This is a genomic window from Dawidia soli, from assembly GCF_018598185.1.
GTDB lineage: Bacteria > Bacteroidota > Bacteroidia > Cytophagales > Cyclobacteriaceae > Ohtaekwangia > Ohtaekwangia soli.
Genome location: NZ_JAHESC010000035.1, coordinates 1 through 57,671, shown reverse-complemented (window position 1 = coordinate 57,671; position 57,671 = coordinate 1). Strand labels below are relative to the sequence as shown.

The window sequence follows — 57,671 nt, the reverse complement described above, 5'->3', positions numbered from 1 at the left end:
GCAGGAAGAGGCCCAGCCATCGGTTGGCGGTCCGGTTCCTGCGCAGGGGGTTAGCCAGCAACAGGAAGGCCAGCAGAAAGGCGCATCCGCTGGTAAAGGCGTAGATGGAACATAGGGGTTGCTGCAGCATCTACGCCTATACTACGAAGATTATTTCAAATGTGCCCGCAGCATCCAGGCCATCTTTTCGTGCTGTTCCATCAGCCCGGTGATGAAGTCGCTGGTGCCGGCGTCGCGGTATTCGTTGGCGAAGGGCTCGATGTTCTCGCGCAGGAAGGTAATGATGCTGTCGTGGTCGGCCAGCAGCTCCCGGAGGAAGCCATTGCTGGTGTTCTCACGCTCGCTGTATTCGGTGAGGTGTGTCAGCGACAGGAAGCTTTTGAGGGTACCGGGTGCGTAGTGGCCCAGGGCGCGTACGCGTTCGGCTACGTTGTCGATGATCTCGTCGAGCTGCTCGTACTGGCTTTCGAAGAAGAGGTGCATGTTGTGAAAGTCGGGGCCTTCTACGTTCCAGTGCGCATTGCGCGTCTTGGTGTAGAGTACATATTCGTCCGCCAGCAGCTTGGACAATTGAACGGCTACCGCCTGGGTGCGATCTTCCTGGATTCCGATGTTTGTTTTCATAAAATGGGTTGGGGTAAGTATATCTTCTTTTTCTACTATACTATTATACGGCCTGGGGTGTCGGTTCGGTCACTTCCGTTTCGCGTTTTTGTTGTATGCGGATCAACCCGACGGCCGCCAGCGCTCCCGTGAGGGCCATCAGCACGCCTACCCACTCCGGGGATGTATAGCCCAGGCCCGCGGCGATGGGCAGGCCGCCCAGATAGGCGCCCAACGCATTGCCCAGGTTAAAGCATGCCTGCGATACGGCGGCGGCCAGCATCTCCGCTCCCTTTGCGGTCTGGATCATCAGCATTTGTATCGGCGCTGCCAGGGCAAAGGCCATGCCGCCGGTGACAAATGTCATGATCAGGGAAAAGGCTTTGTTATACGACACGAAATATACAAGAATAAGTGACACGGCCATGGCGACCAACAACGCGGCGGATGTTTTCGCCGGTGAAAAGCGATCGGCCAGCCAGCCGCCGAGGATGTTACCGAACACCATGCCCAGACCCGCAAAGGCCAGGATATAGGGTACGGATTCCGGCGCAAAGCCCGAGATCTCCGTCAACAGCGGCGCAATGTAGCTGATCCAGCAGAACAAGCCGCCAGTGCCGATGGCGGTGATGCAGATGATCAGCCAGGCGTCGGCCCTTTGGAAGAACTTCATTTGTTCCTTCAGGCTGCCGTCGCTCTTTGCTTCCAGGCGTGGCATCCACAATTGCAGGCACAGCAGGGTTACCAGGCCGATGACGGCTATGAGTACGAAGGCATAACGCCAGTCGATGTGGTGGCCGATATAGGTGCCCAGCGGTACACCTGCCAGGTTGGCAACGGTGAGCCCGGCAAACATGATCGACACGGCTTGTGCTTCTTTGCCTTTGTCGGCCAGGCGGCTTGCGACCACGGCTCCCACGCCAAAGAAGGCGCCGTGCGGCAGGCCTGACAACAGGCGTGTGACGAATAGCAGGTCATAGCCCGGTGCCAGCATGGAGAGGGCGTTGAAGCCGGTGATCATCATGACCAGCGCGAGCAGGATCTTCTTGGGCGGATAAGCTCCGGCCAGTACCACCAGCAGGGGCGCGCCGATCACCACGCCCAGCGCATACGCCGAAATGAGGTGGCCTGCTACGGGAATGGATATGTCGAGGTCGTTGGCAATGTCCGGCAGGATGCCCATCATCACAAACTCCGTCGTACCGAGGGCCAATCCGCCCAACATCAATGCGAGTAAACTCTTCTTCATCTTTTTATTCGTATCGCTGCAATCTTGCAACCGGCAAAAATACTGAACATATTCTGCCCCTTGAATAATTCCCGCATTCCGGGTATAAAAAACCACCGACATCGTTACCGGTCTTCTGACGATCCCTTCGCTAACGACTCATTATTTTGTTAGCTAACGATTGCACCAATCTAACGAACGGCTCCACGTCGTTTACGGGAACGATGATCCATGCAAGTTTTTTTTCAAAAAGCTTCCCTATTATCTCCCCGGCAGGTCGTCGTGGGACGTGCCGTAGAATGCGCTGATCCATGCCAGCGATTCCAGCACCACCTCTTCCCGGCCCGCTTCGATCGCGCACAGGAGCTCTACGGTGATGCCGGCTTCGGCGGCCACGGACTCGATGCTCCGCCCCTGCTGCTCGCGTGTCTCGCGGAGCTTGGCGCCAATGCGTTGTAGTATGGCCCGCCGCGCGGGCGTCAGGTCTTCTGACTGGCTCATGTAGTATATTTTAATAAATGTTCCGTTTGGCTTGTGCGGCGGGAGCAAGATTGTCAGGAGAGAGGATGGCAGCAGCGTTGGCGGGGTACTGCCTCTGGCAAATATAGGGTATTATTATACTATAGTATGTATACTATGAGTGGTAACGGGTGTTGTGCGCGCTAAGACTTACGCAAGGTGTGGCGGCAACTGATCGCTGTTACCGGTAGGCCTCGAAGACAATTTGCGTGGCGGCCGGTGGTCGGGAGACCACCTCCATTGATCGCACGAACAGTGCTGGGCACAAGTCGCCCTCCCTTCGGTCGGAAGACTTGCGCCAGGGGCTGATGTGTGCAGGGGCTGCGCCCCTACTACCCGCGTTAACTTTTGCTGACGCAAAAAAGTCAGCGCATAGAAATTGTCAGTACGGCTCTTGATTTTTATGACGGTACCTTGCACCAATAAATTAAGCTGTCAGGAGGTGATGAAGTCGAGGTCTTTTCGGAACTCTTTTTGTACCAGCTCGTCGATCTGTGCCAGGCGGATGGCCAGCTCTTCGTTGACCTGGTCGTTGTCGAGGGTGCCGTGTTGCAGCAGGGCTTTCAGCTCCAGCTGGCGCTTCATGATGGAGGTCAGCTTGATGGAGTTCTCTATATTGTACTTCAGCAGCGTGATCAGCGCTTTGTCGGTGCTGATGCGGGGCGTTGCGGTATTGTCGGGCGTGTTGTTCATGGGCAAAAGGTACTAATTTCCGGGTAGCATTACGTTGTGGCGCGCTGATAATACAAGGTGACGACGCCGGATGTATAGGGCACGGCTTTGAGGAATGTGAGCCCCACGCGTTGTTTGATGTCCTGGAAGAGCGATTTGCCCCCGCCCAGTATAATAGGATGTACCGACAACCGGTACTCGTCTACAAGGTCGTGGTTCACAAAGGTGGTGATCAACGACGCGCCGCCGAACAGCCAGATGTCTTTGCCGGGTTGCTGTTTGATCTTGTTCACTTCTTCGACGACGTTGTCTTTGATCACGGTGGCATTGTCGGTGACCGTGCCGAGCGTCCGCGAGAAGACGTATTTTTTCATCTGGTTTATGTCGCGGTAGAAGTCGATGACGTCCTGGGGACTGTTGGCGTCGGGTTGGTGATTGCCGAACTCCACATAGCTGGTGCGGCCGTAGAGCACGGTATCGATGGACGCACGGAAGGTTTCGAAGTATTTTCCGACTTCGTCGTCCATGATGCACCAATCGATCTCGCCGTTGGGGCCTTCGATAAAGCCGTCGAGTGTGACGGCAAGGTCCAGGATTATTTTTCGCATATCGTTTGTGGTTTTATTTTGTACAACGCAATCTGGCGCTGGTCGGTGACAAGGGTATGTCAGTAGTAGTTGAAAAATGTGGTACCATTGCTCACGGCGGTCGGGAGACCGCAGCCATACGTGGCACCGGTCTCACCCCGGGACGGGGTTAAGACCGGCGCCAGATGCCGCTGGCATAAAAAAAAGCTGCCCCGGGAAACCAGGGCAGCTTGGTGTTATGATTTGACCGTTTAGTGCGGTGTGATGGGTTGCTCGACGGCGTATGCGGGTGGTTCTTCGATCTTGCGGTTGCGGTAGGCGATCTTGGTTACCAGGACGTAGAGTACGGGCACCACGAAGATGGCCAGCGAGCTTGCAGCAACCATCCCTCCGGCTACTGTCCAGCCGATGGTTTTGCGCGCTTCGGCGCCAGCTCCGGCGGAGAAGGCCAGCGGCAACACCCCCAGGATGAACGCCAGCGACGTCATGATGATGGGGCGGAGACGCAGCTGCACGGCTTCGAGCGTAGCCGGGATCACGTCGATGCCTCTGTCAAAACGCTCTTTGGCGAACTCGACGATCAGGATGGCGTTCTTTGCCGCCAACCCGATGAGGGTGATGAGACCGATCTGCGCGTAGATGTTATTCGTCAGGGCCGGCATGAACGTCAGCGTGAGGATCGATCCGAGGGCGCCGATGGGTACTGCAAAGAGTACGGAGAACGGCACGGACCAGCTTTCATACAGGGCTGCCAGGAAGAGGAACACAAACACGATAGAGACGGCGAAGATCATACCGGTACTGCTACCGGCTTTGATCTCTTCGCGGCTCATGCCCGAAAAGTCGTAGCCATAGCCCGCGGGTAATGTCTGGTCTGCCACCTCGCGCAGGGCTTCGATGGCCTGGCCGCTGCTAAAGCCGGGCTTTGCAGAACCCATGATCTCGGCGGAACGATACAGGTTGTAGTGCGACACCACGGCCGGCGTTTCGATCACGCGGGAGGTGATCAGCGCGCTGAGCGGTACCATGCCGCCCGCGCTGTTGCGCACGCGGTAGCGGCCGATGTCGTTGATGTTGCCGCGGTATGTCGAGTCGGCTTGCGCCACGACGCGGAAGTTCCGGCCGTAGATGTTGAAGTCATTGACGTACGAGCTTCCCAGCAGGGTAGCCAGTGTTCCGTATGCTTCGGCCACGGATACGCCAAGCTTCTTGGCCTTCTCTTTGTCTACGTCAACCTGGTAGCTAGGCGTGCGTGCCGTGAAGAACGAGTATGCCATGGCGATCTCGGGGCGCTGGTTAACGGCGCCGAGGAATTTGCGCAGTACACCTTCAAACTTCTGCACATCGTCGGTGCTCGTCGTCTGTTGCAACTCGAATGTGAACCCTGACGACTGGCCCAGGCCGGGGATGGCAGGTGGCGCGATCGCAATCACGCGTGCCTCTTTGATGTCGGCGGTACGTTTCTGGATCTCGGCGATAATGGCTGGTACACTTTCGGTCTTGAGGTTCCGCTCTTCCCAGTGCTTCAGGGCGATGAACACCGTACCGGAGTTCGATTTGTTCGAGAACGTCAGTACGTTCAGGCCTGCCAGGCCCCCCACGACATCGACGGCCGGGATCTGTTTGATACGTTTCTGCAGCTCCAGCATCATGGCGATGCTTCGCTGGGTCGACGCGCCTTCGGGCAATTCGTATGTAACGATCACGCGCTTCTCATCTTCCGGCGGGATGAAGCCCGTCGGTTTATTCTTAAAGAGCAGGAACAGTCCGACGAATACACACACCATCATCACCATGACGAGCGGCGTGCGTTTGATCCAGCTGTGTACACCGCCGGTATAGGCGTGTGACACGCGATCGAACCAGCGGTTGAAAGCTGCGAAGAAACGGTCAAGGAAGTTCTTATTGCCATTCTTATCGGCGGGCTTCAGCATGAGCATACACAGGGCCGGTGTCAGCGAAAGGGCGACGAATGCCGAGATCAGCACGGAGATCGCGATGGTGATCGCGAACTGCTGATAGAGCTTGCCCACGATACCGGGCACAAAACCTACGGGCACGAACACGGCCGTGAGGATCAACGCGATGGCTACTACCGGTCCGCTGATCTCCCGCATCGCTTTTTGCGTGGCTTCTTTAGGCGAAAGTCCTTCGTGGTCCATGTTGTGCTGTACGGCTTCCACCACGACGATCGCGTCGTCCACCACGATACCGATGGCCAATACGAAGGCGAACAGCGTCAGGGTGTTGATGGTAAAGCCGAACGGTATAAAGAAGATGAAGGTACCGATCAACGATACGGGGATGGCCAGGATGGGGATCAGGGTCGAGCGCCAGTTCTGGAGGAACAGGAACACCACGAAGATCACCAGCAACAAGGCTTCCACCAGGGTGTGCACTACTTCGTTGATGGATACTTCCACCACCGACGTTGTCTCTACGGGCACGAGATAGTCCACATCTTTCGGAAAGCTTTTCTTCATCTCCGCCAGGGTGCGGTTTACGCCTTCGGCGGTCTCCAGGGCGTTGGCGCCCGGGGCGAGGTATATAAGCAGGAACGCGCAGGGCTTGCCGTTCACATACGAGTTGTTGCCATAGTCGAATCGTTTCAGCTCGACGCGGGCTACATCTTTGAGGTATACCATGTTGCCCGTGGCGGGGTTGGTACGCACGACGATGTTCTCGAAGTCTTCTTTCTTGTTGATCCGGCTATTGGTCAGTACGTTGTATTCAAATGCCTGGACGTTGCGCTGCGGGTTACCCCCTATCGAACCGGCGGCTACCTGCAGGTTTTGCTCGGCCAGGGCGGCCGTTACTTCCGCCGGTGTCATGTTCAGGGCGGCGAGCTTTTCGGGGTTCAGCCAGATCCGCATACTGAAGTCGTCGCCACGCGAAAAGATATCGCCGACACCTTTCACACGCGACAAGGCGTCTTTCATGTAGATGTTGGAGAAGTTACCGAGGAACACGGCGTCGTGTGTGCCTTCGGGGGAGTACAACGCCAACGCCATGAAGATACTGGGGTTACGCTTGCGCACGGTCACACCGAGGCGGCGCACGACTTCGGGCAGCGTCGGCTCGGCCACGCTCACGCGGTTTTGAACGTCAAGGGTAGCGATGTTGATGTCGGTACCGATGTCGAAGGTTACGGTGATGCTGCTTTGGCCACTACCGGTACTGTTGGAAGACATGTAGGCCATGCCGGGGGTACCGTTGATCTGCGTTTCCATGGCCGTGGTCGTGGTCTGTTCTACCGTCTGCGCATCCGCGCCCGTATAGATACCGGATACGGACACCGTGGGCGGTGTGATATCGGGATATTGCGAGATGGGAAGGGTCGTCATGGCGATCAATCCCACCAGTACGATCACCACCGATACGACGATGGAAGTGACCGGCCTTTTTATAAATACGTCTGCTATCATTGCTTTTCGTATGGTAATAGAATCCGTCTCGGTTATTTCTTTTCTGCCTTAGCTTCGGGCTTGGCTGCGCCGGCGGCCGGAGCACCTGCTGCGGGCGCTCCCGGCGCTGCACCGGGTTGTACGACTGCATAGGAAGCGCCTTCGCGCAAGTTCTGCACACCTTCCACCACGATCGTTTCGCCGGCTTGCAGGCCGCTCTTCACGATCACGTTGTTTCCGATCTGCTGGCCCAGCGTTATTTTGCGCTGCGTTACTTTGTTGTCGGGTACGGTTACATATACAAAGAACTCTCCGAGCTGCTCGGTAACGGATTTGTAGGGGATCAATACGGCGGCGGTGCTGGATGTCGACAATACTTGCAGCGTACCGCTCATACCCGCCCGCAGCACGTTGCCGGCGTTGGGGAATGTGAGACGCATGCGGATGGAACCGGTGTTGGGGTCTACCGCACGGTCGATCACGCTGATCTTGCCGGGCTTGTTATATACTTCGCCGCCGAAGGCAAGACGGAAGGTAGAGTCCTTCGGGCTTTGGCCTTTGGCTTGCAGTTGTGTGAAGCGCAGGATCTCTTTCTGATCGACGGTGATATCGGCCGCGATCGGGTCGTCTGATGAGATGGTGTTCAGCAACGTCTGGCCGGCCGATACCGCTGCGCCCAGGCGCACTTGCGAGATGCCGATGGTCCCTTCAAACGGTGCGGTGATCGTAGAATAGCGCACGTTGGTCTGTACACCCCGCACGCTTGCTTTGGCGGCGTCTACTTGCTTCAGGGCCGCGGCGTAGGCTGCTTCGGCATAGTCTACCTGTTGTTTGGCGATCGCATCGCTCTTGGCCAGCTCGCGGTAACGCTCTACGTCACGCTCGGCTTTGAGCAGGTTGGCCTCTTGTACCGCCAGGTTGGCTTCCGCCTGCTGGTAGGTTGCCTGGTATTGTTGCTGATCGATCGAGTACAGTTTTTGTCCTTTTTTTACTTTCTCGCCTTCGGTGAAGTGGATGGCGGTAATATATCCGTTCACCTGTGCCCGCAGCTCTACTTCGTTCAGGGCGCGCACGGTGGCGGGGTATTCATCATAATAAACAGCATCGGAAGCTTTCACCTCGTGCAGTACGACACCCGCCGGCGGCGGTCCTTGCATCGCACCCGGTTGATCTTTTTTACCGCATGCCACTGCCAGCAGCAGCAGGCCGAGTACTGAATAGTTCTGTATTGTGTTCACTGACATATAGATGTTTGAGAATGTTAATTAGTAATTGATTTGTCCCAGCGCACGTTGTACGTCGATCTTGGCGGCAAGCACCTGGTACAGGGCGTTGAAGTAGTTGATGCGTACGGTACGCAGATCGGTTTCGGCGATCGTCACGTCGAGGTATGGACGGATACCGCTGCGGTACTGCAACTGCACGACGTTGTATACTTCCTCGGCCAGCACCACGTTCTCTTTCAACGCCAGGTAGGTGGACAGGCTGCTTTTGTAGGTAGCCATGGCGCGCGAGTACTCGGTGGTGAGGTTGTTTTGCAGGTTTACCATGCTCCAGTCGAGCTTCTGCAGTGTCCATCGTTGCTCGCGGATGCGCGCCGTACGTTTGCCCCCCTGGAAGATAGGGAGTGTCAAGGTAGCGCCGAAATAGGAGTTCGGAAAGCGTTGGCCGTACAATTCGCTGAGCTCGTTATTCTGATAGTTGGCGATATAGGCACCAAACGCATTGAGGGTCGGCAGGAATGCCCACCAGGCATACTTCAGGTTTGCTTTCTGGAGCTCACGCTGGGTATACAGCAATTTATAGTCGATGTGCTGGTTGTAGCTCAGCGCCTGCACGGTGTCCATCGCAATCTCACCCTCCATTTGCAGGGTGTCATACCGGATGTTCAGGGTGCCATTCGGCGGGTAGCCCATCAGTGCACGCAGGTAATCGAGCTTGTATTTCAGTGCTTCCTGGTTGGCTTTGAGGGTAGCCTTGCCGTTTGTCAGCTGAATCTGCGCACGTTTAAAGTCGGTCTTGTCTACTACACCGGCGGTATACTGGGCGTTCGCGTCTTTCAGGCTTCGTTCCAGGCGTATGATGTCTTCCTGGCCGATCTTGATTTGCTGGGTGGTAGCCAGTACATCGTAGAAGGCTTTCGACACATTTACGACCACGTCAATCCGGGTCGAGCTCAATTGCTGCTCGGCCTGGATACGCACTTTGTTTGCCGTGCGTGCTGCCAGGAGTACGTCGCGGTTGAAGATCGTCTGTGTAGCCTGAAGCTGCAACGACGAAGTGTTGTCCACGCCCAGGCGAATTTCGTTGCCACCGATGACGTTTACCGGCAGGTCTACGTTGTGCTGATAGTTATAGACAAAATTGATCTGCGGGAACCAGTCGGCCAGCTTGCCGTCGATGGTCGCCTCGACGATCTCCTGGTCGGCTTCGGCCTGTTTCACCGAAGGCTGATGATCCAGGGCATACTGCACAATCCTTTCCAGGGTCGCCTCCTGTAACAGGCTATCGGAAACTGCCGGCTGCTGGGTCTGCTCTTGTGCGAAGAGCATGGCCGGCGCGAACAGTACCAATAACAGTATCAGGGTTAGTGGTCTTTTTTCTCTTTGAGATAGTAGCATAAATAATAAATAGTTCTTCTGAAGTAAGTATATAAGCAGGTTAGTGTGTGCGGACGGTCAGGAAATACCTTCGGGCATTTCTTCGTTGAAGATGGTGCGGTAGATCACTTGTTTACGTTCCTGGAGGAATTTACGGTATGTCGCGTCGCTCATGCCGTGTACACTCTGCAGAACGTTTTTGGCTAACAGCGGGTAGTTACACATCGATACCAGGTTGACCATAAAATGCTCGGTCGGGATCGGCGCCATGCGGCCGGCCTCGATCTCGTCTTGTAGCTGCTGGCGGATCATGACGGAGGAACGCTGCTTGTCTTTGCTGCAGAAGATCTTGGTCTTCTCCGGATCGCGGGCCGTTTCGGAAATAATAAAATTCTCCAGGTAGGGATAGGTAATGCCGACGTCTATCACCTTTTCGATATATAGTGCGATCTTATGCCGGAAGGGGCGGTCGCTGGTGAAGATGGCCTTCACCCGTTCGCGCTTCTCGGTGACGACCTCTTCCAGCAAGGTGTCGAGCAGTTGCTCGCGCGACCGGAAGTAATAGTGTATCAACGCACGGTTTACACCGGCTTCGTCTGCGATCTCCTGGGTGGTCGCATTGAGAAATCCTTTTTGAAAGAAAAGCACACGGGCTTTCTCTTTAATCAGGACTTCGGTTTGTTGTTGCTCGGGGGCACTCACGGCCTTATCGATATTGTTTAACAAATTTGTTAACGCAAAGGAATCGCTTTTGGGTTCACAAATACAACGGCATCTGGTCAATATTTTGCCGCAATCGTGTGAAGTCTGTTGAATACGGTTAAGATTGAGGCCGGCGTCTAAAGGCTTGTACCCCATGTCACGGGACTATCGTGGTCGCCTTTGGCACAACGTTCGGTAGGTAGCGTGGTGGAAGTTATTAAATAAAGATGGGCAATGCATCAATTTGCCTTATTATATAAGGAGTGGTAGCGGGAATGGTTACACTTTATGGGGTTTGGGGGTAAGGCTGGGCGCTGACGTTCGAAAGGCGGTCGGGAGACCGCAGCCAAACTGGGCACCGGTCGGAGACCGGCGCCAGGTTGGGAAACTGGCGGGCTAAGGCCCGCCAGGTATTCGTTAGGGGATGTTGATGTCTTCAATGCCGGCGATTTCGGTGGAGACTTCGCCCAGCCAGCCGGCATCCTGGATGGTGGCAGTGTATACTTTGACGAAGTCTATGCCCGTGAGGGTTACCGGTGTGCCGCTGGCGTTTACAGCCCAGGAAATATCGAACGTGGCGTTGGTGTCTGTGTTCACTACGTTGTCGGTATACCCCCAGGCGTACGCGGGAGCAACCCAATGCTCGGTGGCGGAAGGATCGGAGTCATAGGCATTCGGCCATACGCGTGTGCCGGTAAAGGTGATGGTGTTCCCCTGCCACTGCGGGTAGTAGGATGCTTGTGTATGAAAGCTGTTGCGTTTCACCACGCCGGAGTTGCCCTGGTTGTCGGTCCAGGGAACGTCGGCATTCAGCGGGCTGGGCTTGGTGTAGGTGATCGAGTAGTTGTGGATGGTGTTGACGTTGCTGTATTCGCTTCCGGCAAGCTCGTACCAGACGTCATCCGGCAGACCGTTGCCGTTGACGTCGCGCGACACCATGACGATGCCTGCTTCCGACCAATCGGCGAATGCATTGCCATATACTTTGAAGTCTTTACCGGTTACGTTCGCAATGGTGTGATCGAATCCCACTACGATATACCCCCCGAATGCACCCAGGCAAACCAGGCCGTTGGTCTTGCCTACCAGCGCCGTGGCTGCTTTGGCCGCCATGGCCGCCGCGTTGTTGCCTGCGGCATAGACCGGCAATTTGTTAATGAACTGCCCCGGCGCCGGGCTGTATTCAAACACCTGGGTGATATACTTCGTAGGCGCCAGCGCTACCCGGCCGGCAGGGGACGATACATCGGAAAAGTTTGCGGGAGGAGGAAGGTGACTTGCTGCTTGCAGCTCGGGCTGTGTCAGCCCGGTGCCTTTGCTTACTTCTGTTTCCTGGCAGCCAACGAGTGTGAGCATGGCAGCACACGTGGCAAGAATCAATTGTTTTTTCATGGTTTTTGTAATTTAATGTTAAACATCTGGTATAACTGAAAACTTAAGGTTTAAAACAAAACGCTCCGGGTATGATCCCTACTTTGAAAGAGTCCACCGCTGCCCCCTGCGGGGTATAGCGATAGATAACCCCCGGCTGTACGTAATCGATCGCATCGGCCACGTATACTTCGGACGTCTTTCCGTCTACGGCGAGGCCGTAGTAGCCCCCGTTATACTGTTCTTTATACTTGCTATAGATAAAGGGCCATTGTGGAAATGCCCGGGCGATGACGGGTAGCTTGTAGATATGCCGGTTGATGAAATACAATGTATCGCCGGTGCCGTTGAGACAAAGCTCGGATGGCCAGTCACCTCGTTGGAAGCGGAATATTTGTTCTATCTCGCGGGTCGCCGCGTCTATCCTGATCAGACCGGGTGCTTCGTAGCCATAGGGACTGCCGCGGTACCCCCCGTCGGTCACGGTCCAGATCTTATCGAACTTATCCAGCACGATGCTGGTGGGCTGGATGAGCGTAGTAATGGAATCTACCACCTGGTCGGTATTTGTATCGATCACCAGAATTTTGTTGTCATACGACCAGCAATTGGTGAACACGAAGTTCTTATACTGCACCATTTGCTCGGTGGGATGCTGGTAGAACCGGGTATCGTGGTTGGCGACACTGATGGTGCCGGTTATGCCGAATGTCCTGGGGTTGACGATCGTGATGGCCTTGGCATACAGATCGGTGACGTAGGCCTTTTCGTCGTTGATAAAATGAATGTACCGGGGCGATGTCAACCCCGTGATCTTCCCGACATATTCAAACGTGTTAATGTTGATGACATAGATCTTGCCGCTGTTGTTCACCACGATATAGCCAAGACTGTCGCGGATCACCATGGACTGCGCTACATCACCCAACGGCACACCGGTGGCATCGAAAAACACATCGCTCACAACGGTCTTGTCTTCGATGTTGTAATAGGAGAGCGATGCATTGCCATACATGAAGTTCCCCTCATTGGTGATGAACAGTCCCCGTGAAAAAGACGGTGCCGGCGGATGTGGTGTCAGGTGGTCATCGATACACCCATACGCCGCGCCTCCCAACACGAGCGACAGGACGATATAGTAGCGGGGCTTCATATTAAAACTTGCATGTGAGTAATACCATATAATTCCGTTCGGGCATGCGCCTGGCCAGTACCGACCGGTAATACTCGTTGAAGAGGTTATAGACTTTCAATTGTATTTCCAGGGTGGCCTTTTTCACGTTGAACTCCTGCGCCAGGTAGACCTGGTTCATATAATAGTCCGGCAGACTGCCGACGGTCGTTACATCGTTGCTGGAGGTTGTATATCGTTTGTCGTACGCATTGAACTGCCACGTAATGGCGCTTTTCTTGTATTTGACGTTGACAAAGAGGTTTCCGGAATTCAGGGGGATATAGACCAGCTGCTTGCCACGGGACTCGTCGCCCCAGATCGTTTTGTCACCATAGTTCCGGGAGGGCGTCCACGCAAAGTTGCCGTTGGCGGTGACCTGCCAGGGGTAGCGATCATACTTTATTTTGGCGGTAAGCTCGATCCCTTTCGAGATGACGCTCTCCACGTTCCTGGGCTCCCAATACCCACCTCCGCGGAAGCTGGGGATCCAGATGATCCAATCGGTGATGTCGGCGTAGTAGCCCGTCATTTGTGTTTCCAACGTTATGCCGCGCACGTTGGTGAGCCAGGCGACGCCGATCTCTTCGCTCAGCCCGTCTTCCGGCCGGAGCGAAGCATTGCCCCCGGGCTGCCAGTACAGATCGTTGAGCGTCGGGATGTGATAGTTGCGGGTGATGTTCGCTTTGATAAAGATATTCCGGTCGGTCCACACGCGGAAGTCGAAGCCGGCATACGGAATGACTGGTATGGCTTTGTGATCGATGTAATCCTGACGCACGGCAAGCTTGATGTTCAACCGGTCGGAGAAATTGCGTTGATAGGCCGCGTATGCAGAGATCTCATGACGATCTTTTTTATACCCGGTGCGCTTGACGGTGTCGCGTGTATTCACGCCGTGATAATTGTAATTCGCGTTGACGCTGATGGTTGACTTCGGGGACAGGTCATATTGAAATTCAACCCGGTTGATGTAGCTGCCGGACCGGCTTACGGAATAAATAGCGCTTTGCGGCCCGAGCCCGATAACCCGGTTCACCAGGGAATAGTCGAGATCCTGCAGGTTTACGCCGGCCATTGTCACCAGCGTGCTGCGCTTGCCGTTGTGGCGCCACTCGGAGTTTATACGCCAGGTCTTGTCGAGCTGCGTGTTGATGTTGGTGTCTTCGCCGCTTTCGTTGCTGTTGAGCCTTGGGATGCTGCGGTCTGCCACGTGCGTCCAAACCCGGAGCGACAGCCGGTTGGACTCGTCGATACGGCCGTAGAACTCCTGCATAACACTGTACAGAGTATAGGCTCCGTCTTTGTTCCGCCAGCGCGGTTTGCCGATGATAGCGTCGTTGTAAAACGGGAAATCATTTTTTGAATAGGTATAGTAGGCACGGCTCTTCGATTGGATCCTTTTATTCCCTATGTTCACCTGTAAAAAGTCTTCGACCGTGGTGAAGCTCCCGAACCCTTGAATAAACCGGCCGCTGAGCTCGTTGTTCCAGTCGGGTTTGTTCTGCAGCAATACGTTCCCGCCCAGGGCGCCGCTGCTTTCTTCCATCGATGCTCCGCCGTGTTTCAGCGTCAGGTCGTCTATGAAATAGACCGGTATAAGGGAAAAGTCCACCATGCCGAGCATGGGCGAGTTGACCGGCATGCCGTTCCATACTACCTGTGTGTGCGACGGCGCGGTGCCCCGGAAGGATGCAGTGGCGAGCGAGCCCCGGCCGTATGATTTTATAAACACGTGCGTATTTTCCGAGAGCAATTCCGACAGGGTATGGTTTACGTTTACCGCGAGCACGGTTGTATCCACATGTGTTTCCTTTCCGCCCGCGGCTTCTTTTTCAAAGAGCCTTGTAGCCTGTACGGTAAATTCGTTCAGCAGAACGGAGTCGCGCCGCTGCGCCCTGGTGGCAGTATGGAGGATGACTCCCAACACAACAAGCACTATCCTTTTGATCATTGCTTGACGAGCTTAACATAGTGAATGGCTGCGCCGGTTTCGATGCGTAACAGATACATGCCGGCAGGCAATGCCGCTGTGCTGAGTGTCGTTTCGTTTGACATCCGGCCCGACTGTTGTACCGCGCCACTCAGGGTCATGAGCGTATAGCCGGCGTTTGTCCCCGCTCCTTCCAGCCTCAGATAACTTTGGAAGGGATTGGGATATATGGCCAAGTCCTGTTCGCTTTCGTCGCCGATGCCGACCGGTATGTCGCTGCGTACAACCACCACGCAGGCTTCTCCGGCAACGGTTATGTTCTTTGTACCGCGGGAGCTGAACGTTACGATGACCTTGCCAAGCTCGTCTGTCTTCGCCGACGCCGAGTCGTTGGGATATGCCCTGCCGTTCACCGACACTCTGGCGTCGGCCACGGCATCAGAGCTCAGTGTGTTTACTGTTCGATCGGGGTTTATGCTTTGCTCGAACCGGATTACGGTCAGTGCCACCGGCGCTTCCACATCGACGGTATCTTTGTCGCTGTGTATTTTTATAAACAGCCATGGAACGCCGATCCGTTCGACCGGATACACGATGATCTCGTCGCCCTCGCTTACGGGCACGTTGTGCAGGCCATTGACATACGTACGCTCATTCACCCGCACGAACCAGGCCTTATCGAACGTATATTCCATCGTGCCACCGTAGCCATATACGTAGGAAATACCGGAGGCATCGCCTTTGGGCACGCGCCAGAGGTATAATCTGCCGCCCCCTTTGTCATCATCGCGAAACCGGAGGTCGCTGGCAAAGTCTTCGTTGGTAAAGAGCTGGGCGATGGCGTGCGCCACCGTAACGCCGTTCACTTTATCGATGCCGTAGTCTTCGCTGCGGTGATCGACATAGGCATTAAGATCGAAGTTGTTTACGGCGACCTGCCGCCGGGAGATGACCAGGCCGTCTTTGTCCTTGATGGTGAGGTATACCAACCGGGTTTCGGCCTCCGGCAGCACCTGGATCAGCACGCTGTCTTTTAGGTTAGGGATGTCGTTGGCGGATACGATCAACCAGGCAATGCCTTCGCTTTTGCCGCGCATGACAATCTGCTCACCTTGTGTGCCGATGTCGAGCACGCTCGCGTCGGAAGTACGCCACGCCAGGGCTACACCGGCAATTTCGGTTCCGTTCTGATCGAGCACCGTAGCCGATATCGCAGCCCTCGCATGGCGCCGGATGGCCTGCCCGGTGGTGACTATCTTTATTGCTTTCGGCGATACGATGTCGATCGTCGTTTGTGTTTTAACGGCGGGGTTTGCCTTTAATGCCGCTGTTATCGTTACCCGGCCGGAGCCCTTTGTTACCAGCATACCCGGGTCGATCCCGGCCACGGCATCTTTGTCGACCGAAAAAATGATCGCCGCATCGGCCTGCAAAATTCCTTTATGAAAGGCATAGGCTTCGAGGGGGATCTGCATATTCTCCCGGACCTTCCGTGGTATGTCTGCCATGACGACCTGGTCGAGTTCGCCCTGGATGCGTATGTCAGGCGCTACATCTGCGATGCCGCGGATCTCGGTCGACACCTCTCCTAACCAGCCGGCGTCGTCGTTCTGGGCTGTATATATTCTGATAAAATCGATCCCGTCGAGGTGAATATGATCGCCGTTTGCGTCGATCGCCCAGTCGATGTCGAACGCATCTCCACCGGCGCCTTCTATCGCCGGGGTATAGGGATTGTCGGGCACCACGTGACTGCCGGGAGCGGCCAGTGCATTGTCGGCATATCCAAATCCTCTTTTATAGGCCTGGATGTACGAAGGATCTGACCGGTCTACATAACCTTTGATCTTATTGCCCGCGAAGGTGATCTGACGCTGGTCTACGCCGGGGAAGGGTGCGGCCTGTGGGTAATACGGCTGAAAGTGATAATCATTTTTGAGAATATAGCCCACCCGGCCCTGGTTATCGGCCCATGGTACATCGGCCGCATTGACTTGCTTCGGGTTGGTATAGGTGATCTGGTAATTTCTGACGGTAGATGAGAAATAATAATCGCTCCCGGCAAGCTCGTACCAGGTATCGTCTGCCAGGCCGTTGCCGTTTTCGTCTTTCATCACGCTGACGGCGCCGGGCTCAGACCAGATGACGAAGTTTTGTGCGGTTGCCAGTGGATTTCCAAAAACGGTAAAATCTACTCCGTATGGGTTGTCGGGGTGATTGTCGATGCGGTGGTCGAAGCCCACGACGATATATCCGCCAAAGCCACCCAGGCTTATGCCCCCGGCGAGACCGCCGATCAGCGACTGCGCTTTTGCTGGTGTCCCCCAGGCTGCGGTGTTTGTAAACTGGCCGGGCGCCGGAAAATACTCCACCACCCGGCTGATATAGGGGCTCTGTGCCCGGGCGTTTGCCGCCATTGCGAACAACAGTGCTATCAGCCACAGCGCCCCGTTCTGCATACGCCTTTTCACGCGGTGCATATTCTATTCTTTTGCAATCTTCTGTCGTACAACGTGCGCACCCTGGCGCAGCGTCAACACATACATGCCCGCCGGCAACGCGCGTACATCTACGGTTGTGCCGGACGTTTCGCGGATCACTTGTTCTGCTACACGGTTTCCGCGGGTGTCTGTGATATACAATGCGGCCGGCAACGCCGTTACGTCCACATGGAGCACTTCTTTTACCGGATTGGGATAGATCGTTCGCACGACCGGCTCCTGCGGGAGCCCGGTGATGACTTTTTCGCGTACGATCACTTCTATATTCTGCACGGCGGGATCGTCATAATACCGGTCGTTGGCGGTGATGGTGATCACCACGGCGTCAAGTCCGGCATCTGCGGGGGGGGAAGCCATCAATACGCCATCGTTAAGGGTGATCCAGGATGGAACAGCGGAGCCGTCGGGCATGGTCAAGGTATAGGCCAGGGACTCGTTGTCGTCGTCGCCGAAGTAGTCCGACAGAGCGATACCGGTCTCGCTGTCACGAGGGACTTCGACGGTCTCTAACAACACGGCGTTGTAGGGTGCGCTGTTGGTCATGCCGTAGCTGATAGCCATGCGTTCGGGCGAGTCCTGCACATCGCTAAAGATGCCCACGTTGTTACCTTCTTTGTCGTAAATGCGACCGATACCCCAGCCCCACCATTGGCCGAAGGTGAAGTAGAAACGCTCTGCCTCACGATCGTAGGCCGATGCCATCAGCGTATAGCCATTGTCGACGATCTCGGGATCGGTGCTCATGCCAATGACGTCCAGTTTGTCGACGGTGGCATGGTCGAGGTTAACACGTCCGAAGCTCTTGGTCCAGGATTCGTCCATGAGCTTGGTATATAGCATGCCGTCGATGATGCCGACACCCAGCGGGGACGAGCTGGCGTCTGAATGCCCGATGGGCAGATCGTAGGCGGTATGTTTACCTTCCCGGATGGAATATTTCAGCAGTTTGCTTTGCGCGAGTACATACAGGTTGTCTCCTTGCGCAAACATCTGCATGATGCCCACGCCCTCCTGGCCAAAGTCGTACTCACCTTTTCGTTCGAGGGTTACCAGGTCGATGATGGCGAGCTGGCCGGACTGGCCGAGAAAGCCTCCATTCAATGCCACGAAGGCCGAGTCGCCTACTACCACCACATCGGCGGCCTGCGTCGAGACGGCGATCTTCTTTACCAGCGAGAGATCACTCTTATTATAAATGCGGACGTTGTAGCCATCGTCCGGTGGCCCGGCGCTGTTCTGACGCGTGGCGATCAGCCAGTTCTTATACAGCGTGGTGGAGTGGTTTACACCATGGGTATCCGTGCCCTGGCCGTCTGCCTCGGTCTTGCTTTTGTCTTGTGTATACCGGCGCGTTACTTCGGCACCGGTAGTCATATCGTACTTCAGGATGTAGTAGTCGGCGGAGATATACACGTATCGACCCAGAGCTTCGATATCCTGCACCGAGTTCGCGGCATCGAGGTCGGCGAGCTTTTCGGTGGTGTTGGTCTCCGGGTCATATACCTGAATGTTTCCGTTCAGGCTTCCGAACTGGCCTCCATTTACAAACACAACCTGTTTTTTCTTCGAGACGGATGCCGTACGGCCATTGGCGGTGGGGGATGTGGTCAAGCGGGCGTTGATAAACCGGCCGGACGCTGGTTTGGAATCAATCACTCCGGTTGCATCCTGGGAGGCCGCGGGCAGGGCCATCGCAGAGCAGCCCAGGCATACCAGGAAAATTCGCGTGTAAAGTTTATGCATGGATCGTTGGTTAAGCATGTTGCGACATGACAGAACCAGGCATTGACAGCGTCCCGCTACAGGCAATGCCCGGCGGTTGTCAAGACGTCGTTGATAAAAGTGTTACAGGTTGCATGTGTATCGTACGCATGGATTACAATAGCAGAAAATTGTAACGTACGATAACAGAGAAGACGCCTGGCAGCGATTTCCACTGATCCGTATACCCGTTCACCGCAGGCTACAAAATCCTGATGGCATCGGGCAGGTCTTCTGACTCTCCTGACTTTTGTCACTCCTTCCCATCCGCCGGTGGGCGAACAGTGGAGAATATAATTGACAAAGCTTTTATTCCGCGTGGGCGGAATCAGGATTACAGCAGCGGGAACTGTTGCCGGTTTTCACGGCATTCCCTTTTAATCGCGCAACACCGTGCTGCGCGAACCAAATGCTGCGGTAAAAGTATGGAATGGTGAGAACATAAAAAAACCGTCCTTTCGGGACGGTCTTTTTGCATTATAAACTATCAACTCTAAACAGTATGTCTACGATAATTGTCGTGTCAGCGGTCGCGGGTGACCTGTTGGGCTTCGAGGGCAGGGCCGGTCATCATGCTGATGATCATGCCGCACATGCCGACGGTGAGGATAGACACCAGGCCGATGGCGAAGAATGCCGGATTTGCGTTTACGAACTCGGTCCAGGTGGTGTAAACGAATCCGAAGACCATGGACGACACGACGATCATAAAAAAGGAGATAAGAAATGCGGGCTTCATGGTTAAAAGGTGGTTAGATAGAATGGTAAACCTATCCTTCCGAATTCCGTGCCACTCCGTGGGATGGCGCTACCGGCGTAAAAACGAAGATCCGGCTGTTGTTCTTTCCCAAAACAGGATTGCCGTTTCCCATGCACGGCTCTGCGCGGCAAGTGGATCAGAAATACTTTTCATAGGTTAGACCATAGGTTACCAGCAGATTTTCGCGCCGGGTCTTGCTCAATTTATTATACACGATGGAGCCGGTCACGCTGAGTCCTTTTTTTAACTTGATGGAAAGACTCGTGCTGGACTTTACGATGTAGTCCTTGCGATCGGACAGCGCGTGCTGCAAAAAATCGGTGCCTTCTATTACGATCACTTCGCGGATCACGGCACGGAATTTCAAGCGAAACGAATTGCGGAAGACGTCGTAACGGTTGGTTCCCTCTTCGGGCAGGTCATATAAGTCGCTGCGCTCATACAAAATACCATCGCTCAGTACAACGCGAAGTTTTTCGACATCAAACACACTATATCCTACCCCGACGCCCGCTTGCAGGCGGTGGTTGATCTTGAGGGAGAAACTCTTCTCATAGCTGGCGAGGCCCCAATAGTAAAAATGCTCGAGTGTCTTATACAAGTTGCCATCCAGCGCTGAAAAGAAATCGTTGTTGCTCAGGTTACTGAGTGATTTGCCGTATATCCAGCTATTGGTCGTGTTGAAGGTATATTCTCTTTTACTGATGCTGAAACGCAGGGCATTGTTCAGGACATACGAGGAACCTTCGTTTGTCTTATTGATCGTGCCCGTCGATACATAATTCAGGTAGTGATGTGTCGTATCATTGAATTGTGAAAAGGCAGGCAGGCTGCCCATCCAAAGGACCAATCCTGCGACTATCTTCTGCATGATGTTCTCCTGCATGCGCCACCGTTAGGGGTTGGGCTCTTTGAAAGACACAAATGTTACCTGCCTCCCTTCTTCGTCTAAACCGAATTTGGATACCTCGTTGTCGCGGGTGAGGTATAGCATGTAGAGGCCTGTGTTGCGATTCAGGTAGATCTCGCCGTTCTCCCACCCGTCGTATATGTCATTTCCATTGAGTGCCTTGCGTACACGACGGGGGATCTGTTTACCGGTGACCAGCACGCTGTCTTTGGGCGGGCCTATATCTTTGGGGAGCGTTGAATTGTATACCGACCGGGGGTCGGGAATATCGCGTCTCACATTTACAGTGTCGCGTACCACCACTGCACTGTCTGTCTGGGCATAGAGATAACCACAGGAAAATAAAAACAAGATCGGCAGCAGGCGTTTCATATCAGGTGTTTACTGTATAACCTAAGAAAATTATGCCAGGCCGGCGGGTCACACCTTACAGGAACAGCCACCCCACCTGTCCTTCTTTGGTGCGTACAAAGTGTGAGCTTTTGTAGCTGGCGAGTATTTCCACGGCGGTGGCTTTGTCCAGATAGGCCAGGGGAACACTCTGCTGATCGTTGCGCGATAACAGCACGGCGGAGGCGTCGAGCTTGCGTGCTTTTCCTTTGATGGCCTCTCCTACCTGTTTCTTTTCCACATAGCCCTGGCGCTCGTCGGCTAGTGCCACGCGGTACCATGAATCGCTTTGCGCAATGATCTTGACGTAGTCGTTCTTATTGAGTGTTTCTTTCAGCGCGTATTTCGGGCCGGGACCGGTACGCATCATCGACCTTCTGGCCGTTACACGGTATACCTGCTCCCGGAACAAGGTATCGAGGGGTGAGTCGCTTTTTAGCGCGTCTTGTGTCAGCAGGTAATGAATGGGGTCTTTGGCGCGTGCCTGGTAAATGCCGAAGTGCAGGTGCGCAGGCGTTGTGCGGGCGTTCCCCGTATTGCCGACAAGGCCAAGCGTGTCGCCTTGTTTAAGTTTCTGGCCGGCTTTGACCAACTGCTCGTCGAGGTGTGCGAAATAATACGAGTGGCCGCGTTTGCCGTCCTGCATCCACACGACTTTGCCGCCCAGGTTGCTGGTGCCCACACGTGTCACGACGCCGGCCGCCGGCGCAATGATGGGTGTACCCTTCGGGGCAAAGATGTCGACGCCTTCGTGCTTACGCTTACCACCGTCGCGGGCGTCGCCATAGAAGCTGCCGATAGAACGGTTCGAAGCGCCGGATACCGGGTTGATCAGCACCGGCGTAAGGGAAATCGTTACGGAATAATAGGCATTCACCAACAGCTCGGGCTGCAGGCGCAGCAGACACTGCGCATCGCGGTCGAATTCGTATGAAAGTGTCAGTGCCGAATCGGCGTGTGTCAGTTGGGTCCAGATCGTATCCTTCCAGACGAACAGGTCGAGAAACAGGTGGGCGTTTGCCTGTGCCTGTACCATGCCGGTCACTTTCAACACCTGCCCGTCTTTGACGGGGAAACTGTACGAGCGCGCCTGAGGTTCTGCCGCCTGGAACACACCGGCTTCGGAGAACGGCAGGTTGATCTGGACGGAATCGTACAGCGAGCGTCGGCCGGCTTCTTGCCATGCGGTTGCCATGGGCGTAGCCAGCAGGTTCGCATCTTCAAGGGATTTCCGGTACTGCTCGTACGGACTCTTCCTGACGAAACCCGATTGTAAACTGTGGAAACTATTACACGCAATGAGGAGTACAGCGACTCCCAGGATATATAGTTTAGACATGCTCGTAGAACACATACACGGTGGATTAAGTTTATCGCTCCCCGACGGGCATAGGTTTTTATCTTCATAATCCGTGCCCATGTCCCGACTTGTTTGCTAAAAAAGTATGCGCTCTTACCGGCTATTCGTGTTTTTATTTTTTTGGTGCGTCTGCTGCACAAGGGTGTCCGGTCAGGACAAAAAGGAAACCCCGGCGCAATTAGCGGCCGACAGTCTCGACCGGGAAAAGTTCCATTTCCTGATCAATGCCAACCGCGAGCAAAGCTACATCACGGTAACGGATGGCCTGGGCAACCTCGAGCCTTTACTGATGGAGGCCAAGCTCTCGCCGAGCTATTTCTTCTCGCGCAAAAAAAGCACGTGGGCGATCCTGGTCAATCCGCAGGTGCAGATCCGTATGCAGGACCGAGAATCGTGGCCCATCAGTACGCCGACGTATAAAGCGCATCTGACCTTTTTCCATTCCGTCGACTTCTGGAACCGCAGCCGGTTCCTCAAGCGATTGTTTTATGAAAATGCTTTGTGGTCGGTGACGCTGGGGCATCACAGCAACGGTAAGGCCGGAAGCTTTTACATCGGGGACACTACCAACACCATCGACTTTGAAAACGGAAACTTTGCCACCAATTATTTTATGGTGCACTTCTCTACCTATAAGGTAAAAAAGGTCTGGAAGAACCGGGTGGCCTATCGCCTGCTTCGCGCCAGTACGGAGATACATCCGCCGTCCTGGTCCGTACAGGAGATCCGCGACATCTATGGCAACTACCGTTTTTTTGGGGCAGTCGCCTTTGGCGGCCCCTGGCGTGAAACCAGGAAAACGTGGCTCAATAACTGGCTGCAACACTCCAGCTTTGAGCTTCAGCTGGGGTGGATCGCCGGACGGATGAAAGGAACAAGCCCGGTGGAAGCGCGCGATCGGTTGATCGTCGACATCCATTATCAATATTATCCACCCTGGTTTGACGAGATCGCTTTCTTTATACGTTACTACCGCGGTCAGGATTATTACAACGTCTATTTTATCAACAACATCTACGTGCTGAGCTTCGGATTAACGTCCAACATTCTCAACCTGCAACAGGCGGCTCAGTTTATCGGCAATAAAAGATAACAACGGACGGAGGCTATGGCAACGCACCTCCGCCCGGTTGTCGATAAAAATTACTCGGTTACGTTGATGACAAATGATACGTCTGCATCGGTCTCACCGGTGTTATAGCCCGATGTGGCCGACTTCAATTCGGGCTGGTGTTTCAGCACTACGCGAAAGGCGCCGTTGGAAGAAGCGTCTTCTTTGGTTGACCACGTCGTGCTGAGCCCGGTGGGCAGACCGTTCTCGTCCACGTCGGCATAGACCACTGGGTCCTGGCGGTTGTCGATGTTGCCATTGCCGGCAGGGTTGGCAAACAGGTCGGCCGTCCACGAGAAGAAGAACATGTGCTCGTCGCTCTCCTCTTCTACTTCTTTGGTCACATCGTATTCTTCGTCGGTCTCCGGCAACAGGCCGTTGTACAGTTTTATATCCATAGTATAGGTCGTGCCCGTCTTGAGGGCAATGGGGCCATCCGCTTTCAATTCGTCGGTGCCTTCACCATCGGGGTCGGTAGCGGTAACTTTGACTGCATCGCCACCGCCAACGGGTGTGAAGGTGAGCTCAACGGTCGTGATCAGCTCGGGCACGTCTTCTTTTACCGGTTCGTCATCGTCGCTACAGCTGCCGAGGACCACTGCTCCCGCGAGGGGAAGTGCGAGGTAAAAGAATGAACGTACAGCGTGTGATCGAAAAATGGAAGTTTGTTTCATAATAAGCGTTATTACATTAAAAGATACATTTCATGGAAAAGATAAAGTTGCGGCCGATCTCGTCGGCGAAGTAGCGCAGCCGGTTGGTATACTCCCGGTAGGATGTGTTCAGTACGTTGTCGACGCCCAGGCGGAAGTCATACCTTAGCTTTTCGCCGGGTAATGAGATACCCGCGGCTACATTCAGCAACGCATAACTGGCGGGGGCTGCCTGAAAGTCGAAGTTCCCGCCGTCGGTCAAAAGATTTTCTCCTTGTCCTTTTGCGTCGTTAAGCTGACGCGGCGTGATTGTGCGGGGCGCATTGTATTGTTTCAGCACGTATCGCACCTGCGACTCGACAAAAAAGTCCTTCCAGCGTGACAGCGTTTTTTTTTCATAGCGTACCCCCAGGTCGAACCGGTTCGTGGGTATAAATACCAGGTAGTCGTGTTGTCGTTCATCGGTCACGCGCAGCAACGATGCGCGCGGCGTGACCTTCCACGCCGGGGCCACCTGCCATTGGCCGGTGATGTCGACACCGGTAAACAACGCATCGGTCTGGGTGTAGCGGAAATAGGCCGCGGGCCCCGCGACCTGCCGAAGGATGCCTTCCGGCCGCAGGTAGATATAATTAAAGATATAGTTTACATAGGGTGTGACCTCTATAAAAAAGTCCTGCCAGTCGCGGCGGTACGTGATGATGCTTTTTAAGGCCTGCTCTACTTTGAAGTCGGTCTGGTTGATGTCCACGACGTTGCTGGCCGTGTCCAGCAACAGCCCTATTTCATACGCACCCGTACCCAGGTTCTTGCCGGTGCTGTAGAGCTCGGCTACATGCGGCGGACGCCAGGCGCTGCTTACATTCAGGTGCAAGGACTGCTTGTGTGGCAATCGCACGGTGGCTCCGGCGGTAAAGCTGGGGTTGTGAAACTGACTGTTGGTCTTATAGAGAATATTTTTCGAATTATAACCGGCCACGTCATAGTGGCGATAGTCGTACCGCCCACCGAAGTCGGCGTCCCAACGCCCGCCTTGAAATTTGACAATGGCAAAGGCTCCGCCCGACAGGCTGGTGAAGTCCGGTATCAACGGTATACGCATGGTGCCGGGTTGATTGTCGTTCTCCTGTATCATGCCGGTTGCTCCGAGGCATAGCGTAGACGAAGGGCCGGTTGTCACTTCCCACTCGGTCTCCAGTGTATGGGTATTCAGCACCAGGTCCAGTATGGGCGTAGACGACAGCCCCCCGATACGGATATCGTATTCAGCGCGCGCATTGTTCTGAAAGCCATATTGCATGCGCAGTATACCCCGCGATGTGTTCAGATGACCGTTGAGCTTAAACAGGTTGTGTGTTACCTCCTGCCGCGGCTCGCCGATGTCATAGCCGAACGACCGGGTGTATTGCGGCGGCTCGCGTTCCATGGCATTGCTTAAATCGTCGATGTTGCCCACCGACGTTCCTTTGAGGATCCCGATCTCCGTCTGGAAGCGACTGAAAAATGCTTCGATGCCGTAGGTGGCGCCGTGGTAGCCGGCCGCTGCCGAGAAATTCAGTTCTTTTACACCGGTGTTGGTCAGGTTGTAATCGGGCGTGTGATAGTCGCCCGCACGTTTGGCCGTGCCCTGTACGCGCCACCCCCAACCGTCATGTCCACCGATGCCGCCTTCGAGCATGCCGGATACTGTGCCCGAGCGACCGTTGCTCTGGACCACCGTATTGAATGTTCCGCCGAGTCCGGCTTTCTCCGGCAGCTCGGGTGGGTTGACAACAATAACTCCGCCGAGTGCATCGGGGCCGTACTTGATGGCCGAGGCATCTTTTATCACGACGATGTTGGACGCTATAAACGGATCGATCTCGGGGGCATGGTCCGCGCCCCACTGCTGTCCCTCCTGGCGGATGCCGTAGTTCAGGATCAGGACGCGTTGGCTGTGCACGCCGTGGATGACGGGCTTGAAGATGCCGGGGCCTGTCTGGATGGTGCTGACGCCGGGCAGTTCCTTTAACGATTCGCCGAGCGTCTTCCCCGCGGTCTCCTCAAGTTGTTTCTCGTTGAGGACTGCCAGGTTGTGGGCGTGCTCCGTATTGAGTGGCTTCTCTTCGATGACCACTTCCTGCAGGCTGCGCATGTCCGGCACCAACCGTACCGTTATGCTTGCGGTGTCGGTCAGTGTAACGGTCTGCTCAAAGGGTTTGTAGCCCGTGAACTGCACCACCAATGTATACCGGCCGTTGCACAAGGCTTCGAACCGGTAATGTCCGTAGGCATCCGATAATTGTCCACCCGACACCCCCTTCAGCGAAAGCGACGCTCCCGCCACGAGCGCTCCGGTCTCGTCGAGTACCTGGCCCGTGAGCACACCCTGACAGGGTTGCGCTACCACGGACATACAGACGTGTAATGCCACCATGAGCATTACGACTTTGATTGTCATAATCTGAAACCTGTTAAAAAAGAATATGCCCGGCGCGGGAAGTATATTCCCGATACCACGATCTTATCCGATGGAAGAGCGTCAGGCTACGGGGGGGGCCCGGGAAGAGGAGAAAGCGATGTCGCCTAAACATGGCAGAGCGTCGTCGGCGACGGTGTAGGGCACAACGGCATATGTTATGCTTGCCTCATCGGATGTTATGACGAGGTGGGCGGCGTGAAATATGAGATGACAGGCTGCACACTTCTTGGGTGTTGTATAGTGCGCGGTGTGTTCGCAGCCATCGCCCAGGGCGGCGTGATACAATGCGCGGTGGCAGGGGTCTTTTTCCATGACCGCCGTGTGCGCATCGGCTTCGTCGTTATGGGATAGATGGTGAAGGGCTTCCGGCTGAAGATTTCCGGCCAGGTACAGGAACAACAACAGGAACGCGAACAGGCTGCTGGCCCGCCGTGTCGACGTTGCTGTATGACGGTGTTTCCGGTTCACTCTTTCAAAGGTAACACAATCTCACCATATGCAACACGCGTGCATCTGTTTTTACAGCAAAACCTCGCGCCAATAGGATTCTGAGGGCCCGAAAACGGTGGAAAATTCTGTTCGGCGGGGTAAATCGAGGAAGGGGTACACCACCCGCGACAGGTATAGTCCCTGGGGGTACGCGGCCCGGATGGTCTTGGGTGGTACCCGATCTATCAGGTAACGTTCAAATTCGTGCAGGCTCATGCTGCCATCGCCCACCCGCAGCATGCGGTGCGTAATAATGCGGATCATCTTGCCCAGGAACCGGTTTGCCGAAATGTGAAAGCGGATGCGGTCGCCGGCTTCGTTGGCAAACAGCTGTGCCCGGGTTACCGTACAGATCGTCGTGCGATATTTGTCGGGGCTGATACAAAAGGCGCGGTAGTCGTGGTATTGCAGGAGCAACATGGCCGCCCGCTTCATGGCTTTCAGGTCGAGTGTCTTCCCCAGGTATAGCGCGCTGCCGTGGTGCAGGAAGGGGTCTTTATAGGTATGAATAAAATAGTCATACGACCGTTGTACGGCATCGAGGCGTGCATGCGGCGTTCCTTCGAGGGGAAGTATATCAAAGATCGCGATGTCGGGTGGCAATACCTTGTTGAGCCGAAACAAGAGATCTATATCTTCCGGAAGGGTCAGGTCGGCATGGAAAAAGAACTGACTGGCATGTACCTGGGCATCGGTGCGGCCGCAGCCGTTGATGGAGACGGGGGTCTTCAATATGCGGCTGAGCGCGGTCTCAAGCACCTTTTGTACACTGACGATGCCGGGTAGCTTTTGCCATCCGCTATAGGCTTGTCCGTGATATCCGATGTGGAAGAAGTAGCGCACGAAGGATCGCGGGTGGCTACTTCATGAGCTGGCTTAATATTTCAGGATCGACGGCGATGGTGCGATCGTCTACCCGGTTGAACAGGAGGCCGCGCGACTGGAACAATCCTTCCAGTACCTTGTCGCGGATCTCGCGTTTGCTCCGCGTGTTCTCGGCGTTCTCCTGGGCGCTGTTCCAGCTGTGGCCGAGGCGGTGTGATACCTCGCGGTATTCGTTGATCATCTGCATCATGCTGAAGCTGGCCCGCGTGGCGGTCAGCGAGAACAGATAATCGTCTTCGAGCATTTTTATAGTATAGCCGTTCTTGAGACGTGCCAGGGTCTTCTTGAGATCGCTCTGGAACGTGGCCCGAAGTGCCGGCCTCAACTTTTTATACTCTTGCAATGAAAATTTGCGATTCAGATCCGATATGGTATCGGTCATTACATTATCATTCATGCGATAAAGTGACTAGGAAAAAATAGCGTTTCTGTTTGAAAAGAGATACAGTAAGATGGGGGATTTAGGCCATTCTGGTGGCCTATGACCTCAAAGATAACTGTTGTTGGTTATAAAACGAACATCAGACCCCGAAAGTTCTATTCCTACCGGCAGGCCGTGCCTTACGGCAGACAGGCCGATTGCATACGAAGACCAAACGCGCATTTTTAGCGCTTATTGTTGTATAAACCCATTTTGGATGGCAGTCCGGGCCGTCAGCTGGCAGACCAGACCAAGGCCGGGACGATTAGAAAACCATTAGACCTTAGTACTAAAAAAATGTACCATAGCCTCTTGGCTATGCCTGCGGTAATCGGTACACTTCACACCGGATAAGCCCGGCAGGGGGCTATGCCTATCGGCAGGCAGGCCGTGCCTACCGGGAGACGGGAATACCGGGTGGACGACCCGGGGAACAAAACCTGACAAAGATCAGGCGTCCGGTTGAGTATCATCACCGGGCCAACGCGGTGGGCGGGGTACTTTTGACGGTGCGCAAAAAAGCACTCCGGTTATGGTCGCTGCGGAAAAACAGATTGTTACAACTTGCTACCACTGTGGTCAGGTCTGCGAAAGCGAGGTCCTCCTGCTGGATGACAAACCTTTTTGCTGCCCGGGATGCCAGACGGTTTTCGAGATCCTCAACACCCACGACCTGTGTGAGTATTATAGCCTCGATAAAGCGCCGGGCAGCCAGCATGCCGTTGCGGGCGACGATGTATATGCTTACCTCGACGAGAAGAGTGTGCGGAAAAAGTTAGTAACGTTCGACTCCGCGGAGTTCGCCAGCGTGCAATTTTATATTCCCGCCATTCACTGTGTGTCCTGTATCTGGCTGCTGGAGAACTTGCAACGGGTCGATGCGGGCTTCTTACATTCGGAAGTGAACTTTGCGCGCAAGACGGTATCCATCGACTTCAACCCACAGACGATGGCGCTCAGCCGCGTGGGCCAATGGCTCGCCGACATCGGCTATGCGCCGTCTGTTAACCTGGAGCGTAACACGCCGATGAAGACGGGTGTCAGCAAGCAAGCGGTGCTGAAGCTGGCCCTCGCGGGCTTTTGCTTTGGCAACGTCATGCTTTTCAGCTTTCCGGAGTACCTGGGCCTGGATGCCACCGACGCCGGCCTGATGCGCGTGTTCTCGTGGCTTAACCTGACGCTCTCGATACCGGTATTCTTCTATAGCGCGGCGGGATACTTCCAGGCTTCACTGAAGAGTTTCCAACAGCGACAGATCAACATCGACGTGCCCATCGCGGCCGGGCTGCTGGCGTTGTTTCTGCGCAGCGCATACGACATTATTACTGCTACCGGCCCGGGCTACCTCGACTCTTTTACCGGGTTGGTCTTTTTCCTGCTGATCGGCCGGTGGTTTCAAAGCAAAACGTACGAGAGCCTGGCTTTTGATCGCGACTTCACTTCGTATTTCCCCCTGGCGGTACAAAAGCAGGTGGGCGGGCAGTGGAAACCCGTCGTGATCTATGAACTTACGCCGGGCGATACGATCCGCATTCGCAACCTGGAGATCATCCCTGCCGACAGCGTGTTGCTGGACGCGTCCGCTCACATCGACTATAGTTTTGTTACCGGCGAGGCGCGCCCGGTGCTGGCCCACCCGGGTGACATGGTATATGCCGGCGGGCGGGTCATCGGGCCGCCGGCTTCGTTCGTAGTAGAGAAGCCTACTTCGCAAAGCCATCTTACCAGCCTTTGGAACAACGACGCTTTTCGCAAGACCGACGAGCGCAACTATCAGAAGATCATTGACCGTGCAGCACGGCGTTTTACGTGGATCGTGTTGGGGATTGCCGTGCTCACGGCCTGCTATTGGTTTTATACGGCGCCGTCCAGTATGTGGCTGGTCATCACGTCCGTGCTGATGGTAGCCTGCCCGTGCGCGCTGGCGCTGGCGGCGCCATTTACCTACGGCAGCATGCTGCGTGTGATGGGGCGCCATGCTTTATACCTGAAGAATGCCGATGTGATCGAACGCCTGGCGGCTGTCGACGCCGTGGTGTTTGACAAGACGGGCACGATCACGCTCGGCGATCGACCCGACGTGTCGTTTGTCGGCAACATCGCGGGAGAAGAGTATGCCTGGATCAAGTTGCTGACGAGCTACTCCACACATCCGCTCAGTAAATCGATCGCCGCGGCCATTCGCCTGCATACCGACGACGTGGTGACCGGCTTCAAAGAAATTCCCGGTAAGGGCATTGAAGGTGTTGTTGCCTGCCATACGATCAGCATCGGCTCGGCTTCGTTCACCGTGGGCAGCCGTGATCTGATGGCCACGCCATCGGGCCACGTGTTTGTGGCGATCGACGGTGAGCTGCGCGGCCACATGGCCGTACAGGCGTCGGTGCGGAAAGATTTGAAGGGCATGCTCGGCCGGCTGGGGCGCCGTTGTGTGGCGTTGCTGTCGGGTGATACCGATGGTGACCGCGCTAAAATGTATACGCTCTTTGGTGACCACGTACAACTGCACTTTAACCAAAGCCCGCACGACAAGCTGGACTATATCCGCCGCCTGCAACAGCAGGGTAAAAAAGTATTGATGGTGGGCGACGGCCTGAACGACGCCGGCGCGCTGAAGCAGGCCGACGTGGGCCTGGCGGTAACGGACGACACCGGCATCTTTACCCCGGCGTGTGACGGTATCCTGCACGGCAGCCAGATCCAGTCGCTCGACCGGTTCATGCAGCTGTCGAAGGCTTCTACCCGGATCCTGAAGATCGCCTTTACGATCTCGTTTATGTACAACGCCGTGGCGCTGACCTTTGCGGTGACGGGACACCTTACGCCGCTGGTCGCGGCGATCCTCATGCCGTTGAGCAGTGTGAGCGTGGTGGGCTTTTCGTCTATCGCGGTGAACGCTGCCGCACGGCGCATCTTAAAAAAGAAATCAGTCTAACTATTTTACCATGATCATCATCGTATTGCTCATATCGATCAGCCTCGCCATTGCGCTGACATTCCTGGCGGTGTTCTTCTGGAACATCAAAAGCGGCCAATACGACGACATGTATACTCCCTCCGTGCGTATGCTTTTTGATCCGAAAAAAGACGATTCCAAACCTGTATCATGATCGCTGCTCCCGAAACTTCGCTGCTCAAAAAATACGATGTGCCGGTGCCCCGGTACACGAGCTATCCTACCGTGCCCTGCTGGAATGTCAGTGCCTTCTCGGCGGGGTCGTGGGTGAAGGCCGTCGAGAAAGCGTTTGATGAAACGAACGACTGCCGGGGGATTAGTTTATATATACACCTGCCCTTTTGCGAGAGCCTGTGCACGTACTGTGCCTGCAATACACGGATCACAAAGAACCACGCTGTCGAGGAACGCTATTTGCGCAGCGTATTGACGGAGTGGGAGCTGTACCGGTATATCTTCGGAAAGAAGCCCGTGCTGCGGGAGCTGCACCTGGGCGGCGGAACGCCTACATTCTTCAGCCCGCAGAACCTGCATACGCTTTTGCACACGATCCTCGAATCGTGCACGCTGCATCCCGCGCGGGAGTTCAGCTTTGAGGGACATCCCAACAATACCACCGCCGCGCATTTGCAGGCGTTGTACGACCTGGGGTTCCGGCGGGTGAGCTATGGCGTACAGGATCTGGACCTGACGGTGCAAACGGCTATACACCGGATACAACCTTTTGCGAATGTCGACGCGGCCGTGCGGAACAGCCGGCAGATCGGGTATGATTCGATCGGGTTTGATCTGATCTATGGGCTACCGTATCAAACCGTGGAGACGATTGCCGAAACTTTCCGGCAGGTGATCCAACTGCGGCCGGATCGTATCGCTTTTTATAGTTACGCGCACGTACCCTGGCTGAAGCCGGGGCAGCGGGGATATGAGGATGCTAACCTGCCGAACGATACCGTCAAGCGCCAGCTCTACGAAACGGGACGACGTCTGCTGCACGAAGCGGGGTACCACGATATCGGGATGGATCATTTTTCATTGGCCACCGATTCGTTGTATAACGCGGCGCAGGAAGGGACGTTGCACCGGAATTTTATGGGGTATACTACGAGTAACACGCGTCTGTTGGTGGGGCTGGGGGCTTCGGCCATCAGCGACGCAGGGTATGCGTATGGACAGAATAGTAAAAACGTCGAGGAGTATGAGGCAACCGTGGCAGAGCATCAACTGCCCCTGCTGAAAGGGCATGTGCAGACGGATGAGGATAGGTTGTTACGGACGTGTATCCTGGAGATTGCCTGCCAGGGAAAGCTTCGTGCTGCTTTGTTAGAGCAGGCTTCGGATGAAGAGGTTATGTTGGGACTGCGCGCGTTGGCGGCGGATGGGATCGTGAAGATTGCGCAGGAAGGGTTGTTTGTTACGGAGATGGGAAGGGCGTTTGTGCGGAATGTTTGCCATGTGTTTGATAAGCGGATGCGGCGGCTGCAGGTGGGGACGGCACCGGTGTTTAGCAAGGCTATTTGACATTCGTCCTGCGCGCTAACGCTCGCGCCAGTTGCCGACACTTATTTTAAAATCCAGGTGTTTAGAATCGATATAAAGAGTGCCTGATAAAAATCAGGATAGGGGCTAACGGGGGTCATGCGGGGCCGGTGGGGGGCGATCTAATTTTAGGTCATAAAAATTAGAGAATCTAACTGCTAACGCGCATGGAACCTGACAAATTCAGTTACGACAACCGGATCGTCAAAGCCTTTATCATTGCCACTGTGACCTTCGGGTTGGTGGGAATGCTGGTGGGCCTGACGGCGGCAATTCAGCTGGTCTACCCGGTCTTTAACTTCGATCTGCAGTATACGTCTTTCGGGCGGATACGGCCTTTGCACACCAATGCCATCATCTTTGCCTTTGTGGGCAACGCGATGTTTGCCGGCGTCTACTACTCCATGCAGCGTCTGCTCAAGACCCGCATGTTCAGCGACCGTCTCAGCTGGCTTCACTTCTGGGGGTGGCAACTTATCATTCTCGCAGCGGCGATCACGTTGCCGCTGGGTTTCACGACGTCCAAGGAATATGCCGAACTGGAATGGCCGATCGACATCGCCATCACGGTAATCTGGGTGGTCTTCGGCTGGAACATGCTGGGCACGATCATCAAACGGCGCGAGCGCCATATGTACGTGGCCATCTGGTTCTATATCGCCACGTTTATTACGGTGGCGGTACTGCACGTTGTCAACTCGTTCGAAATGCCGGTGAGCCTCTTTAAAAGCTATTCGGCCTATGCCGGTGTTCAGGATGCCCTGGTACAATGGTGGTACGGTCACAACGCGGTGGCCTTCTTCCTGACCACGCCTTTCCTGGGGTTGATGTATTACTACCTGCCCAAGGCTGCCAATCGCCCGGTGTACTCGTACCGGCTCTCCATCATTCACTTCTGGTCGCTCATCTTTATCTATATCTGGGCCGGCCCGCACCACTTGCTGTATACGTCCCTGCCGGACTGGGCGCAATCTCTCGGCACCGTGTTTTCGCTGATGCTCATTGCGCCGTCGTGGGGCGGTATGCTCAACGGCCTGCTGACGCTGCGCGGCGCATGGGACCGGGTGCGCGAAGACCCTGTTCTGAAATTCATGGTCGTGGCCATTACCGCTTACGGCATGGCTACGCTCGAAGGTCCGCTGCTGTCGCTGAAGAACGTGAACGCAATCGCCCACTTTACCGATTGGATCGTGGCGCACGTACACGTGGGCGGGTTGGGCTGGAACGGCTTCCTTACCTTTGCCATGCTGTACTGGATGGTTCCGCGCATGTGGCGCACCAAACTTTACTCGACCCGTCTGGCCAATGTACACTTCTGGCTGGGTACGCTGGGGATCATCTTCTATGCACTGCCCATGTATGTATCGGGTGTCGTGCAAAGCCTGATGTGGAAAGAATTTAATCCCGAGGGTTTCCTGATGTATAAGAACTTCCTGGAGACCACGGTGCAGATCCTGCCCCTGCACGCCCTGCGTGCGATCGGTGGCGCGCTGTACCTCAGCGGTGCCATCCTGATGACATACAACCTGATCAAGACGGCCTATGCCGGCAGCTTCCTGGCAAACGAAGACGCGGAAGCCATGCCGCTCAAAAAAGACTATGTGGCTACCAGCGGTGGCTGGCACCACCGCCTGTTGGAGCACAAACCCGTACTCTTTACCGTGCTGACCTTGATCGCTATTCTGATCGGGGGCGCATTGGAAATGATCCCTACGTTCCTGGTGAAGTCCAATGTCCCTACGATCAGTAGCGTCAAACCCTACACGCCGCTCGAGCTGCATGGCCGCGACATCTATATCCGCGAGGGCTGTGTGAACTGCCACACCCAGATGGTTCGCCCCTTCCGTTCAGAGACCGAGCGCTACGGTGAATATTCGAAGGCAGGGGAGTTCGTCTACGACCACCCGTTCCTGTGGGGTTCCAAACGCACCGGTCCGGACCTGCACCGCGTCGGCAGCAAGTACTCCAACAGCTGGCACTACAACCACATGCTGGCCCCCGACGCAGTGTCTACGGGTTCGATCATGCCGGCCTACCTGTGGCTGTCCGAACAGTCTATCGACAAAACCCAAACCCGCAACAAGATTACGGCGTTGCGCACACTGGGCGTGCCGTATGAAGACGGTTTTGAAGAGATCGCCAACGACGAGCTCGACAAACAAGCGCAATCCATTACGGCGTCGCTGAAGGCCGACGGCATCGAAGTAGCGCCCGACGCCGAGATCATCGCACTCATCTCCTACCTGCAACGCCTGGGTACGGACATCCAGGCGGCCCCGGCCGACGAAGATGTGCTCAGTTCCAATCCATAACACTTACCTATATGTATAAGAACGTATTGCAAAACATCGACAACATAGCGATCTGGCCCGTGGTGTCATTCGTTATCTTCTTCCTCTTCTTTCTGTGCCTGCTGTGGTATGTGTTCACGGCCGACCGCAAGTTCATCGACAAGATGAAGAATCTGCCTGTGGACACTTCCGGCGGCGACGCAATCTCCAACGCTTCTAATGTATAGCGGTATGAAATATTCTTCTATTGCGCTGCTTACAGGAGGCCTGCTGGCCACCACCCCCGCCAATGCTCTTTCCGCAGCCACCGCCCCGGGCTTTTGGGACGATCCGGTCAACCACCCGCTGATGCCACTCTATGCCCTGTCACTGTTTGCCGCGATCGTGGCCATGCTGGTGGTCGTGGTCTGTATCTCGTTGCTGCGCGTGCTGAACGTGCTGATCAACCTGAGCGAAAAAGAACGCGCCGAAAAGCATGGTATTGCGTACGTACCGCGCGGGAGCTTCTGGCAGCAGTTTGTGCAGAAGGCCAACGCGTCTGTACCGCTGACGCAGGAGCAGGATATCGACATGGGCCACGACTTCGACGGCATTCGCGAGCTGGACAACCACCTGCCGCCGTGGTGGAAGTGGCTCTTTGCCGGCACCGCCGTCTGGGCCGTGGCATACCTCGTTGTTTACCACCTTTATGGCAACCTGCCGCTGCAGCAGGAAGAGTATGACCAGGAGGTGGCGGTTGCCAACGAGGTGGCGCGTCAGCGTAAGGCTGCCCAACCGGTGGAAGAGATCGACGTCAACGCGCTGAAGTATATCGCCGATGCGGCGATCCTGGAAAAAGGCAAGGGTGTCTTTGCCAACAACAACTGCGGCTCGTGTCACCGCGCAGACGGTGGCGGCAACACCATCGGCCCGAACCTGACCGACGCGTACTGGCTCCACGGCGGGGGCATTCAAAACATCTTCAACACCATTAAGACGGGCGTTGTCGAAAAGGGTATGCCGGCGTGGGGCAAAACGCTGAGCCCGCAGGATGTGCGCGATGTAACCTTTTATGTCATGAGCCTGCAAGGCAGCAACCCGGCTGACGGCAAGGCGCCGCAAGGCGACCTTTTTGAAGAAACGCACGCGGCGCCCGACAGCACGGCGGTGCAGGCATCGCTATAAATCAATAACCGCTCACTGTTATGACCGACGAAGTATATCAATTCAACGAAGAGTTCCGGAATTCCATTGCGACGGTGGATGGACAAGGCAAGCGTGTCTGGATCTATCCCAAGAAACCCTCGGGCTCCTTTCACCGCTGGCGCGTTGCCGTTACCGTGCTTTTGCTGACGATACTCTTCGCCGGTCCTTTTCTTCGCATCGGTGGTCAGCCGTTCCTGCTGCTCAATGTATTCGAGCGTAAGTTCGTCATCCTGGGCCAGGCCTTCTGGCCGCAGGACTTTGTGCTGCTCGCGCTGATCCTCCTGGCGTTCTTTATTTTCATCATCGTCTTTACGCTGGCGTTCGGGCGTGTATGGTGCGGGTGGATGTGCCCGCAGACGTTGTTTATGGAGATGGTCTTCCGCAAGATCGAATATTGGATCGAAGGCGACGCGCCGGCTCAGCGCCGGCTGAACGCGGCACCGCTCAGCTTTGGCAAAGTATGGAAGAAGACGGCCAAGCACGCGATCTTTATCGTAATCTCGGTCATCATTGCGCACACCGTCATGGCCTACATGATCGGCACGGACCAAACGCTGGCCATCATCGGCCAGTCGCCGCTGGACAACCTGGCGGGCTTCAGCGGTCTGGCAGCCTTTACGGTGATCTTTTATGGGGTTTACGCACGCTTTCGCGAGCAGGCCTGTATAGCGGTATGCCCGTACGGCCGCTTGCAAAGCGTGCTTCTTACCAAAGAATCGATCGTTGTGGCGTATGACTGGCTGCGCGGCGAGCCGCGCGGACAACTGCGCAAGAAACATACCGTAGAGGCGCCCAAGGGCGACTGCGTGGATTGCAAGCTGTGCGTTCACGTCTGCCCTACCGGCATCGACATCCGCAACGGCACGCAGCTGGAATGTGTGAACTGTACGGCCTGCATCGATGCCTGCGACGACGTGATGCTGAAGGTGAATAAACCCACGGGACTGATCCGCTATGCTTCCGCCAGCGCGATCGAAAAGGGCAGCACGAAAATATTCACGCCGCGCCTGATGGTCTATTCCGGCGTGCTGCTCGTAATCATCGCGTTGTTAGGATTTACACTGGCCACCCGCTCCGATGTGGAAACGACCGTGCTGAAGGTACCGGGCACCTTGTATCAAAAGCCCGGCGACGGCTATATCTCGAACCTGTACAATGTCGAGTTCATCAATAAATCCTTTGATGATGTACCGGTAACGGTGCGGGTAGAGTCTCCGTCTTTTGCCAAGCTGCAAAAGGTAGATGGCAAGAACATCCTGCTGCCGGCGGAGGGCTTGCTGAAGACGGTGTTTTTTATCCGCATACCCGAAGATGAAATAAAAACGGCCCGTACAGTAGTATACCTGGGAATATACCATCGCGACACCGGCAAACTCCTGGGCAACGCCAAAGTAAAATTCATCGGCCCGGTACGCTCTTCGGCGGACGTCAACAGCCGTCTGAAAGACGAACAGTCACACTAAAACCTTTACTATTATGAACTGGGGAAAAAGTATTATTCTGGCCTTTATCTTGTTCGCAACATTCATTGCTGTTCTGGTCACTGTCTGCATGCGGCAGGACGTAAGCCTGGTTACAAAAGATTATTACCAGGAGGAGCTGAAATATCAGGACCAGATCGAGCGCATGGCCAACACGGCGGCATTGCCTGACAAACCTGTGATTTCCGCATCGGCGCAGCACGGGCTAACGCTTTCGTTCGACCAGCTGCCCAACATTGAAGCGGGCAAGCTAACGCTGTTCTGCCCGGCCAACGCGGCCGCCGACAGAACCTTTGTGCTCCAGGCTACGCCCGAGACGACACAAGTATTCGGTAGCAACCTGCCGCAGGGCATGTATCGCGCACGTATGACGTGGCGCATGCAGGGCCGCGAATTTTATCTCGAAGAGATCGTTCACCTTTAACACTATACCGATGTGGCTCACCGCGCTGATCATAGGCCTGGCAGGAAGTATTCACTGCGCGGGCATGTGCAGTCCCCTGGCCATGGCGGCCACCGTGCGCAACGCCCGCGTGTGGCGTGCGCGCTTGCTGTACAATGGCGGCAGGATCTTTACTTACGCCGTCATCGGCGCCACCATCAGCAGCGTAGGCGCCTGGTTGCCATTGGGCAATTTCCAAACGATAACGTCCCTCGTCATCGGCCTGGCATTATTGCTGATGGCTGTTACCGGCACATATGCCTGGAAAATACCCGTGCTCTCCAGCGCCTGGGTCCGGCTGGCATCGTTTCTCAAAATACGGTTTGGCGTGTTGCTTCAGCGGAAAGGCCTGCTGACAACGACATGGCTCGGCATGTTAAACGGGCTGCTGCCGTGTGGTCTTACCGCGGTAGCGTGGTCTTATTGCATCACGCTGCGGGGTCCGCTCGATGGTTTTAACTTTATGTTGCTGTTCGGCCTGGGCACCGCGCCGGCCATGATCGGGCTGCCCTCGGTATTCCAGTGGGTCGCCCGTTCCTTTCCTGTCTCCCCCCGTGCATTGACCACGGGGTTACTGGTCGTATCGGCTGTGCTGCTTATTGCGCGGGTGTACTTCGCACATCCCGCGCCCGTCGCCGCGAATCCGGGAACGGATATCGTGGTGTGCCGCTAACGCGCTACGTTCCAGCGCACCACTTTCTCCAGCTTGGCAGCCTGCATGATGCGAATCTTGCCGCCTTCGATCTCGATCAGTCCTTCGTCCTTAAAATCCGACAGTACGCGGATCACCGACTCCGACGCCGTGCCGACGATCTTGGCCAGGTCGTCACGCGAGATCTGTATGTTCTGCCGGGCGTCGCGCAGCTGCTCTACCTTGAGTAACGCTTCGGCCGTACGTTGGCGCACGGAGTTATAGGCCAGGTGTAAAAGCTGGTTCTCCTGCTCGGCTACTTTCTTGCAGAGCAGCGAAATAAAGCTGGACGATACATCGGGGTGTGCCTGGAAGAGCGTCAGGAAATCGTGACGGGGTATGACGATCAATTCGCAGTCCGTCATGGCAATGGCCGACTCGTGGTATACATTGCCCGACAATACCGCCTCGAAGCCGAAGAAGTCGTTGGCATTATAGATGTTGGTGATCAATTCTTTTCCGTCGGGGTGCGACTTGAAGACTTTCACGCTGCCGGTACGCACAAAGTATACATACAGCGGCGTATCGCCTTCTGCAAAGATCTCTGCTTTCTTCTTAAACGGTTTTATTTTTTTGTCTTTGCACAGATCCTCCAGGCGTAATACCTGGCGGGCGTCGCGAATAAAGTTTTCGAGCCCTTCTTCGGTTGTGTCATAGAGCTTGCGTTGCAGGTCGCTTTTGCGCAGGCGGGCTTCGATGGCGTTGAGGAGCTCGGTATCGTCAAAGGGCTTGGTGAGGTAGTCGTCGGCACCCAGATTCATGCCTTTGCGTATGTCGGTCTTTTCGGTCTTGGCCGTCAGGAATATAAACGGGATGCCGGCGGTCTCGTCCTTTTTACTCAGGATGTGCAGCACACCGTAGCCGTCCAGCTCGGGCATCATGATGTCGCAGATAATGAGGTCTGGTTTTTCTTGCATGGCCAGCTCTACGCCGTTCTTGCCGTTGGGTGCTGTGACGACGTCATAGCCGGCCAATGTTAAGATCTCGCCGGTGTTCTCACGCACGTCGACGTTGTCTTCAATCAACAGAATTTTCTTCATACTTATCTGGAATTACAAGGGTGAATATACTGCCGGTTCCGGCTTCGCTGGTAAAGCTGATGCTGCCGCCGATCAGGTCGGCATAGCGTTTCACGATGTTGAGCCCCAGGCCTGTGCCCTGCACCTGGCCGGCATTGCTCGCCCGGAAGAACCGATCGAACAAATGTTTCTGATCGTCTAGGGGTATACCGATGCCTTCGTCGCGTACAGAAAAGGAGACCCGGTCTGTATACCGTTGACATTCGATAAAAATGCGTTTGCCTGCATCGGAATATTTGCTGGCGTTGGAGATCAGATTAAAAAGAATGTGGCGCAGGATGCGCGGGTCTGAATAGATCGGCTGCTCGGTAGGCTGGCAAAGCAGCTGGATCTGTTGCTGCTCTTTCAGGACCGGGCTGATCTCTTCTTTCACCTCTTGCACAAACGGCGCGAGCTCTATGCGCTCGCGCGACACTTCGATCTTGCCTTCTTCAAGGCGGCCGAGCGACAGGAGGTCGTCGAGGATCGATGTAAGATGATTGACCGATGTCTTGATGCGCTGCACATGCTTGTGTACTTTCTCCCGGTCCTGCCTTTCGCTGTACTGCTGGATGAGCGATGCGGAGCTTAGTATCGCGCTGAGCGGCGTACGAAACTCGTGCGAGGCGATCGACACAAACTTCGACTTCAGCTCGTTCAGCTCCCGCTCTTTGCCCAGCGCGTGGTGTGCGTCTTCTTCCGCACGCTTACGGTCCTGCACTTCCTTCTCCAACGCCTCCACCATGCCATTCAGCGCCTGGGTGCGGCTCTCTACTTTCTTCTCCAGCTCGACGGCATAGACGATCAACTGCTCTTCGCTACGCCGCAGCGCATCTTCCGATTTTTTGCGTTGGGTGATATCGCTGATGAAGGCCATGACGTACAGCTTTCCCTTCAGGTGTGTATAGCTGAGGCTGATCTCCACAGGGAACTCGCGTTTATCTTTTCGCAAGGCCGTCAGGTCGCGGCCCACGCCCATGCGGCGTGGCTCGGGGTGTGCATTAAATTCCCGGCGAAAGGATAAATGCCGGCCGCGGTAACGCTCAGGCAACAGAGCCTCCAGCGACATGCCGTTCATCTCGTTCTTCTCATAACCAAAGAGGTGCTCGGCCACGGCATTGGCGGTGATGATCTTTCCGGCCTCGTCGACCATCAGGATACCCTCCGACATGCTTTGGAAAATTTCCCGAAAGGCATCGTTCGACTCAAAGGATATAGGAAGTGCGTTTTCCATTGTACAAGTATTGTAATTACCGGCAAACACGAATATGACAAAAATCAGCTAGAGGATTGACTTAAATCGGCGATAACCTTTTAAAAGAGGCCTAAGTTCGTACGTGAATACCCAACGTGTGAAAACGCATACTGAAAATATCCCCCTTACCAGCCGCCGGATCCTGTGCGCGGTCGACTTTTCGGAGTCGTCGCTGCATGCCCTGCGGTGGGCCGTTAGCCTTGCCCGGCAGTTCGATGAGCACCTCACCATTCTCTATACCTACCGGCTCATCAAACCTACGCAGGGCCACGCCCTGGAAATGAAAAAGAAGATCGAGGAAGACTCGCTCCAGCATTTCCGGGTACTTGAAAAAGAATACCTGGCAGACCCGTTGTTGTCCTACGACTTTCAGATGGAGATCGGTTTCATGGCCGACCGTATTACAGACCAGCTACGCCACAACCACATCTCGTTCCTGGTCATGGACAAAAACATGCACGCCGTCAACAAGGAAATGTTCGACGACCTGTTGGGCCGTCTTTCCATCCCCCTGGTGTTGGTGCCATAGCCTTCATTATTATTTCAGCGGCGAAACGCCCACACCTTCGTGTGTGATCTTTACCGGCTTGATCAGTCCCTGCTCGTCAAAATACATACGGTCCACGCACGTCACCCGGTGGTCGCGACCGGTATCGCCCAGCGGGCGGCGGTGATAGACAATATACCACAGATCTTTTTTCTCGTCATGGATCACCGAGTGATGCCCGGCGCCGGTCGCCACGGCGGCATCCTGCTGCAGGATCTTGCCGATGCGTTTGAACGGGCCGAAGGGTGAGTCGGCAATGGCATAGGCTACCGAATAGTCGGGGCCGCCCCAGCCTCCTTCCGACCACATGAAATAATATTTATTGTTGCGGATAAACATGAAAGGTCCTTCTACATAGCCCTCGGGGGTGATCGACTTAAACACCTCACCGTCGGCAAAAGGTATAAAACCGGTGAAGTCGTCTTTCAGACGTGCAACATTGCAATGACGCCAGCCGCCGTAGAAAAGATAATACGATCCGTCCTTGTCTTTAAAAGCAAACTGATCGATGGGTTGCGCGCCGTGGTGGAACTTATCGATAAGGGGTTTGCCCAGCAGGTCTTTAAAAGGGCCTTCCGGTCGGTTGGCTACGGCCACACCGATACCACCGTGCTCCTGATCATTCTGAATATCGTTTGCACCAAAGAACAAATAATACTTGCCCCCTTTGGCGATGACCGACGGTGCCCACACGGCGCGGCGCGCCCATTTTACGTTGGCCGTATCGAGCACATGCGCGTGCTTTTTCCAGTGCACCAGGTCGCGTGACGAGAACGCATCAAAGAATACCTGCTCGTCGTAGGGCGCCGAATAGGTGGGATATATCCAATACTCCTTGCCGAAGACAATCCCTTCAGGGTCAGCATACCAGCCCGGAAACACGGGATTGCCCGGCGCGGGCATGGATGATTGTGCCGTTACGGAAAATGCTACACCCGAGCAGAAAAGAAAAAGAACGATATTCTTCATGTAAACCGTTAATAATTCATTATTAGAAAAACCGTGGAATGGGGAACATATTGCCCCGGGGCGTACAAACGTTTTTGCACGCTACGCTGCCAAAGCTAAAAAAGCTGCGTGGTTCGTCACACACGTCCGGGCACAAAGTTTTCAGATCGTGCGGCGTGTTCGCGAAATGATTGTCCATGAGCGATTTGCCTCCGCGACGAAACGAGCCCTTTGAAGCAATATATTGAAATACATTTTAAAATAGTACTCCCTGATTTTATATCATTTTTCTAATTATGCCTCCCTATGAGCAACCCCAAGACTTTTTCAACTACCGAAAACGAAGTGACCGACATTATCGACGTCATTCGTAAGCTACGCAACGACCTGATCAAAGACTTCCTGGACGAACGAAACCTCGCGACCTACGTAGCGGATCATTACAAGATCGCAGACCTTACGCCGGTGAAGGTGGAGTTTATCAAGGGAGAATTGAAGAAGATGCTGATCGCGCCCGTAGACGTGGAGTGGTATAAGCCCATCCTCGACGACTTTGGTACGACCGGCAGCGCGGCCCTTTCCGAAGGGAACGAAAGGCTGTTCTACAAGGAGATCGAGAACATGCTGAAAAGGTTTATTTATTAACAGCCCTTGTCTGTTAATAACAAAAGCCGCCTCTTCGCGAGGCGGCTTTTTTGTTTTGTCTGCTAAAACAAATTCAGTTGTCCACCTCGCGGTGGCCTGGCGCGTCCGAACACGGTGCGGCCGTCGTATTTCCAGGATTCGCTACGCTCCTTTTCGATCACCGCGTGCAGGTTTGTATTGGGCACAAAATCTTTTTCGGCACGATACGATAATTCTGAAAGACTGCGAATGGCTTGCTGACGATCGGTCTCTCCTATTTTGGCCCGCGCCACCGCTACCTTCAGCGTCGAGATCGTTTCGTCGTATACTTTCAGCGGCACCGGAAACGGGTGTCCGTCTTTGCCGCCGTGTGCGAATGAAAAGCGCGCAGGGTCGCTAAAGCGCGACGGCGTGCCATAGATCACTTCGCTGACCAGTGCGAGGGACTGCAAGGTGCGCGGCCCGAGCCCCTCCAGCAACAACAGCTCTTCAAAGTCTTTGGGCGTCTTCTCGTGCGCCAGGTACAGCATCGCGCCGAGGCGCTTCAGGTCTACATCTTCCGTGCGCACATCGTGATGCGAAGGCATGACGAGTTGCTGGATCTCGCGCATCATGGCGGCAGGCGACTCTTTCGTCATACCGAGAATGGATGTGCGGGCACCGTCGGCGTCGTGCGCCACCATGTTTACGATCTGCCCCTGGCTTTCGCCGCAGATAGAGGTGTGCGGCTCATCGACAAAGGATTGCAGCGATGCCGAGTGCCAATGATACCGTCGCGCGGTGCCGCTGGCGGGGCTCATGCCTTGTTGTACCACCGCCCATTGCCCCTCGTCGCTGACCACGAACGAGTGCAGGTATAATTGAAAGCCATCTTGCACGGCAGTGTTGTCTACTTTTGCGCTCAGCTTGCTGCAGCGCACCAGGTAGTCGCCGGGGAGACCGGTGCGCTCGGCCACCTGCAGTAGCTCGGCCGGCGTCTCACGCGACTGTTTGCCCTTGCCGCCGCAGATATAAAGGCCCAGCGCTTTCGCATGGGGGTTGATGGCGCGCTTCAATGCGCTCATGACCGCCGTGGTAATGCCGGAGGAATGCCAGTCCATGCCCAACACGCAGCCCAGGCTTTGAAACCAGAACGGGTCGCTGAGACGTCGCAGTACCTCGGCTTTGCCGTATTCTGCCAGGATCGCTTCGGTAATGGCCAACCCGAGCATACTCATCCGCGCGGCAAGCCACGGCGGTACGGCGCCATAGTGCAACGGCAGATCTGCCGATCCCGATCGTTTAAGCGTAGACATTCATTCAAAGGTACGGGTTAAAACAGAAACCTGTTTTTTATTTCCACGCAATACCCGGCTCCCGCGGGCGTTGTTAGAACAGGTTGGCACAGTTATTTATTATTATCTGGCATAACGCTTCAAACAAAGCGTTTATAAAAAGAACATCGCCGTGAAACAAGAATAGCAGCGATCTTCTACTTAAAAGAGGCCTTAGAATAGAGAATAAGGATAAATAATGGTTAGGTTAGGTGACTTAAAGGCTGCTGCAAAGCAGCCTTTTTGTATTATAAGACAGTCCGACAGGTTAAACATAAGTGTGTATTTTGAGTGATCTTTTACACACTTTTTCAACAATTTGTAGAATATTCTCCGATACAATCTTCCTATAAACTAAGAAGAGCCATCCGCCGACTGTCGGATGGCTCTTCCGTTGAGAAGTAATTCCGGACTTAGTCTTTCGAGAACTCGCCGTTAGCAGTAAGCTCCACTTCGTCGCTTACCATGGTGCCGGGAGTGCCCGCGCCGATGCCGAAGTCAGAACGCTTCAGTGTACCGGTAGCTTTGAAGCCCGCGATGGTCTTCTTGGTGTACGGATGCACGCCTGTGCCGCCCAGGGTCAGGTCGAGTGTAATCGGCTTGGTCACCCCGTGCAGGGTCAGGTCACCTACCAGTTTGTACTTCTTGTCGGCTACCTTCTTGATAGAAGTGCTTTTGAAGGTCAGGGTCGGGAATTTGGCTGCATCGAAGTAATCAGGATTCTTCAGGTGGCCGTCACGCTGTTCATTGTCGGTGTCGATGGTGTTTACGTCGGCGGTCAGTTCAAATACAGCGTCCGTAAAATCGGCTTTGCTGGAAGTGATCTTTGCGTCCACTGTTTTGAAGCTACCGTCTACGGTAGAAACCATCAAGTGGGTTACGCTGAAGCCCAGCTTAGAGTGTGCTTTGTCAAAGCTCCAGGTTTGTCCGAAGACTACAGCACCTGACAATAACAGGAAGGTGACTAATACGCTTTTTTTCATAGATTTGTATGAAGTTGGTTACTATAAGTAACTCAAAGCTATTTGGTAACTACCAACGGCACAAGCAGAGACAAATACTTACGTCAGGCACATGGGGGTAACTATTACTGAGAATCAACCAGTTGAGCGCAGAAAAAAAATTGCAAAAATCCTGGAGGAGAAGGCCAACGGCCTGTGTCCGGTGCACGATTTCCTGATCCATTTTGCGAACAAGTGGTCTATGCTGGTGGTCCTCAACCTGGGCTACGCCGGCAGTCCGCGCTTTAACGAGCTCAAGTCGCGCGTGTCGGGCATCTCGCAGCGCATGCTGACGGTGACCCTCCGTTCGCTGGAAGAAGACGGCCTGGTGACCCGGCAATTATACCCTGAGATCCCGCCCCGCGTGGAATACCAACTCACGCCGCTGGGCAAAAGCCTGCTGGACGTCATGATGGGACTGGGTGAATGGGCCGCGAAGCACGAAGCGGAGATCGCCAAAGCACGCAAGAAATTTCGCAGCCGCCATGCCGACTGATCTACACATATAGCGGTAACATTCTTTTCGTTGACTTACTATCTATCGGGTAGGTCTTCTACTCTCCATCGGTCATTTTACAGCGCGCGGCCTTGATTTCGCAACGTCTAATTTAAACCGCTTCTAAATAGTGATATATTGCCGGCCTGAACCGACACCGGCTACCCTTGTCATTACTGAATCTATATAGCGATGAACGTCTTCTGCGCCTGCTGCAAGCCGGCGACGAGCGGGCTTTTAAGATCATCTTCGATCGCTATTGGGACCCGGTATATACTGCCTGCTACCGCGGCACCCGCGCGCGGGAAGAGTCGCGCGAGATGACCCAGGACATCTTCAAGTCGTTGTGGGAAAGACGCGAATCGTTGCTGGTGGCCGGTACGCTAAGCGACTACCTCGGCAAGGCCGCCCGGTATCAAACCTATAATTATTACCGGAATCTGAAAACGGAGAAGCGGCACCTCGATTGTTTCTTTCTGGATTACTGCGGGGAGGAAAATTGCACGGAGAACCAGGTGTTGTACCGGCAGCTGGAAGACCGGTTGGGGGAATTGGTGGATAAGTTGCCTTGTCAGTGCAAGAGGGTGTTCCTGATGAGCCGTAGTGAGAACCTGACACATAAAGAGATCAGCGAACGGCTGAATATTTCCACCAGTACGGTGGAATATCATATTGGAAACGCGTTGCGGTACCTGGCAAAAGAGCTGCAGGAATCGTAGCAACTCCCCCGCTCCCAGGCTGCAAAAAGGGAGATCACCCGTATCATACCCGTATCAAAGCCCTACATTACCCGTATCAAAGCCCTACATTACCCGTATCAAAGCCCTATATTACCCGTATCAAAGCTATACCAGCCATATACATGCGCTATCCCTGACATAGGGAAACCGGTATACGGGGCTAGCCAGCCAGCGCAATAGCCTACCCGGTCCTGGTTCCCTGTTCCTCCCCTGTTAAAGGTATTTTTTAGGAAAATCGCAGTTTTCCTAAAAAGCGCGCTGTGGTGATCGCAGTTCCGGGGTATAGTCATACGTGGGCATTATCCCGCCGCGTATGGAAAACATCACACCGGAACTGCTGGAGAAATATTTTAAAGGGCTTTGTACACCCGACGAAGCGGCGCTTGTTATGCAGGCATTGGCTGGTAAGCATGCCCCCGCGCCGTTGCCGGATGATCACGATGTTTTTCGCGGTGTCGACAAACGTGCATTACAGAATGAGATCTGGAAACAGGTGCAACCGCCTGCACAGCCTAAAAGGGCCATACACCGCCGGCTGCCGTTGCAGATCGCGGCGTCGCTTTTGCTTATCGCCGCCGCGATGGGTATCCTCTATCAGTATCGCTCCGCGTTTGTAGCTGCCGACACCCCGCCTGCGCTGGCGGCCAGCCGCGTGATACAGGCTGCCCGTGGTGAAAAAATCCGCCTGACATTGCCCGACGGCACGATCGTGCACCTGAACTCGGGGAGCACACTGACGATACCGGAGAAGTTTACCGACACGGCGCGCATCGTTCATCTTTCGGGCGAGGCCTATCTGGAAGTGGCCCGGGATGCTTCGCGTCCTTTCTCTGTGTTGACGTCCAGAACGACGGTGCGCGTCCTCGGCACCGTCTTTCGTGTAAAGGCTTACCCGGATGAGGCCAGCACCACCGTGACGGTAGAGGAAGGCAAAGTACGTGTATCGGATGCAGCGGGTTATCATGTATTGCTTACCCGCGATCAGGGTGTTACTTGTCTGCCGAATGGAAAGCCGCTGACTGTACAAAGCGTATACGCGGCTAACTATACTGCCTGGCGGCATGGCACGCTCATCTTTAAAGACGAGTCGCTGTCCGAAGTAGCCGCCATTCTCGCGCGCTGGTACAACATACCGGTGCTTATTCAGAATAAGAAAATTGCGACGCATCGTTTTACCGGCCGGTTCACCAACAACCCTGCGCTGGCCACTGTGCTGAAAGAGCTCAGCACGGTAATGCAATGTCAATACGAGCTGAACGACAAACGGCTGATTCTATACTAAGAACGACCGATCCATGGGTGCGATGACGACAACACGTTTTATGAAATTCATACCGGCCGGGTCTGCCGCGGTTTGTACCTGGTTCGTCGTGGCAAGCCTGCACGTCGGCGCAGCCACCCTACCGTCCGATGGCATTCTCGATAAGAAGATCACCTTGCGGTTGAATGATCTGCCGCTCGGCGATGCGCTCGACGTTATCGCCAGCCAGGTCGGCTGCTCTTTTTCCTATAGCAGCACATTGTTGGGTGGGAACCGCCGCGTTACGGTACACTATACCGATATGCCTTTACGGGATGTGCTCGCCGACCTGCTGCGCGATACGCTGGGCAGCATACAGGTGCACGGCAGCAGGATATTGCTGGTCGCGGCGTCTGCACACGTCGAAGGAAAGATCACAACGGCCGAAGGCGACCCGATACCCTTTGGCACCGTGCGGGTGGACGGCAAGCCTTATGGCACTACTTCGCGCGAGGATGGATCGTTTACCCTGCGTGTACCCGACCCGGGGCCGTGTGTACTGGTGGCTACCGCGGTGGGGTATGAGCCGTTGAAAAAAACATTGACGATCGCGCCCGGACAATCATTGCAGCTCGCGTTCACCCTGCACGAGGCAACGGTGCAGATGAATGAGGTCCTTGTCACCGCCGACCGCATGCTAACGTCCACAGCTACTCGCACGGCGGTGCCGGTGCGTGACCTGCCGATGCCCGTGATGATCATCGAGGGCCGGCAACTGGAAATGATGGGAAGCCGCCGCCTGCACGAGGTGCTGCAAGAGCAGACAGGCCTGGCGCTGACGACCGACCCGAGCGGTGCCTCCAGTGCGCTGGGATTACAAGTACAGGGATTCGACGCCTCGTATACCATGATCATGATCGACGGCCAGCCGCTGATCGGCCGCAACTCGGTGGGCATTCTCGATCTCTCACGCATTACCATCGCCAACATCGAACGTATCGAGATCATCAAGGGCACCTCCGCCGCCGTCTATGGCAGCGATGCGCTGGCCGGCGTAGTCAACATTATTACGCGCAGGCAGCCCATCGACGGTCCGAACGGCACGGCGGCGTTGCGTTACGGCACCAACCAAACGCTCGACGCTACCTTCGACGGCAGCATGCCCTGGCTGGACAAACGCGCCGTGACATCCTTCTCGACCAACTTCTATCGTACCGACGGTTTTGATGCGGCTCCCGAAACACCGGGTAAAACGTTGCCGCCGTTCCACAGCTATTCGCTGCAGGGTAAAACGCAATACCGTCTGGCACCGGCTACGCTCCTGACCGGCTCGGCACGGTTTGCGTCGCGCCGGCAGCACAATCAATACGACCTCGATCGCATCGGCCGGCGCGAAGACAAGAACCTGGAGCAAGATGTCAATGCCACAGCGGTTCTTCAAAATACCTTGCGCGGAAAGTTCGACCTGCAAACGCAATACTACTTCACGCAGTACACCGCCCGGGCAACTTCTACCGACCTCGACAAAGATGTACGTGTGAATGAGAACAAATTCCAACAATACTTCCACCGCGTAGAGTCGTTTGCGAGCTACAATCCCTGGCCGACGTTAAAAGCCACGGCCGGCATCGGCGGCAACGCCGAAATACTCCAGGCCTCCCGCTATGGCAACCGACGCGACATGGAAACCGGCTTTGCTTATTTGCAAACACACTACACACCCACCGACAAGACGGGCATCCTCGCCGGTGTGCGGTATGATGTCCATAGTCTGTATGGCCAGCAGGTAAGTCCGCGCCTGGGCATCCGATATACCGTTAACGACTGGCTGGTGCTGAAGGCCACGGCAGGCACCGGCTTTAAAGCGCCCAGCTTCCAGCAATTATACCTGGCCTTCAACAATCCCTCCGCTGGATACACCGTCCTCGGAGCGTCTGTGTTCGACCAGGAAGTGGCCCGCATGCAAGCGGCGGGTGAGATCCAGGAGCTATACCCGGTCGCTGAACAGATCGGCAACCTGAAGGCCGAGCGCTCCCGTTCGTTCAACGCTGGTTTTGTATGGCAGCCCGTTCACGATGTCACCCTCGAAGTGAACGCCTTTCGAAACGATATCCACAACATGATCCTGGAAGATCTGGTGGGCGTCAAGCAGAACAGAACGCAACTATACTCCTATCGCAACATCGACCGTGCCTTTACGCAAGGGCTGGAGACCACGGTCGCGTGGGCCGTCACCCCGGAGCTGCAATTTTCTGTGGGCTACCAATTGCTCTACGCGAAAGACCAGGGCATTGTAGACAAGCTCAAAAAGGGCGAGGTGCAGCTGCGCACACCCGAGGGCCGCATCCGTACGGCAAGACCTTCCGACTACTTCAACCTGACCAGCCGCTCGCGCCACATGGCCAATGCCAAGATTTTTTATGAACACAAGGCGCGCGGCATCAGTGCCAGCGTACGGGCAACATACCGCGGCAAGTATGGCATGGGTGATCGTAATTACCCCAACCTGTTTATCGATCCCTATGACCTGTATGCCGACGGCTATGTATTACTCAATGCCACCGTCGAAAAACGACTGATTCAAAAACGGCTGGGCATCCAGCTCATCTGCGATAACATCACGGATTACAACGACAGCCTGATCCCGAACCTGCCTGGCCGGCAACTTATTACCGCGCTGTCGTGGCGCTTTAACAAAAATGATTGATATGCGTTACATCTCTCCCTTTCCAGAACTCTTCCGCCATACGCCCTGGTGCCTGCTCGTCGTCCTGCTGGCGGCATGTTCCGACGGTGACGACGACACCCATACAACCCCCGTGGTCCTGACGCCCCTGGATACCTACACCAGCATAGATGAACGAACCAGTACCCTATACATCAAAGACCTGCCGGGTTCCGTCGGCAATACGTATGAATCGGGTCACATTCCCATCTTTTTCAACCTGGAGGACCATGCCATCATCAACCCGCACGATACCGACGGTGCGTGGCTCACCTTGCCCCAGGGGAAAGCGCAAGATAACCACTGGGATGTGTGCTTTAGCGGCATCTACAACTCGTACATTACTTTCAACAACGGCACCATAGCAGATACCCCGGGATATGGTGGTACGGGCCAGGGCGGTATGGTTGTGCTCGATGCGCTATTCGACGAGCTCGACGAAGCACCCGCCGATGAAGTCTTCGACGCCTTCATGGCTGAACAGACTTCTTCCGGCTGGCACGACTTCCCGGTGGGCCACAAGGGTTGGTACTTCTATAGCCTGCAAAGCCACATCATGTCGGCCATCAGCGGTGTGACCATCGTCGTTCGCACCGGCGACGGCAAGTTTGCCAAGCTGGAGATGAAGACCCTTTACCTGGGCGACCCCGAAAACCCGACGGTCAACACGCCGGCACCGTATTTCACCTTCCGGTATTTTTTGCAAGCGGATGGCAGCCGGAATCTTTCCACACGATAAACCCATAATATCCATACCGTACCCTTACACTATGTTATATTCATTCCGACGTACCGCGCAACACCGACTATTATATACGTTCATTGCTTTCTTCGTCCTGGCGGCGTGCTCGTCCGACGATCCAGCGCCGGCGGACGAAGCAGATGACCCGGACAACGACGTGCCCGTCACCGGCATTTATACTATCGCGAACCTGGCGGCCGACACACTGGCCACCTCGTCCGGCAACGCCACGCCCCTGTACTACAGCCTGGAGCAAAACAAGGCCGTTCCCGCATCACAAGTACAAACCGCCAACTGGGACATCGCTTTCCTGAGCATTTACAACAGCAGCATCGCGGCAAACAACGGCTCCGCCACCTCCTCGCCGGGTTACGGCGGCCCGGGTAAAGGCGGTCTATACCTGTTGCAATACGAAGACATCGACGAACAGTATTACGACGAGGGCGGCAAGCCGCTGAAAGCGCTGCCCGCCCGCAGCCTCTTCGAGGATGCTTTCAACCGCACAACCTCGGTCGCTGTTGCCGATGAGGATTTCCTGACGGGCAAGCGTATCGACCTCGACTACTTTGGTGGTACAAAGAGCGGCTGGGCCTATTACGACTTCTACGGACAGATGTACCCCGACCGGCCATCCGACGAGAAAGCGCATATCTGTTACGCCTTGCCGCGACCTATCCTGGTGCGCACAGCCAGGGGCAACTATGCCAAGGTGATCCTCTACAGCATGTACAAAGGTGCTCCGGAAGATCCGGACCGTTCGCACAAGGCCGGGTTCCTTACCTTCAAATATGCCATTCAGAAAGACGGTTCCAAAAACCTCGACATCTCCGAAACCAACTAATCGACAAAGCGATCACTTCCATGAACTATATCCATAACATCCTCTCCCCGGCATTGCTGGCGCTCGGCCTCCTGGCCGCGTGTACCGACACCGAAACAGTCGAACCGCCGGCGCCGCTTGCCAATCGTATCCTCACGTATGAAGTTGCCAACACAGCAGCCCCGCTCTATGGCGCTGTTAATGATCAGGACTCGACCATCAAAGTGTATCTGCCCTATTTCTATTATCTCACAGTGCTGGAAGGAAACGTAACGGTATCGGAAGGCGCCACAGTTACGCCCGCCAGTGGCACGCTGCTGCGAAACGTACCCGCCATCGCCAAGGGCGACACCACCGTATTTTATGACGTGACGGCGGCGGACGGCAGCTCCAACCGCTACAGGCTCCTGGTAGACACCCGTCAACCCACGCTGGTCGTTGACGAACTCACGACTGATCCGGAGACACCGGCGGCATTCTATAGCTCGGTGATGTACAAAGGCACACCGATCTATTCAGGCCTGATGCTGACGGGCAAGAATCTCTTCAAAACCGCGCAAGGAAATGTACTGGCCAAGGTCACGTTCATTGCCGAAGACGGCACCGAAATGCCGGCCCTCGATGTCGCCTCCAATGAATCTATTTCCCTGATGGTAACGCTGCCGCTCAATACGGATCTGCCCAACGGCCTCTATACGATCCGCGTCGATTGTTATAGCCAATCGGTCACGCTTAAAAACCCCGTTCAAATTACTTCACCGCTTTAATCGAATAAAACAGTCCCTATGATGCGCTTCTCCCTACACGCAACCTTCTCCGGCGCCTGGCTGGCGATGGCGTTACTCGTCGCCACCGCCTGCGATACCGACTACGAAAATGCGCCTTATCCATATAAAGAACTGATGGCATTCTCCTTCGACGCCAACGGCACCACGGTCGAGGCCGCCATCGCCGACGGGCAGATCCTGCTATACTGGCCGCACGCGCTGGCCCTTCCAGCCTCGATCACGCCGCTGCTCGCCGTTTCCGAAAAAGCATCTGTTACGCCGGCTTCCGGTACAACCGTTCCGCTGCAAGACAATGTTACTTACACGGTCACCGCCGAGGATGGCAGCACAGCTACCTATACGTTAAAAGTCGTCGTCAACCAACCGCCATTGTCCCTGGATGAGGAAAACCCTACGATCGTATGGTTCGGCCGGCTGGCCGATATCCGCGGCACGAACATTCTGCTCGACGCCAGCCGTACCGCGGTATCGCTCATTGCTGCCAATGGCGAAGAGACCCCGGTAGCCATCGATACGATCGTCGACGCGCTCGCCACAGGCTTTGGCTCGAACATACTCGCTCAGATCCCGGAAGAAGGCGCCGCGCTCGACACGGGCTGGTATAAGATCAAAGTCGTAACCGGTGTACGGACGGCGACTACCACCGAGCCGGTGCTTTATATACGATACCCCTATCCGACCTTCGACGCGATCACCAGCGCCATCACTGTGCACCCAGGCGAGACCTTTACATTGCATGGAAAAAATTTCCGCCAACTGGAAGACGCCCGGGTAATGGTACAAGACGGCTCGGAGGAATACTATACGCTCACCCAGGTGAGCTTTACACCAAATGAAATAACGTATCGTGTGCCCGACGATATGCCGGTACGGGAATATGCCACGATCTTACCGGGTATAACGGACACCTTCAGCGGCTTTTTTGAATATTCCTACCAATTGAATGGATTTCCGAATGTACATCCTCAACTCATTGTAACCGAATCAGAAAAATAACATGCATCAGCCATCTCCCTCGAATACGGGGTAGCGAAAGATAAAACCAGCAACTGTCTATCGTAGCCGCAATCTTCGTAGAAAAGAAGAAGCCGGGCATTGCGACTGCCCGGCTCTTACGATCTCCGAAGTTAAATAAATCGTAAACATTGAACCGTTAAAAGACAATGAAAACAAAATCAACTCCCGCTCCGGAAACCGGACGCAATTTAGCAAAAAGCATGAACAGCGTTGCACGCGTATGCGCTGTAGCCCTGGCTGTTATTTTCACCGCCTGTCAGGAAGACGAGATCACTCCCACGGATCCGTCCCTGAAACACCAAACCGTTGCAGCCAGCCCGATCGCCGGCGGTGCCGCCGTAAGCTTTACGTCGGCTTCCACCTTTGGTACTGTACGCCTGGACAATGCCGGCGTGTACTACGTAGAGGACTTTTTCCAGGGTACTCCGGGCACCGGCACCGACCCGCACGTACCGAACGCCACGTATTATTATCGTTTTGACCTCATCGACGGCGGTACATCCTCAAACTATGTACTGAAATTCGGCGGCACGGCCAACGGCGACATCACCGTGGGCACGGGTTATACGCTGGCGTATACCACCACCAACTTCAACTCCGTTACCAGCAGCACCGCGACAACAGCCGTAAGCGGCGCCTTTGGCTATAACAATATCACCATGGGCACGCCGACGTCTTTCACGGTTAACCCGCTGCATCCGGGCTGGTACAACTACAACATCGTGAACCACATTGTGTACCCGCTCGCCGACAACGGCGGTAGTGTAACACTGGTAATCACACACACTGCCAGCGGTGTGAAGTATAAGCTCGAACCACAGGATATTTATCAGGGTGGTATCCCGAACTCGGCTACCCCTCCGAACAACTATCCGTACCTGAAATTCCGTTATAAGCAACTTTAATCAAATGCTTCAAGCGGCTCCCTGAAGCTGGTTGCTGGTCTAAGAACGTTCTGGCCTTCGGGCCGGAACGTTCTGTTATAAAGAACAATGCCGATGACACAAATACATCACCCGCTCCATTCGCTCACCATCATGTTCAGCATGATGCTGTTCGTGATGGGCGCATGCCAGGATGATGATACAGGCTTGCACATCCTCCGGGGCACACGGGTAGAGCAGACGGCCGATTCCCTCTATCTTTATGCGCGCGAGCTGTACCTGTGGTACGACGCCCTTCCGGAGTATACGGCTTTTGATCCACGTCAATACGTAGCCGGAGGCAGCAGTCTTGAAAATTTGCACACTGAGCTGTTTGCGCTGACGCAGTATGCTATTGATCCTACTACCGGAGCGGGTTATGAAACATCTTCCACACCCGGCCAACCAAGATATTCGTTTATACAATACACAGGCGACGCATCTTCCACGGGTCGCGTACAAGCTACACCCGTAAACCATTCCGTGTACGGATTCGGTCTCGAGACCGCCGCACTTCGCACGGGTGAATTATATATCCGCCAAATACTGCCGGGCTCTCCGGCCGCCACGGCAGGCTTGCACCGTGGGCAGCAAATTACTGCCATCCAGGGCGAGCCGGTCACGATACGCTCGGATGAAGACCTTGAAAAGATCCGGAAGGCCTGGCTCCAGCCTTCCTTGAAGATCACGATACAAGGACAGGAAATATCCCTTGCCCAGGGAAGCTATACCGCCGACCCCATATCCACCCATACGCTATTGTCTGACGGCACGACGGGTTATCTTGCGCTAAACGCTTTTCCACCCCTGACGGAGGCCAGAGCCTCTCTTGATCGTGCCTTTGCCGTCTTTGCCACGGCGGGCATTACACACCTGGTCATCGACCTGCGATACAATGCCGGCGGCTATAGTGAAACGGCCGGATACCTGCTCGGCCTCGTGGCGCCTACACGCCTGCAGGGAGCCATACTCTACATCGAGCATTACAACACGCTTCTGCAACAAGGACGGGCCCCCATCCTCGCCCAACAACGTCTGCTCGACGCTAACGGTAACGCGATACCGTACAAAGGCCGCTATGCCACCTACGCCGATGTCGACTATTCGCTCCGGGCCAATACGTATACACTCGCCAAACAGGGATCGCTCGAGACCGTCACCGACGTGACCGTCATCACCACCGCGGAGACTGCTTCTGCCAGTGAGCTTGTCATCCATGCGCTGCGCCCGCACCTGCGCGTACGCCAGGTAGGCACTCGGTCATACGGAAAACCCGTGGGGTTTTTCCCGGTCACGATCGACCAATATCGGCTCTGGATGCCTACCTTTAAGATCACCAATGCCGCCGGCGACGGCGACTACTTTGACGGACTGGCGCCCGACATCGTGGCATCGGACGATGTGACACATGACTTCGGCGACCCGCGGGAAGCCAGTCTCGCGGCGGCCCTGGCCTCCCCGGACAATAGCCGGCTGCCAGCGGGCAGCGCATTGCAACTGCCCCGGAGCATCAGCCCTACACCCCGGTACGGCGGCATGATCGAGACCAGAAAAAGACTACTGGGGAATTAACAATCTATTCGAAAAAACAAAACACGGTATGGAAACAAAAACCAATATAAGCACCAACATCAAAGAAGCCACAAAAGACGCGCACGTCGCGCTTGAGAAACAAGTCGTGCAACGCCTTAAAAGCATACGCGCTAACGCCGACTATGCGGCATTCCTGAAATACTTCTATGCGTATTTCAATCATGTAGAAAAGGCCATCGCGCCATACATAACCGAAAGCCTTCTGCCAGACTATAAAGACCGGCGGAACTCCAGCTATATAAAGAACGATATTCTCGCGCTGGGCAGTGCGATGGAAGACCTGCCGGCCACTACCGTGCCGACGATCGACAATCACGTAAAGGCGCTGGGAGCGCTTTATGTCATGGAAGGGTCTATTATGGGCGGCAGCATTATTGTGAAGATGCTGGAGAAAGGCGGCATTACCGATGGTGTATCCTTCTTTTCGGGGTACGGTGAGGCTACCGGGCCCATGTGGGGAAAATTTGTGGCAGTTATGAACCGGGAAGCCATTACCGATACTCAGCAGGCCGATATGATCCGGACGGCGAATGAAACGTTCGAGCATTTCTCAAAGGTGTTTGAAGGATCATCGGCTGCGCCTACTGCTGGCGCAAGTTTAGCACCAAGCGTTAGCACAGGTGCGTAACTTGTGCCGGGAACTGACGGCAGTTTGTAACTGCCGTCGGTCTTCTGCCCGCCAGTCGCAGACCATAGCCGTCTACTTAAGGTCTAAGTAATTGTTAATCAATACTCATAGAGAAAGAAACGAAATGGTATTTCAG

General features: G+C 55.0%; 52 protein-coding genes and 1 riboswitch (1 of these 53 running past the window's edge). Of the genes, 23 read left to right on the top strand and 29 right to left on the bottom strand.

The genetic code is table 11. From position 1 onward, the window contains the following. The 19 genes from KK078_RS21200 to KK078_RS21110 form a co-directional block, all read right to left on the bottom strand. Positions 1-130, bottom strand: the beginning of a protein-coding gene (locus KK078_RS21200) for a helix-turn-helix domain-containing protein (protein WP_254092322.1). The gene continues 977 nt to the left of window position 1, outside the view; 130 of the gene's 1,107 nt are visible here — the first part of the coding sequence; the start codon lies at positions 128-130; its stop codon lies beyond the left edge, outside the window. Positions 131-150: 20 nt separating this feature from the next. Continuing rightward, a complete protein-coding gene (locus KK078_RS21195) occupies positions 151-624 on the bottom strand; it encodes a Dps family protein (RefSeq protein WP_254092321.1) in 474 nt (157 codons plus the stop codon). Between the two features lie 43 nt (positions 625-667). Then, the gene (locus tag KK078_RS21190; RefSeq protein WP_254092320.1) at positions 668-1,852 is read right to left on the bottom strand and encodes an MFS transporter; all 1,185 of its coding nucleotides are present in this window, start codon (positions 1,850-1,852) and stop codon (positions 668-670) included. Between the two features lie 240 nt (positions 1,853-2,092). After that, the gene (locus KK078_RS21185; RefSeq protein WP_254092319.1) at positions 2,093-2,332 is read right to left on the bottom strand and encodes a helix-turn-helix domain-containing protein; all 240 of its coding nucleotides are present in this window, start codon (positions 2,330-2,332) and stop codon (positions 2,093-2,095) included. 453 nt (positions 2,333-2,785) lie between these two features. Beyond that, complete coding sequence (locus KK078_RS21180; protein WP_254092318.1) at positions 2,786-3,043, bottom strand: hypothetical protein; 258 nt, start codon at positions 3,041-3,043, stop codon at positions 2,786-2,788. Between the two features lie 29 nt (positions 3,044-3,072). Then, positions 3,073-3,630, bottom strand: coding sequence for a dihydrofolate reductase family protein (locus KK078_RS21175; protein ID WP_254092317.1), 558 nt, complete (start codon positions 3,628-3,630; stop codon positions 3,073-3,075). Positions 3,631-3,860: 230 nt separating this feature from the next. Then, positions 3,861-7,034 (bottom strand): efflux RND transporter permease subunit, encoded by a 3,174-nt coding sequence (locus KK078_RS21170; RefSeq protein ID WP_254092316.1) that lies wholly within the window; start codon positions 7,032-7,034, stop codon positions 3,861-3,863. A gap of 32 nt (positions 7,035-7,066) precedes the next feature. After that, entirely contained in the window at positions 7,067-8,257 is a 1,191-nt protein-coding gene (locus KK078_RS21165) for an efflux RND transporter periplasmic adaptor subunit (protein ID WP_254092315.1), read from the bottom strand. Between the two features lie 21 nt (positions 8,258-8,278). After that, entirely contained in the window at positions 8,279-9,586 is a 1,308-nt protein-coding gene (locus tag KK078_RS21160; protein WP_254092314.1) for a TolC family protein, read from the bottom strand. A 105-nt stretch (positions 9,587-9,691) separates the two neighbouring features. Then, positions 9,692-10,339, bottom strand: coding sequence for a TetR/AcrR family transcriptional regulator (locus KK078_RS21155; protein ID WP_254092313.1), 648 nt, complete (start codon positions 10,337-10,339; stop codon positions 9,692-9,694). A 393-nt stretch (positions 10,340-10,732) separates the two neighbouring features. Next, a complete protein-coding gene (locus KK078_RS21150; RefSeq protein WP_254092312.1) occupies positions 10,733-11,707 on the bottom strand; it encodes a hypothetical protein in 975 nt (324 codons plus the stop codon). A 43-nt stretch (positions 11,708-11,750) separates the two neighbouring features. Next, positions 11,751-12,839, bottom strand: coding sequence for a YncE family protein (locus KK078_RS21145; protein ID WP_254092311.1), 1,089 nt, complete (start codon positions 12,837-12,839; stop codon positions 11,751-11,753). A gap of 1 nt (position 12,840) precedes the next feature. Further along, on the bottom strand, positions 12,841-14,811 hold the full coding sequence (locus KK078_RS21140; protein WP_254092310.1) for a TonB-dependent receptor plug domain-containing protein: 1,971 nt from the start codon (positions 14,809-14,811) through the stop codon (positions 12,841-12,843). Further along, complete coding sequence (locus KK078_RS21135; protein ID WP_254092309.1) at positions 14,808-17,270, bottom strand: T9SS type A sorting domain-containing protein; 2,463 nt, start codon at positions 17,268-17,270, stop codon at positions 14,808-14,810. Before KK078_RS21135 ends, KK078_RS21140 begins: the two co-directional genes overlap by 4 nt. A gap of 3 nt (positions 17,271-17,273) precedes the next feature. After that, a complete protein-coding gene (locus tag KK078_RS21130) occupies positions 17,274-19,034 on the bottom strand; it encodes a T9SS type A sorting domain-containing protein (protein WP_254092308.1) in 1,761 nt (586 codons plus the stop codon). A gap of 225 nt (positions 19,035-19,259) precedes the next feature. Continuing rightward, positions 19,260-19,477, bottom strand: a riboswitch (cobalamin riboswitch). A gap of 98 nt (positions 19,478-19,575) precedes the next feature. Continuing rightward, the gene (locus KK078_RS21125; protein ID WP_254092307.1) at positions 19,576-19,791 is read right to left on the bottom strand and encodes a hypothetical protein; all 216 of its coding nucleotides are present in this window, start codon (positions 19,789-19,791) and stop codon (positions 19,576-19,578) included. 157 nt (positions 19,792-19,948) lie between these two features. Then, positions 19,949-20,683 (bottom strand): DUF481 domain-containing protein, encoded by a 735-nt coding sequence (locus KK078_RS21120; protein WP_254092306.1) that lies wholly within the window; start codon positions 20,681-20,683, stop codon positions 19,949-19,951. 24 nt (positions 20,684-20,707) lie between these two features. Continuing rightward, complete coding sequence (locus KK078_RS21115; protein ID WP_254092305.1) at positions 20,708-21,094, bottom strand: hypothetical protein; 387 nt, start codon at positions 21,092-21,094, stop codon at positions 20,708-20,710. Positions 21,095-21,149: 55 nt separating this feature from the next. After that, positions 21,150-22,451 carry a peptidoglycan DD-metalloendopeptidase family protein gene (locus KK078_RS21110; protein WP_254092304.1) on the bottom strand — a complete coding sequence of 434 codons (1,302 nt, stop codon included), beginning with the start codon at positions 22,449-22,451 and terminating at the stop codon, positions 21,150-21,152. A 127-nt stretch (positions 22,452-22,578) separates the two neighbouring features. On the opposite strand from KK078_RS21110, the gene KK078_RS21105 reads away from it, so the two are divergent. Further along, entirely contained in the window at positions 22,579-23,565 is a 987-nt protein-coding gene (locus KK078_RS21105) for a hypothetical protein (protein WP_254092303.1), read from the top strand. 50 nt (positions 23,566-23,615) lie between these two features. Here the strand turns inward: KK078_RS21105 and KK078_RS21100 are convergent, their stop codons facing one another. The 5 genes from KK078_RS21100 to KK078_RS21080 form a co-directional block, all read right to left on the bottom strand. Further along, a complete protein-coding gene (locus KK078_RS21100; RefSeq protein WP_254092302.1) occupies positions 23,616-24,257 on the bottom strand; it encodes a hypothetical protein in 642 nt (213 codons plus the stop codon). A gap of 16 nt (positions 24,258-24,273) precedes the next feature. Next, a complete protein-coding gene (locus tag KK078_RS21095) occupies positions 24,274-26,676 on the bottom strand; it encodes a TonB-dependent receptor (RefSeq protein ID WP_254092301.1) in 2,403 nt (800 codons plus the stop codon). Between the two features lie 81 nt (positions 26,677-26,757). Continuing rightward, positions 26,758-27,165, bottom strand: a complete 408-nt coding sequence (locus KK078_RS21090; protein WP_254092300.1) for a hypothetical protein — start codon at positions 27,163-27,165, stop codon at positions 26,758-26,760. Between the two features lie 51 nt (positions 27,166-27,216). Then, the gene (locus tag KK078_RS30690) at positions 27,217-28,029 is read right to left on the bottom strand and encodes a tRNA pseudouridine synthase A (protein WP_254092299.1); all 813 of its coding nucleotides are present in this window, start codon (positions 28,027-28,029) and stop codon (positions 27,217-27,219) included. A 16-nt stretch (positions 28,030-28,045) separates the two neighbouring features. Beyond that, positions 28,046-28,468: a hypothetical protein gene (locus KK078_RS21080; RefSeq protein WP_254092298.1), complete on the bottom strand. Its 423-nt coding sequence runs from the start codon at positions 28,466-28,468 to the stop codon at positions 28,046-28,048. A 556-nt stretch (positions 28,469-29,024) separates the two neighbouring features. On the opposite strand from KK078_RS21080, the gene KK078_RS21075 reads away from it, so the two are divergent. The 9 genes from KK078_RS21075 to KK078_RS21035 all read left to right on the top strand — a co-directional run bounded on the left by KK078_RS21075 (position 29,025) and on the right by KK078_RS21035 (position 39,059). After that, positions 29,025-31,427 (top strand): heavy metal translocating P-type ATPase, encoded by a 2,403-nt coding sequence (locus KK078_RS21075; RefSeq protein WP_254092297.1) that lies wholly within the window; start codon positions 29,025-29,027, stop codon positions 31,425-31,427. Between the two features lie 10 nt (positions 31,428-31,437). Continuing rightward, entirely contained in the window at positions 31,438-31,602 is a 165-nt protein-coding gene (gene ccoS, locus KK078_RS21070) for a cbb3-type cytochrome oxidase assembly protein CcoS (protein ID WP_254092296.1), read from the top strand. Continuing rightward, a complete protein-coding gene (hemN, locus tag KK078_RS21065; protein WP_254092295.1) occupies positions 31,599-32,969 on the top strand; it encodes an oxygen-independent coproporphyrinogen III oxidase in 1,371 nt (456 codons plus the stop codon). Before ccoS ends, hemN begins: the two co-directional genes overlap by 4 nt. Before the next feature lie 185 nt (positions 32,970-33,154). After that, the gene (ccoN, locus tag KK078_RS21060; protein ID WP_254092294.1) at positions 33,155-35,299 is read left to right on the top strand and encodes a cytochrome-c oxidase, cbb3-type subunit I; all 2,145 of its coding nucleotides are present in this window, start codon (positions 33,155-33,157) and stop codon (positions 35,297-35,299) included. A gap of 11 nt (positions 35,300-35,310) precedes the next feature. Beyond that, on the top strand, positions 35,311-35,505 hold the full coding sequence (locus tag KK078_RS21055; RefSeq protein ID WP_254092293.1) for a hypothetical protein: 195 nt from the start codon (positions 35,311-35,313) through the stop codon (positions 35,503-35,505). Positions 35,506-35,509: 4 nt separating this feature from the next. After that, positions 35,510-36,442, top strand: a complete 933-nt coding sequence (locus tag KK078_RS21050; RefSeq protein ID WP_254092292.1) for a cbb3-type cytochrome c oxidase N-terminal domain-containing protein — start codon at positions 35,510-35,512, stop codon at positions 36,440-36,442. 20 nt (positions 36,443-36,462) lie between these two features. Continuing rightward, positions 36,463-37,926 carry a cytochrome c oxidase accessory protein CcoG gene (gene ccoG, locus KK078_RS21045; protein ID WP_254092291.1) on the top strand — a complete coding sequence of 488 codons (1,464 nt, stop codon included), beginning with the start codon at positions 36,463-36,465 and terminating at the stop codon, positions 37,924-37,926. Positions 37,927-37,939: 13 nt separating this feature from the next. After that, positions 37,940-38,368 carry a FixH family protein gene (locus KK078_RS21040; protein ID WP_254092290.1) on the top strand — a complete coding sequence of 143 codons (429 nt, stop codon included), beginning with the start codon at positions 37,940-37,942 and terminating at the stop codon, positions 38,366-38,368. 10 nt (positions 38,369-38,378) lie between these two features. Continuing rightward, the gene (locus KK078_RS21035; RefSeq protein ID WP_254092289.1) at positions 38,379-39,059 is read left to right on the top strand and encodes a sulfite exporter TauE/SafE family protein; all 681 of its coding nucleotides are present in this window, start codon (positions 38,379-38,381) and stop codon (positions 39,057-39,059) included. Here the strand turns inward: KK078_RS21035 and KK078_RS21030 are convergent. Next, a complete protein-coding gene (locus KK078_RS21030) occupies positions 39,056-40,117 on the bottom strand; it encodes a response regulator (protein WP_254092288.1) in 1,062 nt (353 codons plus the stop codon). The two genes, KK078_RS21035 and KK078_RS21030, sit on opposite strands and share 4 nt — an antisense overlap. Next, positions 40,095-41,369, bottom strand: coding sequence for a PAS domain-containing sensor histidine kinase (locus tag KK078_RS21025; protein ID WP_254092287.1), 1,275 nt, complete (start codon positions 41,367-41,369; stop codon positions 40,095-40,097). The genes KK078_RS21030 and KK078_RS21025 overlap by 23 nt, the downstream gene beginning before the upstream one ends. A gap of 118 nt (positions 41,370-41,487) precedes the next feature. Here KK078_RS21025 and KK078_RS21020 point away from each other — a divergent pair, with 118 nt between their 5' ends. Continuing rightward, positions 41,488-41,919: a universal stress protein gene (locus tag KK078_RS21020; RefSeq protein WP_254092286.1), complete on the top strand. Its 432-nt coding sequence runs from the start codon at positions 41,488-41,490 to the stop codon at positions 41,917-41,919. A 9-nt stretch (positions 41,920-41,928) separates the two neighbouring features. On the opposite strand, the gene KK078_RS21015 is transcribed toward KK078_RS21020, so the two are convergent. Further along, positions 41,929-42,840, bottom strand: a complete 912-nt coding sequence (locus KK078_RS21015; RefSeq protein ID WP_394370582.1) for a glycoside hydrolase family 43 protein — start codon at positions 42,838-42,840, stop codon at positions 41,929-41,931. 351 nt (positions 42,841-43,191) lie between these two features. Between KK078_RS21015 and KK078_RS21010 the strand changes: the two genes are divergently transcribed. Next, on the top strand, positions 43,192-43,530 hold the full coding sequence (locus tag KK078_RS21010) for a hypothetical protein (RefSeq protein ID WP_254092284.1): 339 nt from the start codon (positions 43,192-43,194) through the stop codon (positions 43,528-43,530). Between the two features lie 62 nt (positions 43,531-43,592). Here the strand turns inward: KK078_RS21010 and KK078_RS21005 are convergent, their stop codons facing one another. After that, positions 43,593-44,804 carry a DUF763 domain-containing protein gene (locus KK078_RS21005; protein ID WP_254092283.1) on the bottom strand — a complete coding sequence of 404 codons (1,212 nt, stop codon included), beginning with the start codon at positions 44,802-44,804 and terminating at the stop codon, positions 43,593-43,595. 431 nt (positions 44,805-45,235) lie between these two features. Next, positions 45,236-45,805, bottom strand: a complete 570-nt coding sequence (locus KK078_RS21000; RefSeq protein ID WP_254092282.1) for a YceI family protein — start codon at positions 45,803-45,805, stop codon at positions 45,236-45,238. A 91-nt stretch (positions 45,806-45,896) separates the two neighbouring features. Here KK078_RS21000 and KK078_RS20995 point away from each other — a divergent pair, with 91 nt between their 5' ends. The 11 genes from KK078_RS20995 (at position 45,897) to KK078_RS20945 (ending at position 57,535) form a co-directional block, all read left to right on the top strand. Continuing rightward, positions 45,897-46,319, top strand: coding sequence for a winged helix-turn-helix transcriptional regulator (locus KK078_RS20995; protein ID WP_254092281.1), 423 nt, complete (start codon positions 45,897-45,899; stop codon positions 46,317-46,319). Between the two features lie 167 nt (positions 46,320-46,486). Then, a complete protein-coding gene (locus KK078_RS20990; protein ID WP_254092280.1) occupies positions 46,487-47,038 on the top strand; it encodes a sigma-70 family RNA polymerase sigma factor in 552 nt (183 codons plus the stop codon). 334 nt (positions 47,039-47,372) lie between these two features. Next, a complete protein-coding gene (locus tag KK078_RS20985; protein ID WP_254092279.1) occupies positions 47,373-48,341 on the top strand; it encodes a FecR family protein in 969 nt (322 codons plus the stop codon). Between the two features lie 40 nt (positions 48,342-48,381). Next, positions 48,382-51,006, top strand: a complete 2,625-nt coding sequence (locus KK078_RS20980) for a TonB-dependent receptor domain-containing protein (RefSeq protein WP_254092278.1) — start codon at positions 48,382-48,384, stop codon at positions 51,004-51,006. A gap of 1 nt (position 51,007) precedes the next feature. Next, on the top strand, positions 51,008-51,763 hold the full coding sequence (locus KK078_RS20975) for a hypothetical protein (RefSeq protein ID WP_254092277.1): 756 nt from the start codon (positions 51,008-51,010) through the stop codon (positions 51,761-51,763). Between the two features lie 31 nt (positions 51,764-51,794). Further along, positions 51,795-52,607, top strand: a complete 813-nt coding sequence (locus tag KK078_RS20970; protein ID WP_254092276.1) for an HmuY family protein — start codon at positions 51,795-51,797, stop codon at positions 52,605-52,607. A 20-nt stretch (positions 52,608-52,627) separates the two neighbouring features. After that, a complete protein-coding gene (locus tag KK078_RS20965; protein WP_254092275.1) occupies positions 52,628-53,353 on the top strand; it encodes a hypothetical protein in 726 nt (241 codons plus the stop codon). A gap of 18 nt (positions 53,354-53,371) precedes the next feature. Further along, on the top strand, positions 53,372-54,370 hold the full coding sequence (locus tag KK078_RS20960; RefSeq protein ID WP_254092274.1) for a DUF5018 domain-containing protein: 999 nt from the start codon (positions 53,372-53,374) through the stop codon (positions 54,368-54,370). 221 nt (positions 54,371-54,591) lie between these two features. Beyond that, entirely contained in the window at positions 54,592-55,296 is a 705-nt protein-coding gene (locus tag KK078_RS20955; RefSeq protein WP_254092273.1) for a hypothetical protein, read from the top strand. Positions 55,297-55,389: 93 nt separating this feature from the next. After that, a complete protein-coding gene (locus KK078_RS20950) occupies positions 55,390-56,886 on the top strand; it encodes a S41 family peptidase (protein ID WP_254092272.1) in 1,497 nt (498 codons plus the stop codon). A gap of 28 nt (positions 56,887-56,914) precedes the next feature. Further along, a complete protein-coding gene (locus KK078_RS20945; RefSeq protein ID WP_254092271.1) occupies positions 56,915-57,535 on the top strand; it encodes a biliverdin-producing heme oxygenase in 621 nt (206 codons plus the stop codon). The last annotated feature ends 136 nt before the right edge of the window (positions 57,536-57,671 follow it).

Excerpts from the sequence above, each read along its gene's own strand:
- KK078_RS21195 (WP_254092321.1), bottom strand. The coding sequence starts at position 624 with ATGAAAACAAACATCGGAATCCAGGAAGATCGCACCCAGGCGGTAGCC.
- KK078_RS21190 (WP_254092320.1), bottom strand. The coding sequence starts at position 1,852 with ATGAAGAAGAGTTTACTCGCATTGATGTTGGGCGGATTGGCCCTCGGT.
- KK078_RS21185 (WP_254092319.1), bottom strand. The coding sequence starts at position 2,332 with ATGAGCCAGTCAGAAGACCTGACGCCCGCGCGGCGGGCCATACTACAA.
- KK078_RS21180 (WP_254092318.1), bottom strand. The coding sequence starts at position 3,043 with ATGAACAACACGCCCGACAATACCGCAACGCCCCGCATCAGCACCGAC.
- KK078_RS21175 (WP_254092317.1), bottom strand. The coding sequence starts at position 3,630 with ATGCGAAAAATAATCCTGGACCTTGCCGTCACACTCGACGGCTTTATC.
- KK078_RS21170 (WP_254092316.1), bottom strand. The coding sequence starts at position 7,034 with ATGATAGCAGACGTATTTATAAAAAGGCCGGTCACTTCCATCGTCGTA.
- KK078_RS21165 (WP_254092315.1), bottom strand. The coding sequence starts at position 8,257 with ATGTCAGTGAACACAATACAGAACTATTCAGTACTCGGCCTGCTGCTG.
- KK078_RS21150 (WP_254092312.1), bottom strand. The coding sequence starts at position 11,707 with ATGAAAAAACAATTGATTCTTGCCACGTGTGCTGCCATGCTCACACTC.
- KK078_RS21145 (WP_254092311.1), bottom strand. The coding sequence starts at position 12,839 with ATGAAGCCCCGCTACTATATCGTCCTGTCGCTCGTGTTGGGAGGCGCG.
- KK078_RS21140 (WP_254092310.1), bottom strand. The coding sequence starts at position 14,811 with ATGATCAAAAGGATAGTGCTTGTTGTGTTGGGAGTCATCCTCCATACT.
- KK078_RS21135 (WP_254092309.1), bottom strand. The coding sequence starts at position 17,270 with ATGCACCGCGTGAAAAGGCGTATGCAGAACGGGGCGCTGTGGCTGATA.
- KK078_RS21130 (WP_254092308.1), bottom strand. The coding sequence starts at position 19,034 with ATGCATAAACTTTACACGCGAATTTTCCTGGTATGCCTGGGCTGCTCT.
- KK078_RS21125 (WP_254092307.1), bottom strand. The coding sequence starts at position 19,791 with ATGAAGCCCGCATTTCTTATCTCCTTTTTTATGATCGTCGTGTCGTCC.
- KK078_RS21120 (WP_254092306.1), bottom strand. The coding sequence starts at position 20,683 with ATGCAGAAGATAGTCGCAGGATTGGTCCTTTGGATGGGCAGCCTGCCT.
- KK078_RS21115 (WP_254092305.1), bottom strand. The coding sequence starts at position 21,094 with ATGAAACGCCTGCTGCCGATCTTGTTTTTATTTTCCTGTGGTTATCTC.
- KK078_RS21110 (WP_254092304.1), bottom strand. The coding sequence starts at position 22,451 with ATGTCTAAACTATATATCCTGGGAGTCGCTGTACTCCTCATTGCGTGT.
- KK078_RS21100 (WP_254092302.1), bottom strand. The coding sequence starts at position 24,257 with ATGAAACAAACTTCCATTTTTCGATCACACGCTGTACGTTCATTCTTT.
- KK078_RS21095 (WP_254092301.1), bottom strand. The coding sequence starts at position 26,676 with ATGACAATCAAAGTCGTAATGCTCATGGTGGCATTACACGTCTGTATG.
- KK078_RS21080 (WP_254092298.1), bottom strand. The coding sequence starts at position 28,468 with ATGAATGATAATGTAATGACCGATACCATATCGGATCTGAATCGCAAA.
- KK078_RS21075 (WP_254092297.1), top strand. The coding sequence starts at position 29,025 with ATGGTCGCTGCGGAAAAACAGATTGTTACAACTTGCTACCACTGTGGT.
- ccoS (WP_254092296.1), top strand. The coding sequence starts at position 31,438 with ATGATCATCATCGTATTGCTCATATCGATCAGCCTCGCCATTGCGCTG.
- hemN (WP_254092295.1), top strand. The coding sequence starts at position 31,599 with ATGATCGCTGCTCCCGAAACTTCGCTGCTCAAAAAATACGATGTGCCG.
- ccoN (WP_254092294.1), top strand. The coding sequence starts at position 33,155 with ATGGAACCTGACAAATTCAGTTACGACAACCGGATCGTCAAAGCCTTT.
- KK078_RS21055 (WP_254092293.1), top strand. The coding sequence starts at position 35,311 with ATGTATAAGAACGTATTGCAAAACATCGACAACATAGCGATCTGGCCC.
- KK078_RS21050 (WP_254092292.1), top strand. The coding sequence starts at position 35,510 with ATGAAATATTCTTCTATTGCGCTGCTTACAGGAGGCCTGCTGGCCACC.
- ccoG (WP_254092291.1), top strand. The coding sequence starts at position 36,463 with ATGACCGACGAAGTATATCAATTCAACGAAGAGTTCCGGAATTCCATT.
- KK078_RS21040 (WP_254092290.1), top strand. The coding sequence starts at position 37,940 with ATGAACTGGGGAAAAAGTATTATTCTGGCCTTTATCTTGTTCGCAACA.
- KK078_RS21035 (WP_254092289.1), top strand. The coding sequence starts at position 38,379 with ATGTGGCTCACCGCGCTGATCATAGGCCTGGCAGGAAGTATTCACTGC.
- KK078_RS21030 (WP_254092288.1), bottom strand. The coding sequence starts at position 40,117 with ATGAAGAAAATTCTGTTGATTGAAGACAACGTCGACGTGCGTGAGAAC.
- KK078_RS21025 (WP_254092287.1), bottom strand. The coding sequence starts at position 41,369 with ATGGAAAACGCACTTCCTATATCCTTTGAGTCGAACGATGCCTTTCGG.
- KK078_RS21015 (WP_394370582.1), bottom strand. The coding sequence starts at position 42,840 with ATGCCCGCGCCGGGCAATCCCGTGTTTCCGGGCTGGTATGCTGACCCT.
- KK078_RS21010 (WP_254092284.1), top strand. The coding sequence starts at position 43,192 with ATGAGCAACCCCAAGACTTTTTCAACTACCGAAAACGAAGTGACCGAC.
- KK078_RS21005 (WP_254092283.1), bottom strand. The coding sequence starts at position 44,804 with ATGTCTACGCTTAAACGATCGGGATCGGCAGATCTGCCGTTGCACTAT.
- KK078_RS21000 (WP_254092282.1), bottom strand. The coding sequence starts at position 45,805 with ATGAAAAAAAGCGTATTAGTCACCTTCCTGTTATTGTCAGGTGCTGTA.
- KK078_RS20995 (WP_254092281.1), top strand. The coding sequence starts at position 45,897 with ATGGGGGTAACTATTACTGAGAATCAACCAGTTGAGCGCAGAAAAAAA.
- KK078_RS20985 (WP_254092279.1), top strand. The coding sequence starts at position 47,373 with ATGGAAAACATCACACCGGAACTGCTGGAGAAATATTTTAAAGGGCTT.
- KK078_RS20980 (WP_254092278.1), top strand. The coding sequence starts at position 48,382 with ATGAAATTCATACCGGCCGGGTCTGCCGCGGTTTGTACCTGGTTCGTC.
- KK078_RS20975 (WP_254092277.1), top strand. The coding sequence starts at position 51,008 with ATGCGTTACATCTCTCCCTTTCCAGAACTCTTCCGCCATACGCCCTGG.
- KK078_RS20970 (WP_254092276.1), top strand. The coding sequence starts at position 51,795 with ATGTTATATTCATTCCGACGTACCGCGCAACACCGACTATTATATACG.
- KK078_RS20965 (WP_254092275.1), top strand. The coding sequence starts at position 52,628 with ATGAACTATATCCATAACATCCTCTCCCCGGCATTGCTGGCGCTCGGC.
- KK078_RS20960 (WP_254092274.1), top strand. The coding sequence starts at position 53,372 with ATGATGCGCTTCTCCCTACACGCAACCTTCTCCGGCGCCTGGCTGGCG.
- KK078_RS20955 (WP_254092273.1), top strand. The coding sequence starts at position 54,592 with ATGAACAGCGTTGCACGCGTATGCGCTGTAGCCCTGGCTGTTATTTTC.
- KK078_RS20950 (WP_254092272.1), top strand. The coding sequence starts at position 55,390 with ATGACACAAATACATCACCCGCTCCATTCGCTCACCATCATGTTCAGC.
- KK078_RS20945 (WP_254092271.1), top strand. The coding sequence starts at position 56,915 with ATGGAAACAAAAACCAATATAAGCACCAACATCAAAGAAGCCACAAAA.